Source organism: Kitasatospora sp. NPDC001261, assembly GCF_042896795.1.
Classification (GTDB): Bacteria; Actinomycetota; Actinomycetes; order Streptomycetales; family Streptomycetaceae; genus Kitasatospora.
In genome coordinates this window covers 1-56,562 of record NZ_JBIAXP010000039.1, presented here as the reverse complement: position 1 = coordinate 56,562, position 56,562 = coordinate 1, and the positions used below count along the sequence as shown (strand labels likewise).

Genomic DNA, 56,562 nt, shown 5'->3' with positions numbered 1-56,562 from the left:
GCGCCGTACGGCCGCCCCGGCCGATCACCTTGCCGAGGTCATCGGGGTGCACTCGCACCTCGATGGTGTTCCCCCGACGCAGGTTGCGCGAGCGCACCTGCACCTCGTCGGGGTGCTCGACGATGCCCTTCACCAGGTGGTCGAGGGCGTCCTCGATCACGATCAGGCCTCGGCGGCGGCGTCGGACTCGGCCTCGGCCTTGTCCGACTTCTTGGCCTTCGGGGTGATGGCGACACCGGTGGTGGCGTCCTCGAAGCCGGCGACGGCCTTCGCGAACAGGTGCGAGAAGTCCTCGACCTTCGGCTCGGCAACGAGCAGCGGAGCCGGAGCCGGCAGGCCCTTGAACTTCTGCCAGTCGCCGGTCAGCTTCAGGATGGCGAGCACCGGCTCGGTCGGCTGGGCGCCGACGGACAGCCAGTACTGGGCGCGGTCGCTGTCGACCTCGATCTTCGAGGGGTTGTAGGTCGGCTGGTAGATGCCGATCTCCTCGATCGCGCGACCGTCACGCTTGGTGCGGGCGTCGGCGACGACGATGCGGTAGTGCGGGGAGCGAATCTTGCCGAGACGCTTCAGCTTGATCTTGACTGCCACGGGAGTGGATTCTCCTGGTGTTGACGTGGGTGAGCGGGCTCGCCGTCGCGTGGGGTTGCGGGGCGGACCGTTCAAGGGACACGCCAGCCGTAGGAGAGAGGGGTCCTGCTCGGCTGCCGAGTACTCGGCTGTCCATTCTGCCACATCGGCGAGAACCGCCTGTACGCGGGACCGGGCTCCCGGTCAGGGCTCGACCGGGAGCCCCCGCTCCCGGTCCAACCCGAAGACATCACCGCTGTCCTGCTGTACCGCTCGTTCCGTACTGCTCGTACGGCCTGTACCGCCTGTACTGCCCGGTACTGCTACCGCCTGTCACCGCTCACTCGGCGCTGCCGCCGCTGCCGGTACCGCCGGCCCCGCGTGCACCGCCCGTACCGCTCCACTCCGCTCCGCGCCGCCCATCCGGCCGGACCGCTGCCCGCACAGCAGCCCGTCGGGACGTCGACCGCTCAAGCGACGTGAGCGGCGTGAGCGACTTAAGCGATCTTGAACGGCTGCTGGCACGCGCCGCAGACGATGGACGCCTGCGCGAGCACCGAGGGAACGACCCGGACGTTGCGCCCGCACCCGCAGACCGCCTTGACCCGCACGCCGCCCCCGGAGGAGCCGTGCCGGGCCGCCGGACCGCGGAAGGCGCGCGTCGCGCCGTCGCCGGCCACCGCCTCCTGGTGCGCCCCGAGGGCACGGTCCAGGCGTTCGATGGTCTCGGCGTACCGCTCCTGGGTCTCCTTGAGCATGGTCACCTGGGAGAAGCCGCTGCTCGCGTGCGGCTCGACCGGGTGCGCCAGGCCCAGCTCGGAAGCGAGCATCAGGAAGCGCCGGTTGTGGTAGCGGCCGGCGCGCGAGGTGTCCCGGATGTCCCGGGCCGCGGCCAGACCGTGGGCGGCCTCGTGGAGGAGGCGCTCGAAACCGAGCCGCGTCCCGCAGGCCGAGGAGGACTCGCCGATCAGGGCCTCGGGCGAGGCCAGATCGGGAAGGTCCTGGTGGTAGGCCTGGATGTCACTCCAGGCGGCGGCCAGTTCGGCCGCGAGAACGAGGGGCTGTGTCGTGCTCACGCTAGACCAACGATGGAGTGCGAGCCGATGTTCCGCATGTTCTCGTTCCCGGGGAATTCACAGGGAACTCCCAGGAATGCGAGGCCGCGCGCGAATTGCGCGTTCCGGATCTGACGCAAGACCAACCCCCTGCCGGTTTGGGCCCGTCGCAACGTCGGCGGGCCTGATGAATTCCGTCCGGGGGGCGGGCTGTCGCCACCCAGGACGTACGGCCCGTGGGCCTGCCGGATTGACAGGGCCACGGGCCGTACACCGTACCGCTATTCGGTTAATACCGGGAGTTGACCGGCCAGTAGGGATGTCCCCCGCGGGGACGCACCGGAACAGTTACCGGATTCTTACCCATCCGCATTCCGGGCAAATGTCGCCGGTGCCGGTCATTACCCGTGGGCGACCGGCGTCCGGCGGACATCCACCGGACATCCACCGAACACCGAACGGATGTCAGTACGCCCGGGCGACGAGCGCGACATTGCCTTCCTGGTCGTCCGCCAGCGGCACCGAGCCGTCGGCCGCGACGATGCAGCGGACCGTGACGCCCTGCTCGGCCAGCTTGGCCTCGCCCTCCGCGCCGAGGTCGGCCCAGGAGATCCGGCCCCAGCCGGTCGCGGCGGCCTCGATGGCCTCGTCGATGGTCTTGACGTCGACCGTGCGGGACTCGCGGCGCTCGCGGGACTGGCGCAGCAGCAGCGCCTGGTCCTCCTCCAGCACGCCCGGGAGCAGCGCGGCCAGGGCGTCGATGGAGACCGGCTCCTTGCCGCCCGGGATGCGGCGGGCCAGCATCGCGGTGCCGTTCTCCAGGTCGCGCGGGCCGACCTCGATGCGCAGCGGAACGCCCTTGAGCTCCCAGTCGACGGCACGGCGGCCGAACGGGGTGTCGGTGCGGTCGTCGACCACGACCCGGATGCCGACGGCCTCCAGCTGGGCGCCGATCTCGCGGACCTTGGCGATGACCGCGTCGTCGCCCTTGATCGCGAGCACGACGGCCTGGACGGCGGCCAGGCGCGGGGGCACCCGCAGGCCGTTGTCGTCGCCGTGGGACATGATCAGGCCGCCGACCATGCGGGTCGAGACGCCCCAGGAGGTCTGCCAGACGTACTCGCGCTCGGCGCCCTGCAGCTGGTAGGTGGTGTTGAACGCCTTGGCGAAGTTCTGGCCCAGCTCGTGGCTGGTGCCCATCTGCAGCGCCTTGCCGTCGCCCATCATGCCCTCGAGGGTGAGGGTGTTGATGGCGCCGGCGAAGCGCTCCTTGGCGGTCTTGCGGCCGAGCACGACGTCGATGCCGAGCACGTTCGTCATGAAGTCGCCGTAGACCTGGGTGTGGATCATCGAGGCGTACTCGCGGGCGTCCTCGTAGGTGGCGTGGGCGGTGTGGCCCTCCTGCCAGAGGAACTCGGTGGTGCGCAGGAAGACGCGCGGGCGGAGCTCCCAACGGACCACGTTGGCCCACTGGTTGATCAGCAGGGGCAGGTCGCGGTGGCTCTGCACCCACTTCGAGAAGTACTCGTTGATGATCGTCTCGGAGGTCGGCCGGACGACGACCGGCTCCTCCAGCTGCTTGCCGCCGCCGTGGGTGACCACCGCGAGCTCGGGGGCGAAGCCCTCGACGTGCTCGGCCTCCTTGGTCAGGTAGGACTGCGGGATGAACATCGGGAAGTAGGCGTTCTGCGCGCCGGCCTTCTTGATCCGCGCGTCCATCTCCTGCTGCATCCGCTCCCACAGGCCGTAGCCGTACGGTCGGATGACCATGGTGCCGCGCACCGGACCGTTGTCGGCCAGCTCGGCCTTGTTGATGAGGTCCTGGTACCAGCGCGGGAAGTCTTCCGCCTGAGGGGTGAGAACGGGTGCCTTAGCCATGGGGCGAATGGTACGGGGCCCGGGGCCCCGGTTTCGAATCGGTATCACCGGGCGGGGGCGCACCACCGCGACACGCGCGCACCACCCTGCACCCCTCTGGACGCCGGGCCCGACCCGCTGTTCGCTGGTGTGGGGCGGGACTTTGGGGGAGCCGTAGCAGCGCACCGAAGGACCGGATGGGAGGCCGCCATGGCTTCAGCTCGCACGACCGGCACGACCGGCACGACCGCACGACCGACGGGCGCACGCCCGCACCACCCGCGGACCGGGGCGGCCCGCCCCGCGCGGGCGCGCGACTGGGCGGAGATCCAGGAACGCATGCTGGTGCCGCTCTACGAGGCGGTCTACGACCGGCTGGAGGTCGGCCCGGCGAGCAGCGTGCTGGGCCTGGGCTGCCGCTCCGGGCTGGCCCTGCTGCTCGCGGCCGGCCGGGGCGCCCAGGTCGCCGGGCAGGAGCCGCGGGACGAGCTGCGCGAGCTGGCCCACGACCGCCGGCTGCGGGTGTGCGCGGGGCCCCGGACGTCGGCGGCCGTCGCCCGCTCGGCCCATTCGCTGGTGACGGTTTTCGAGCAGCTGCCCGGGGCCGCCGACGCCGGGCCGGTGGTCGCCGAGGCCGCCCGGCTCACCCTCCCGGGCGGGCACGTGGTGCTGGCCGCCTGGGGCCCGCCGGAGCGCTGCGAGAGCGCCCCGGTGCTGGACGTGGCCCGGCGGATGGCGGGCCGGACCACCGCGCGCGACCCGTTCGAGCTGAGCGCGCCCGGCGCGCTGGAGGACCTGCTGGCCCCGGCCGGCCTGCGTCCGGCCGGCAGCGGCCGGGTGAGCTGCCCGTTCGCCTACGCCGACCTCGACAGCGCGGTGCGCGGGCTGCTCTCCACCGGCCTGTTCGAGCCGGCCGAGGAGTTCTCCGGGGCCTCGCTGGTGGCCAAGGAGCTGGAGGAGGTGCTCCAGCCGTACCTGCGCGCGGACGGCTCGGTACGGATGGAGAACCTGTTCCGCTACCTGGTCGCCGAACGGTCGCGCTAGGCGGGACGAGGAGGGGCGAGGAGGGGCGAGGAGGCCGCAGAGGAGGGGCGAGGAGTCCGCAGAGGGGACGAAAAACCGGGGGCGCCCGCCACCATGGCGAGCGCCCCGGCCCCCGGCTTCACGCCCGGTCGATCGACTTCCCGTCGGCCCCGTCGGCCCCGTCGGACCCACCAGGCCCGCCGGACCCGCCGGCCGGCCCGTCGGAACCCTCGGCCCCCTCGGAGCCCTCCCGCGGCACCCCCGCCGCCCGGTACGCCGCCGCCTCGTCCAGCGTCTCCGCCTCCAGCAGCGCCGCGGCCAGCGCGTCCAGCCGGTGCCGCTGCTCGGTCAGGATCCGCACCGCGTCGTCGTAGCACTCGGAGACGATCCGCCGCGCCTCCTCGTCCACCGCGTCCAGGGTGGTCGGCGCGGCGGAGAGCCCGTACGCGCCCTGCGGGTCGGAGGGCACCGCGGTGAGCCGGCCGACCCGCTCGCTCATCCCCCAGCGTCCGGCCATCCCGCGGGCGATGTTGGTGACCTGTTCCAGGTCGCTCTCCGCACCGGTGGTGATCACCCCGTAGACCACCTGCTCGGCCGCCATGCCGCCGAGCGCGCCGATGATCCGGCCGCGCAGGTACGGCTCGGTGTACGAGTAGCGGTCGTTCTCCGGGGTGGAGAGCGTGACGCCGAGCGCCCGGCCGCGCGGCACGATGGTGATCTTGCGGACCGGGTCCGCACCGGGCTGGAGCATGCCCAGCAGCGCGTGCCCGCTCTCGTGGTACGCCGTGCGCTCGCGCTCCTCCTGCGGCATCACCAGCGGCCGCACCGCGCCGAGCTGGACCTTCTCCAGCGCGTCCGAGAGGTCCCGCTCGTTGACCGCGTCCTGCTTGCGCTTGACGGCCAGCAGCGCGGCCTCGTTGACCAGGTTGGCGAGTTCGGCGCCGGTCATCCCCGGCGTGACCTTGGCCAGCTGGTTGAGGTCGGTGTCGCCCGCCAGCGGGACGCTGCGGCTGTGGATGCGCAGGATCGCCGCGCGGCCCTCCCGGTCGGGCGGGCTGACGGTGATCCGCCGGTCGAAGCGGCCGGGGCGCAGCAGGGCCGGGTCGAGCACGTCCGCCCGGTTGGTCGCGGCGATCACGATGACGCCCTCGGAGCCGCTGAAGCCGTCCATCTCGGTGAGGATCTGGTTGAGGGTCTGCTCGCGCTCGTCGTGCCCGCCCATGCCGCCGCCGGCGCCGCGCTGGCGGCCGATGGTGTCGATCTCGTCGATGAAGATGATCGCCGGGGCGACCTTGCGGGCCTCGGCGAACAGCTCGCGGACCCGGCTGGCGCCGACGCCGACGATCATCTCGATGAACTCGGAGGCGGAGGCGGAGAAGAACGGCACGTTCGCCTCGCCGGCCACGGCCCGGGCCAGCAGGGTCTTGCCGGTTCCGGGCGGGCCGCTCAGCAGCACGCCGCGCGGCATCTTGGCGCCGAGCCTGCGGTACCGCTCGGGGTTCTTCAAGTAGTCGACGACCTCGGTGAGTTCGGCCTCGACCTCGTCGATGCCGGCCACGTCGGCGAAGGTGGTGCGCTTGCCCTCCTCGGCGGTGACCGGCTTCGGCGGGGCCTTGCGGCCGAGCGGTCCGCCGCCGAGCCCGCCGGCCATCCGGCGGGCGAGCAGCACCCAGATGAAGATCAGCAGCAGCATCGGGGCGAGCGAGATCAGCAGGTTGGTGAGGAAGCTGCGCTGCTGGACCGGCGAGGTGGCGGTGACCTCGACGCCCTGCTGCTGCAGGGTGGTCCAGAGGTTGTCGCCCGCGAAGGAGGGCCGCTGGGTGTCGAACTCGGTGTAGTCGCCCTTGCCGCCGTCCGGCTTGGGCTGGGCGCTCTTGAGGGTGCCCTCGATCGCGTCGCCCTTGGCGTAGATCTTGGTGATGTTGCCCTTGTTCAGCTGGTTGTTGAACTCGGTGTACGAGATCGTGGTGGCACCGGCGGGGCCGAAGAAGGACAGCAGCAGGTCCGAGATCAGGAACACCACGAGGGCGGTGAGGGCGAGGCCCACCCAGCCGCCGGGCATCCGGCGCTTGGGCGGCGGCGGGGGCGGGGCGCCCTCCGAACGCCAGGGCTGGTCGGGGGTCTGACGTGGCGGCACGGGTTCGGTCACCCATCGGACAATACGGACAGGTGCTCGGGCGGGCCAATCGCAACGCCGCGCCCGGACCGCCGGACGGCCGCGCCGACCCCTCCCACCAGCGACTATGCCGCTGCGCCCGGCCACTCCTCGGCGGTCAGCGCGAACCGCTCGTGGTCGCGCCAGTCCCCCTGGAGGAACAGCATCCGCGGGGTGAAGCCCTCGTGCCGGAAGCCCAGCCGCTTGGCCATCGCGATCGAGCGCTCGTTCTCCGGCTGCACGTTGATCTCCAGCCGGTGCAGCCCGAGCCCGTCGGCGGTCTGCGGGGCGAAGCAGCGGTCCACGACCAGCCGCATGCCCTCGGTCATCCGCCCGGTGCCGTTGAACGGGACGTACGAGTCGTAGCCCAGCGAGGCGTTGCAGAACCGGCCCATCACGATGTTGGCGACGTTCACCTTGCCGACCAGTCCGCCGGTCTCCCGGTCGACGATCAGGAAGGTGCGCAGCCCGGACCCCTGGCGCTTCAGCAGGTCGGGCAGTCCGTCCGGCTCGACCGGGTTCCACCGTCCGATGTGTTCGGCGGACCGCCGGACCGCTTCGGCGTACCCGGCCGTGTCCTCGGCCCTCGGGGCCCTGATCATCACTCGCATGCCCCCATCATCGGACACGCGATCGGCCCGCCGCCCGGAAACACCGGACGACGGGCCGACGGGAGCCGGTCGGAGGACTACAGCAGGTCCTTGAACTCCTTGGGCAGCTCGAAGTCGGCCGGGCCCTTGCCCGCGCCGAGGCCGAACGCGCCGCCGTCCGCCGGGCCCTGGCCGGCGCCCGGGCCGAGCGCGCGGCGCTCGGCGGCCGCGGCCTCCTCCTGGGCGCGCTTCAGCGGGTTGCCGCTCTTGCGCTTGCCCTTGGCCTGCGGGGCCTTCTTGCCGGACTTCTTGGCGCCGCCGCCCATGCCCGGGATCCCCGGCATGCCGGGCATGCCCTTGCCGGAGGCCATCGCGGACATCATCTTGCGGGCGTCGAAGAACCGCTCGACCAGGTTCTTCACCTCGCCGACCTGGACACCGGAGCCCTTGGCGATGCGGGCCCGGCGGGAGCCGTTGATCAGCTCCGGCTCGGCCCGCTCGGCCGGGGTCATCGACTTGATGATCGCGCCGACCCGGTTGACGTCCTTGTCGTCGATGTTGTTGATCTGGTCCCGGATCTGGCCCATGCCGGGCAGCATGCCGAGCAGCTTGGAGATCGAGCCCATCTTCTGGACCTGCTCCAGCTGGGACAGGAAGTCGTCCAGGGTGAACTGCTTCGGACCGCCGCGCAGCTTGGCGGCGATCTTCTCCGCCTCCTCCTGCGAGAAGGTCTGCTCGGCCTTCTCGATCAGCGAGAGGACGTCACCCATGCCGAGGATGCGCGAGGCCATCCGGTCCGGGTGGAAGGCGTCGAAGTCGTCGACTTTCTCGCCGTTGGAGGCGAACATGATCTGCCGGCCGGTGACGTGCGCGACCGACAGGGCGGCACCGCCGCGGGCGTCGCCGTCGAGCTTGGAGAGCACCACGCCGGTGAAGTCGACGCCGTCGAGGAAGGCCTGCGCGGTGGTGACCGCGTCCTGGCCGATCATCGCGTCGACGACGAACAGGACCTCGTCCGGGTTCACCGCGGCGCGGATGTCGGCGGCCTGCTGCATCAGCTCGGCGTCGATGCCCAGGCGGCCGGCGGTGTCGACGACGACGACGTCGTACTGCTTCTGCTTGGCGTACTCGATCGAGTCCTTGGCCACCTGCACCGGGTCGCCGACGCCGTTGCCCGGCTGCGGGCCGTAGAAGGCCACGCCGGCGCGCTCGGCGACCACCTGGAGCTGGTTGACCGCGTTGGGGCGCTGGAGGTCGCAGGCGACCAGCAGCGGGGTGTGCTTCTGCTTCTTCAGCCAGTGGCCGAGCTTGCCCGCCAGGGTGGTCTTACCGGCGCCCTGGAGACCGGCCAGCATGATCACCGTCGGGCCGCTCTTGGCGAACCGCACCCGTCGGGTCTCGCCACCGAGGATGGAGATGAGCTCCTCGTTGACGATCTTGATGATCTGCTGCGCCGGGTTCAGCGCACCGGAGACCTCGACGCCGAGCGCCCGCTCCTTGACCTGCTTGATGAAGGCCCGGACGACCGGCAGCGCGACGTCCGCCTCCAGCAGCGCGATGCGGATCTCGCGGGCGGTGGCGTCGATGTCCGCCTCGCTCAGGCGGCCCTTGCCCCGGAGGTTCTTGAACGTCGCTGCGAGGCGATCGGAAAGGGTGTCGAACACGTCGTCGCGGGTCCTCTGCGGCATCGGAATCGGTACGGTCGTCGCCCCCCAGGGTATCCGGCCGCCCCGGGTACGGTCTCCACCCCTGCTCCCGAAGCTCCTCCACCCCCGTTCCGGGCGCTCCTCCACCCTCGCCGCCGAGGCCCGACGGCCCCCGCCGCCGGAGCCCTCCGGGGCGCGTCAGCCCAGTGCGGCCCGGACCGCCGCCGCCACCTCGCCGGCCCGCCGGGCGGTCAGCGGACGGCCCGCCCCGTCGGTCAGGTAGAACGAGTCGACGGCCTCCGCGCCCAGCGTGGAGACGTGCGCGGTGCGCACCCGCACGCCCGCCCCGTCCAGCGCCCGGCCGATCCGGTGCAGCAGCCCGGGGGCGTCGTGCGCGCGGACCTCCAGCACGGTCGCGGTCGCCGAGGCCACCGCGGGCGCCACCGCGACCAGCGGCGGCGGGGTGGGGATGCCCCGGCGGCGCGGGGCCGCGGCGTCCCGCTCGGCGAGGCGGCGGGTGACGTCCAGCGAGCCGTCCAGCGCCCGGCGCAGGTCGGCCCGCAGCCGGGCCGCCTCCGGCAGCTCGCCGTACTCGGCCGCCACCCGCCAGGACAGCAGCAGCACCGGCCCGGCGCCCACCGGGTCCAGCTCGCGCAGCCCGGCCGAGCGGACGGCCAGCCGGTGCAGCGCGAGCACCCCGGCGGCGGTGCCGAGCAGCCCGGGCCGGTCCGGGACGGCCAGGTTCAGCTCGACGCCCATCGGCTCGGCGCCCGGCTCCGCCCCCTCGGACCGGGCCCGCAGCGACAGCGCCGGCTGCCCGGTCCGGGCGGCCTCGACCGCGAGCCGCTCCTGCTCTGCGGTCGGCGCGCTCTCCGCCGGCGGGGTGCCCGCCCCGGCCAGCCGGTCCGCGGCCCGGGCCACCAGGCCCTCCACCAGCGAGGCCCGCCAGCCGCTCCACGCGGCCGGGCCGGTGGCCAGCGCGTCCGCCTCGGTGAGCGCGTGCAGCAGCTCCAGCTCGGGCAGGGTGGCGACCACCTTGGTGACCGCCTCGACGGTGGCCGGGTCGTCCGGATCGCGCCGGGTCGCGGTGTCCACCAGCATCAGGTGGTGGCGGACCAGCACCGCCAGGGTCTCGGTGTCCTCGGGGCCGAAGCCCATCCGGGCGCCGAGGTCGCGGACGATCACCTCGCCGGCCTCGCTGTGGTCCCCCGGCCAGCCCTTGCCGATGTCGTGCAGCAGCGCGGCGACCAGCAGCAGGTCCGGGCGGGCCACCCGGCGGGTCATCGCGGCGGCCCGCACCGCCGTCTCCACCAGGTGCCGGTCCACCGTCCAGCGGTGCACCGCGTTGCGCTGCGGACGGCAGCGCACCCGCTCCCAGTCCGGGATCAGCCGGCGGACCAGCCCCTCCGCCTCCAGCGCCTCCCACACCGGGACGGCCGACTCCCCCGCGCCCAGCAGGGTGACCAGCTGCTCGCGCGCCTCGTCCGGCCAGGGCACCGGCAGCGGGCGGCACTCGGCGGCCAGCCGGCGCACCGTGGCGTACGAGACGGTCAGCCCGTTCTGCGCGGCGGCGGCCGCGGCGCGCAGCGGCAGCACCGGGTCGGCGGCCGGTCGGGCGCCCTGGGCGAGCACGGCCTCGCCGTCCTGCTCGACCACGCCCTCGGCGAGCGGCCGCCGCTCGACCGCGCCCCGGGCCACCGCGCCGGCGCCGCGTCCGGTGCCGGCGAACGGGATGCCCAGCCGGCGCACCCGCCGGCCGCGGCCGCCGCGGGCCGCGAGCACCCGGTCCACCGCCCGCCAGGTGACGTCGCCCGCGTACGCGACGGTGCGGGCGGCCTCGTAGACCCGGCGCAGCAGGGTGTCGGCGTCCAGCACCCCGAGCCGCTCGGCGACCTGGTCCTGGTCCTGGAGGCCGAGCCGGTCGGTGGCCCGGCCGGTGACCAGGTGCAGGGCGTCCCGCACATCGGCCAGCCACCGCGCGGCGTCGTCCAGGCCGTCCCGGGGCGCGTCGGCCAGCCAGCTGGCGGCGATCGCGTCCAGCGCCACGACATCGCGCAGGCCGCCGCGGGCCTCCTTGAGGTCGGGCTCCAGCAGGAAGGACAGCTCACCCTGCCGTTCGGCCCGCTCGCGGCCCAGCTCGCGCAGCTCGGGCAGGCGCGCGGGGGCGCTCGCGCGCCAGTCGGTGAGCACCGCGGCGCGCAGCGCGTCGGTGAGCGCCCGGTCCCCGGCGAGGTGCCGGGCGTCCAGCAGGCCGAGCTGGGCCTTGAGGTCGGCGGCGGCGACCGCGCGGGCCTCCGCGACGGTGCGCACCGCGTGGTCGAGCCTGGCGCCCGAGTCCCAGACCGGGTACCAGATCCGCTCGGGCAGCTCCCCGGCGACCGGACCGTCGTGCAGCAGCAGGACGTCCAGGTCGCTGCGCGGGGACAGCTCGCCCCGCCCGTAGCCGCCGACCGCGACCAGCGCGACGCCGGGCGGGTCGCCGGCGGCCGCGAGCAGCCCGGCCAGCCAGTCGTCGGTGAGCCGGGCGAGCGCCCGGCGGCGGGGGCGGCCGCCCGGGCCGGGGGCGGCGAGCAGCGCGGCCCGGGCGGCGGCGGCACAGCCGACGGGGTCGGAGGGGTCGACGGGGTCGGAGGGGCTGGTCTCGGTGGTCATGCGCGTGGGTCCCGTCCGTCGTGCTGGGTGAACCGTCCTGCTGGTGAACCGTCCTGCCCTCGGGTCGACCGTTCGGCCGTTCGGCCGGTCCGGGGAGGCCGCTCCGGAGAGGCCGGTACGGAAGCGCCGGTACGCCGCCGGGCGGACCCGCACCCTCCCGGGTGAACGGGCCCGCCGTCCGGCGCGGGGCGACCGGCCGCCGGGCTACAGGGCGTCCGGGCCGCGCTCGCCGGTGCGGACCCGTACGGCGGTGTCGACGGGCACGCTCCACACCTTGCCGTCGCCGATCTTCCCGGTCCGGGCGGCCTTCACCAGGACGTCGATCAGGTCCTCGGCGTCCTCGTCCTCGACCAGGACCTCGATCCTGACCTTCGGTACCAGGTCCACGGTGTACTCGGCCCCCCGGTACACCTCGGTGTGGCCGCGCTGGCGGCCGTAGCCGCTGGCCTCGGTGACGGTGAGGCCGTGCACCCCGAAGGCCTGGAGGGCGGACTTCACCTCGTCCAGTCGGTACGGCTTGATCACGGCGGTGATGAGCTTCATCGGGCGTCGACCTCGGTCCTCTTCTCGGCGGGCTGCACGGCGGGCTTGGCGGCGGCACCGGGTTCCGCGACGCCGGTCCGTTCGCCGGTCCGTTCGGTGGACCGTCCGGCGGACCGCTCGGCGGCGGACGTCGCGGCAGCGGCGGCCAGGCCCGGCAGGGCCCGGGCCAGCCCCGCGCCCACGGCGGTGAAATCGTAGGCGGACTCGGCGTGTTCGGCCTGGTCGATGCCGGCCGTCTCGACCTCGCCGGAGACCCGGAAGCCGACCAGCCGGTCGACCGCCTTGGCCAGCAGCCAGGACAGCACGAAGGAGTACGCCGCGACCACCGCCACGCCCATCGCCTGCTTGCCCAGCTGGCCGATCCCGCCCCCGTAGAACAGGCCCTTGACGCCCTGGCCGACCCCGCCGGTGGCGAACAGGCCGACCAGCAGCGAGCCCACCGCCCCGCCGACCGCGTGCACGCCCACCACGTCGAGCGAGTCGTCGAAGCCCCAGCGGTACTTGAGCGAGACGGCGGCGCAGCAGACCGCGCCCGCGACCAGTCCGATCGCCACCGCGCCGAGCGGGCTGACCGAGCCGCAGGCCGGGGTGATCGCGACCAGTCCGGCCACCGCGCCGGAGGCGGCGCCCAGCGTGGTGAAGGCGCCGTGCCTGAACCGCTCGTAGACCAGCCAGCCGACCAGCGCCGCACCGGTGGCGACCTGGGTGTTCACCATGGCCATCGCGGCGACGCCGTTGGCGGCCAGCGCCGAGCCCGCGTTGAAGCCGAACCAGCCGAACCAGAGCAGCCCGGAGCCGAGCATCACCAGCGGCAGGCTGTGCGGGCGCATCGGGTCCTTCTTGAAGCCGATCCGCTTGCCCAGCACCAGGCAGAGCGCGAGGCCGGCGACGCCCGCGTTGATGTGCACGGCCGTCCCGCCGGCGAAGTCGATCACGCCGTTGCGGTCGCCCAGCCAGCCGCCGTGGCCGCCGTCGAAGAAGAACACCCAGTGCGCGACCGGGAAGTAGACGACCGTCACCCAGAGCGCGATGAACAGGCCCCAGGCGGCGAATCTGGCCCGGTCCGCGACGGCGCCGCTGATCAGCGCCGGGGTGATGACCGCGAACATCAGCTGGAACAGCGCGAAGGCGGTGACCGGGATGGAGCCGGTCAGCTCGTCGAGGCCGAGGCCGCGCATCCCGAGGTGGTCCAGGTTGCCGATCAGGCCGGCGAAGGAGTCGGACCCGAAGCTGAGCGAGTAGCCGTAGAGGACCCACAGCACGCTGACGATGCCGAGCGAGAGGAAGCTCATCGCCAGCATGTTCAGCGTGCTCTTGGCCCTGACCATGCCCCCGTAGAAGAAGGCCAGCCCTGGGGTCATCAGCATGACCAGGGCCGCACTGATGAGTACGAAGGCGGTGTCGCCCGCGCTGAAGCCGTCCGGCATCGGCGTCTCCTCTGCGTCCAGGCCGATCCGCACCCGGGGACCCGTCCCGTGGTGCCACCCGGGGTGTCGGCGTTGAGGAGGAGCGTGCCGAAGGCTGGTTTCGGCCGGTGCGGCCGGTTGTTTCACCGCGGTGACGCGTGCGACGCGCGGGTTACGGCTGCGTGAACCGCGGCCGCCGCGGCCCGGCCGGGCCGGACCATCGGCTGCCGGACATGCCACCGACCGTGACGGCGGCGGCCGCCACGGTCGGTGGAGCTTTTCCTTCGGACGGCCCTGGCGGGCCCCCGGTCAGACCACCGAGACGAACTCCGGGATGTCCTGGACCACCCGCTCCTTGAGCCGGCTCACCGCGTCCACGCCCTTGAACCGGGCCGACGCGGCCTCCGTGGTCTTGCGGACCCGGGAGTTCAGCCGCTCCGAGCGCACCTTGGTGGCGATGTCCACCGCCTGCTCGGCCATCACCACCGCCTGCTCGGCCTCCTTCTGCAGCAGGTGGACGCTGGCCATGCCGATCAGGTTGAAGGCGTACGAGCGCACGTGGTCGGCGTCCTGGCGGAACAGGTCGACCGCGGTCTCCATCACCGGCGCGGACAGCGAGGCGTACAGCTCGGCGTTGTCCGAGTGGTACGCGAGGTCGCGGAAGGAGTGGGCGTTCTCGGCGTTCAGCTCGGCCGGCGAGAAGAACTTCAGCCAGTCCGGGTCCTGGTCCCCGTCCCGGATGTCGGTGAAGGTGTCCTCGGCCAGCCGGATCGCCCGGGCGCAGCGGTTGACCTCGCCGATGGTGGCGTAGGCGCGCGCCTCCATCGCGTACAGCAGGGACTGCTGGCGCGGGGTGGCGGCGTCGCGGCTGCCGTACTGGGCCAGGTGGATGAGCTCCAGGGCGTCCTCGCCCCGGTTGAGGTGGATCATCTGGCGGCTCATGTCGGTGAGGATCAGCGCGCCGAACGGGCGGTCGCCGGCCTCCTTGGCCGCGTGCAGGGCGAGCACGTAGTACTTCTGCGCGCTCGGGTGCATCCCGACGTCGTACGACATCCACCCGGCCAGGTGGGCGAGTTCGGCGGTGAGCCGGAACAGCCGCTTGGTGGTGTCCTCGCTGTACGTCTCCTGGAGCAGGTCGGTGACCTCGTGCAGCTGGCCGACGACGGCCTTGCGGCGCAGCCCGCCGCCGTTCTGGGCGTCCCACTGCCGGAACATGACCGTGGTCTGCTCCAGCAGTTCGAGCTCGGGTTCGGAGAGCCGGCCGGTGAAGGCCTCGCCGCCGTTGGCCGCGGTGAGGATCGGGGTGGGGACGCCGCTCGGGCCGGGGGCGAGCCAGCGCTGCATCGGCTCGATCAGCGCGGCGCCCGCGGTCAGCGCGAGTGAGGTGCCGAGGAAGCCCCGGCGGTTGAGCATGAGGTCGCTGCGGGAGTAGTCGCTGATCAGCTGGACGGTCTGCTGGCCGCTCCACGGCAGGTCGACGCCGCCGCCCACGGTGGAGACCGGGATCGCGGCGCGCAGGCCGAGGTCCTCGATGGAGACCACCGAGCCGAACCGCTCGGAGAAGAGTTCCGACATGATCTTGGGGATCGGCTCGCGGGGCTGCTCGCCGTCGAGCCAGCGGCGCACCCGGGAGGTGTCGGTGGACACGTGGTGGGCGCCGATCTGCCGGGCCTTGCGGTTGACCTGGCGGGCCAACTCGCCCTTGGACCAGCCACTGCGGGCGAACCACGTGGTCAGCTTCTCATTCGGTTGCTTCTCTGCCATGGGTAACGTCCCCATCCCGCCCGGCCCCTACCGGGGCCCCCGATCGTGACCGCCCGACGGTTGCGGGCTCTTGCCAGACGTGCCGTGCCTGAGGTGCCGCGGCGCCGCCGTACCGCAGCGCCCTCGCACTGGTGTGCCATCGTTGCGGACGATCCGTCAGATTCCCAACTCCCTTTGCCCGACGGCCCGGGACAGACTCCTCGACGACATCCGCACGCTGAACGTAATGCCCCGTGAGGGGCCCGTGGGAGCGCCCCTGGCGAAACGCCACCTTTCGCCACCCCCAGGAGTGAACCGAAGCCCGGGGGCACACGCTTCACTTAGGGAGTCCCGACGGCCCGGCATATGCGGGCCGCCAAGTCCCCCGGCCCATCCCGGAGGACCCGGCGGAACCCGCAACCCACCGCAGCCACAGGCGAGTTCACCGTCCACTCGGGACGGCGACAGCCCCACGAACACGACGATCCGGCATCGGCGCCGCCCCCACAAGGCGGCGCCCGAGGCGCACCGCCGGAACAGGCGCACACCACGCGCTGCGCGCCGCCACCGCACTACGCACCACACGGCTGACAATCGACACACAGTCACCGTCCCGTAACCATCGGCAACAAGAACCTGTTGGGGGAGGCATGGACAACCTGTTCGGCGAACTTCGACTGGGGCACCTGCGGCTGGCACCGCTGGGCGCGCGCCGCCGCACCAAGGTCACCGCGTCCCAGGCCGCCGCGGAGTACACCGGCCGCTGGGGCTGGGCGGTCGTCACCGGCGATCCGGAGACCGGCACCCCGGTCGCCGGCGCCACCGCCCCGCCCCGCTGTCCCTGCGGCTCCCCCCGCTGCGCCGCGCCCGGCCTGCACCCCGTGCGGGGCGGCGGCCGGGCCCGCGCCGCCCGCACCGAGGGCGCGGTGCTGTTCCCCACCGGCCGCGCCTTCGACGTCCTGGACGTCCCCGAGCAGGCCGGCCTCCAGGCCCTGGTCCGGCTGGAGCGGATGGGCACCCAGGTGGGCCCGGTGCTCGCGCCCCCCACCGGCCGGCTCCAGTTCCTGGTCGCCGCCGGCACCGCCCGGCGCCTGCCCGACCTGCTGTACCGGATGGGCTGGGACGACGCCGCGCTCGACCTGGTCTGCCACGGCGAGGGCGGCCACGTCGCCGCCCCGCCCACCGTCCTCGGCGGCCTCGGCCCGGTCCGCTGGCTGCGCCGCCCCACCCGCGACAACGCGGGCTGCCCGCCGGAGGCCCGGCTGCTGCTCGGCACCCTCGCCTACGCCTGCCACCGCGGCCGCGAGCGCACCGCCGAGCCGGCCTGGATGGCCTCCTGACCGCCCCGTCCCGGCACGCGGAAGGGCCCGCCCCCTGGAGGGGGCGGGCCCTTCGTGCGCTTCCCTGATCGAACGCTTCGCGGAGGCTGTCAGTCGCCGATCAGCGCGTCCACGAACGCCCCCGGCTCGAACGGGGCCAGGTCGTCCGCGCCCTCGCCCAGGCCGATCAGCTTGACCGGCACGCCCAGCTCGCGCTGGACCGCGACCACGATGCCGCCCTTGGCGGTGCCGTCCAGCTTGGTCAGCACGATGCCGGTGATGTCGACCACCTCGGCGAACACCCGGGCCTGGATCAGGCCGTTCTGGCCGGTGGTGGCGTCCAGCACCAGCAGCACCTCGTCCACCGGGCCGTGCTTCTCGACGACCCGCTTGACCTTGCCCAGCTCGTCCATCAGGCCGGTCTTGGTGTGCAGGCGGCCGGCGGTGTCGATCAGCACGGTGTCCGCGCCCTCGGCGATGCCCTCCTTGACCGCGTCGAAGGCGATCGAGGCCGGGTCCCCGCCCTCCGGGCCGCGCACGGTGCGCGCGCCCACCCGCTCGCCCCAGGTCTGGAGCTGGTCGGCGGCGGCGGCGCGGAAGGTGTCGGCGGCGCCGAGCACCACCGTACGGCCGTCGGCGACCAGGACGCGGGCCAGCTTGCCGGTCGTGGTGGTCTTGCCGACGCCGTTGACGCCGACCACCAGGACCACCGCCGGGCCCTCCTCGTGCTTGGTGGAGCGCACGGCACGGTCGGAGTCCTTGCCGACCAGCTCGACCAGCTCCTCGCGCAGCAGCGCGCGCAGCTCGTCGGGGGTGCGGGTGCCGAGCACCTTCACCCGGGTGCGCAGCCGCTCGACCAGCTCCTGGGTGGGGGCGACGCCGACGTCCGCGGTGAGCAGCGTCTCCTCGATCTCCTCCCAGGTGTCCTCGTCCAGGTGCTCGCGGGAGAGCAGCGAGAGCAGGCCCTTGCCGAGCGAGTTCTGCGAGCGGGAGAGCCGCGAGCGCAGCCGGACCAGCCGGCCGGCGGTGGGCTCGGGCACCTCGATGGCCGGGGCCGCCTCAGCGGCCTCGACGGCCTCGACCTCGGTGGCCTCGGCCTCGGCGGGCGCCTCGGCCTCCGGGAGTTGCACCTCCTCGACGGTGCGGCGGGGCGCCTCGGTCGGCGGCGCGGCCTCCTCGCCGACCTGGGGCTCCTGCGGGGTGGGCTTCGGCGCCGTGATGACCGGCGCCTGCGACTTCGGGGGCAGCTGCTGGCGTCGTCTGCCGGAAACGACGAGGCCGGCGATCGCGCCGATGGCGACCACGGCGATGACTACGGCAAGGATCACGTATTCCATATCCGCTCCAGTATCCGCGACCGGAGCCCGGATGGACCGCAGCCGCCCTACACCGATGCGGTTCGTACGGCCCGCGGCCGGCGCTCCCGGTGCTCTTCGCGCAGCCGCTGGCTGATCACCTGCGAGATGCCGTCGCCCTTCATGGTCACGCCGTAGAGGGCGTCGGCCGACTCCATGGTGAGCTTCTGGTGGGTGATCACGATCAGCTGGGAGCTCTCCCGCAGCTCCTCCATGATCCCGATCAGCCGGCGCAGGTTGGTCTCGTCCAGCGCCGCCTCCACCTCGTCCATCACGTAGAACGGGCTGGGCCGGGCCTTGAAGATCGCGACCAGCAGCGCCACCGCGGTCAGCGAGCGCTCGCCGCCGGACAGCAGCGACAGCCGCTTGACCTTCTTGCCCGGCGGCCGGGCCTCGACCTCGACCCCGGTGGCGAGCATGTTCTCCGGGTCGGTCAGCACCAGCCGGCCCTCCCCGCCCGGGAAGAGCCGGGCGAAGACGCCCTCGAACTGGGCGGCGGTGTCGTGGTACGCCGAGGTGAACAGCTGCTCGACCCGCTGGTCCACCTCCCGGACGATGTCCAGCAGGTCGCGCCGGCTGCGCTTGAGGTCGTCCAGCTGCTCGCCGAGGAACCGGTGGCGCTCCTCCAGCGCGGCGAACTCCTCCAGCGCCAGCGGGTTGACCTTGCCGAGCTGCTGGTACGCCTTCTCGGCCGCCCGCAGCCGCTTCTCCTGCTCGGCCCGGACGTACGGGTACGGCTCGCCCGGTTCCGCCCCCTCCTCGGGCGTGGACGGCGGGACGGGCTGGTCCGGCCCGTACGAGGCGAGCAGCTCGCCGCCGTCGATGCCGAACTCCTCCAGCGCGCGGGCCTCCAGCTGCTCGATCCGCAGCCGCTTCTCGGCCCGCAGCACCTCGTCCCGGTGCCCGGCGTCGACCAGCTTGTCCAGCTCCTCCTTGAGCCCGCGGCCGTGCTCCCGGTGCGCGCGCAGCTCGTGCTCGCGCTCGGCCCGCGCCTGTTCGACGGCCGCCCGCCCGGCGTCCGCGCGGGCCAGCGACACCTCCAGGCGGGCCAGCAGCTGCCGGGCGCCCGCCGCGACGGCGTTCGCCACCGAGGCGTCGTGCTCGGCGCGCCGGCGGCGCTCGGCGGCCCGGGCGCGCGCCTCGCGCTCGGCGCGGGCGGCCCGGTCCAGCTGGTCGGCCCGGCCGGCCAGGGCGCGGACCCGCTCCTCGTGGGTGCGCACCGCGAGCCGGGCCTCCAGCTCGGCCTGCCGGGCGTCGCTCGCGGCCCCGGCCAGCCGCTGCTGTTCGGCGGCGTCCGGCTCGTCCTCCCCGGCCTGGGCCGACTCCTCGGCGGCGGCCAGGCGCCGCGCCAGCTCCTCGGCGCCGTCCAGCAGTTCGGCCAGCCCCTGCTCGGCGCGGGCGGCGGCGTCCGACAGCCGACCGGCCTCGCCGGCGGCGGCGCGGGCCTGCCCGCCGAGCCGGCCGAGCGCCCCGGCGACCTGGGCCCGCTCCTTCTCCTCCTGCCGTCTCCGCTCGGCGAGTTGCTCCACCTCGGCGGCCGACTCCCGTCGCTGCCCGGCGAGTCGGGCCAGCCGCTCGGCCGACTCTGCGCAGCGGACGGTGAGTTCGCCGATCGCCCGGGCCGCCTCGTCCACCGCGGCCCGGGTCTCCAGCAGGCTCGGCGCGCCGCCGGAGCCGCCCTGGGCGAAGCCGACGCCGAGCCGGTCCCCGTCGGCGGTGACGGCGCACAGCGCGGGGTGCCCGGCGACCAGCCGCAGCGCCCGGTCGAGGTCCGCGACCACCGCCACCCCGGCCAGCAGCCGCCGGACCGCGCCGAGCAACTCGGCCGGGCCGTCGACCAGTTCGGCCGCCCAGCGGGCCCCGTCCGGCAGCTCCCCCGCCGGCTCGGCCGCCTCGGCGGAGCCGGCGGTACCGGCGATCAGCAGCGCGGCCCGGCCGGCGTCCTCGGCCCGCAGCAGTCGCAGCGCCCCGGCGGCGGTGGACGGCGAGTCGACGGCCACCGCGTCGGCCGCCGCACCGAGCGCGGCGGCGAGCGGCACCTCGTACCCCGGCTCGATCCGCAGCAGCGCGGCCGCCGGGCCGAGCAGCCCGCCCAGCCGCTCCCCCGCGTCCAGCAGCGCGCCGGTGCCGTCCTTGCGGCGCAGGCCGAGGGAGAGCGCCTCGTGCCGTGCGGTCAGCCCGGCCCGCTCGCGCTCGGCGGCGGCGGATGCCTCCCGGGCCGCGGCCAGCTCCCCTTCCACCGCAGCGAGGTGCTCGCGCGCCCGCCGGTACCGGGCCTCGGCCTGCTCGTCCTCCCCGGCCAGGCCGTCCACCTGCCGCTGGAGTTCGTCCAGCTCGCCCCGGGCGGCCTCGGCGCGCAGCAGCGCCTCGTCCCTGGCCTCGGCGAGCCGGCCGATCTCGGCCTGCGCGGCGGCGGCCCTGGACCGGGCGGCGGCGGCCTGCCCCTGCAGCCTGGCCAGGCCCTCCCGGCGGTCGGCGATGGCCCGGGCGGCGTCCCGCAGCCGGCGCTCCTCGGCAGCCAGCTCCCGCTCCAGTCCGTCCTTGCGCTCGACCGCCTCGGCCAGCGCGTACCGCGCCTCCTCCAGCGCCTCGGTCAGCGCGGCCTCCTCCTCGCGGACCCGCGCGGCCTCCCGTTCCGTGTCCTCCGGGTCGCGCCCGCGCCGCTCCTCGCCCCGGCCCCCGGCGACGGCGTGCCGGGCGCGGGCCTCGGCCAGCCCGACGGTGCCGCGGGTGCGCTCGGCGAGCGCGGAGAGCCGGTACCAGGTCTGCCGGGCGGTCTCCAGTCCGGGGCCGAGCTGCTCGACCTGCGCCTCCAGGACGCGTTCGCGCTGCACCGCCCGGGCCAGCTCCTGCTCGACGGTGGTGCGGCGCAGCCGCAGCGCCAGTTCGTCCGCGACCTCGGCCTCGACGGCCCGGCGGAGCGCGCACAGGTCGTCGGCGAGCAGCCGCAGCCGGGCGTCGCGCAGGTCGGCCTGGATGCCGGCGGCCCGGCGGGCGATCCGGGCCTGCCGGCCGAGCGGTCCGAGCTGGCGGCGCAGTTCGGCCACCAGGTCCTGGACCCGGTTGAGGTTGGCCTGCATCGCGTCCAGCTTCCGCAGCGCCTTCTCCTTGCGCTTGCGGTGCTTGAGGACGCCGGCCGCCTCCTCGATGAAGGCGCGCCGGCCCATCGGGTCGGCGTGCAGCACGGAGTCCAGCTGGCCCTGCCCGACGATGACGTGCATCTCGCGGCCGATGCCGGAGTCGGAGAGCAGCTCCTGGATGTCCAGCAGGCGGCAGGTCTCACCGTTGAGGGCGTACTCGCTGCCGCCGTTGCGGAACATGGTCCGGGTGATGGTCACCTCGGAGTAGTCGATCGGCAGGGCGCCGTCGGTGTTGTCGACGGTGAGGCTGACCTCGGCCCGGCCGAGCGGGGCGCGCCCGCTGGTCCCGGCGAAGATGACGTCCTCCATCTTGCCGCCGCGCAGCGACTTGGCGCCCTGCTCGCCCATCACCCAGGACAGCGCGTCGACCACGTTCGACTTGCCGGAGCCGTTCGGGCCGACGACGCAGGTGATGCCGGGCTCGAAGCGCAGGGTGGTGCTGGAGGCGAAGGACTTGAACCCGCGCAGCGTCAGACTCTTCAGGTGCACGCGGCCGGTCCCCTCTATCGCTCAGACGGGAACCGACTGTATCCGGAGCCGGACACGACGAAGGGACGCCACATCAGGGCGTCCCTTGCAAGCTGCGTCCCTTTCGGGGCGGCTCGGTGCGCAACGGCGTCGATCTGCGAGGACCGGGCGGGACTCAGGTGAGAGCCGGCTCCCGCTGATCCAGATCGATGCTGTTGAGCAGCGAGTGCTCGTCAGCGACAGCGGTGAGAGCGTCGTTCTCAGCCTGCATCCGAAGGAGCTCCGCTTCAAGGTCCTGGACGCGCTGCTGAAGCCGTCGCATCTCGGAGAGCATTCGCGGGTCGGGGCCGCCGACGTACCCGAGAAGCGCCTTTGCCATGATGAATGGTCCTCCACGCTGAGTGACCGAACCGGAACGGTACAGGTCTAGGGGGAAGGGGGACGCACGCGCGGCGCGTCACCGGAAGTGCTGGCTGGGCACTGCGGCACAACCACCGTGAGCTGGGCTCACGGGGGCATGCGCCTACCGGGAGAACGCGGTCGTGTGCGCGGGCTTCCAGCGTCTCACCAAAGACGGAAAGGGTCAACACGATCACCGCACGCTACCGCTCCCCTGTCACCTGCCCGGCGGTGTCATCACGCCTGGGGGGGCTTCGGGACGGGTCCACCGCGTGCTCGTGGATCATCGTTCGATGCGGAGTCAACCACGAGTCTGCCCGGATGGCAACCTCGTGACACCGCCGGTTCCGGATCTTTTCCCGGGAGCCCGCGCGGAGCACCGCCGGCGGCCCGGCCCGGCGCGGCTCAGCGGATCTCGAAACCCTCGTAGCCAGGGCCGACGGCCGTCCAGATCTCGGTGACCCCGCTGACGTTCCCCGGGGTCCCCGGGCCGCGCAGCCGGGCCAGCAGCTGCTCGCAGTCGGCCGCGAGCCCCTCGGCCACCACCTGCACCCGGCCGTCGCCGAGGTTGCTGGCGTAGCCGCTCAGTCCGATCTCCAGCGCCCGTGCCCTGGTCCACCAGCGGAACCCGACCTGCTGGACCTTCCCCCGGACCCAGGCGGTCACCCGGACCGGTTCCTCACTGTGGGCGTCGCGACCGTGCATGCCCCCGACCCTAACCGTCCGCGCTCCCGGTCACAGCTCGGCCCCGGCCCGCCTCCGCGGACGACGCCCCCGCGCGAACGGGAGCGGCCCCGCCGGAGAACCGGCGGGGCCGCGGGAGCGTGCGGTCGGTCGAGCGGGTTACCAGTCCCCGCCGCCGAAGTCGCCGCCGCCGCCACCGAAGTCGCCACCGCCGCCGAACCCGCCGAAGTCGCCGCCGTTGAAGTCGCCGCCGGTGAAGTCACCGCCCTCGTGCTGGTCCTGGTAGCCGTGGCCACCGTCCATCATCGGCGCGGCCGCGTAGGCCGGGGAGCTCATCATCGAGCCGAGCATGGTGCCGACCAGCAGGCCCGGCAGCAGGCCGCCGCCACCGAAGCCGCCGAAGTAGCCGCCCGCCCAGGGCGCGTACGCCGGGCCGGCGTTCCAGTACGGCTGCGGGCCGTGCTCGGTGTCGACGGTGCGGATGGCCGGGTCGAGGCCGGCCGCGAGCCGGTCCGCGTCGGCCTGGCAGACCGGGACGGTGCGCGCGGCGCCGCCGGCCGGAGTCCAGTCCACGTCCTTGACGGACGGGCCGTGCCGCGGGTCCATGAAGCACGGGGGACGGCGCTCGGGCAGCGGCTTCTTCTCCCGCCGGGCGGCCAGGGTGGCCAGCGAGAAGCGGCCGTCCTCGATCGCCTCGGTGACCTGCTTGACGTCCTCGGGCTTCTTCGCCTCGTCCATCAGCCGCTTGGACTTCTCGTACGAGTCCAGGGCGTGGCTGTAGTCGGTGCGCTGGGCGTCGTCCGCGTCGGCCGCGGCCGGGCTGAAGTCGAGCCGCTCCAGCTCCACGCCGAAGGCGGTGATGTCCTCGTCCACCACCCGGCGCAGCTGCTCCAGCTCGGCCCGGGCCTGTGCCTCCTTGCGCTGCTTGGCGCGGCGGAACAGGAGGAAGACGCCGGCGCCGGCCAGCGCGACCAGCACCACCGGGATGACCACCCAGGCGATCGAGGTGCTGTGGTTGACCCCGGTGCCCTTGGTCTGCGGGGCGGCCTGGTCGACGAAGTCGTTCAGGGTGGCGTCGATGTCGCCGTTGTGGGAGCGGAAGGCCGCGCCGGAGATCCGCTCCGGGACGCCGGCGGCGAGCGCGCCGCGGTCGGCGCGGGCGGTGAACTGGTCACCGCGCCAGACCGCGTAGACGCCGTCGACGCCGACCGTGGTGCGGAGGTCCTTGAAGACCGTCGCCTTGGCGAAGGCCGGCGAGTCGGGGACGACCGCGACGAAGATCGGCTTGTCGGCCTTGTCGATCTTCTTGGTCAGGGCGTCGGCCTGGGCCTGACTGAAGCGGCTGGTCATGGCCGGGTCGACGTAGACCTGGCCCTTCTTCAGGGCGGCGGTGGCGTCGCTCAGGCCGCCGGCCGCCGAGGCCGCGGGTGCCAGCAGGAGCAGCAGCCCGAGCAGCGCCGCCACCAGGGCTAGCGGCCCGGCGCCCCGGGAACGTCGTGCAAGGGTTCTCATGCCCCCGACGCTACCGTGACCGGCCCCTGAGCACGCCATACCCTTCGCATACTGGTACTGACAAGACTCCCCGCCGACCGCCGGGGCCGCCCCCTCCTCGGGGATGATGTTTCCCCCGGTGACCCCTGAGTCGGGGCCCGCGCGGGAACCGCGGGAGGCCGCCGAACGTACGTCCCGGCAGGCCCGGCCCCGCTCCGGGGCACTCCGGGGGGCGTGCCGACCGTACCGTGCGGGCGGGCATAGTGGTCCCGGACCACCGGTCCCATTGCCCTTTCTTTACCCAGACCGTTCTCGACCCACCTCCCGATCGGAGTTCTCGGTGATCATCGGCCTCGTCACCGCCGTGGCGGCATCCGCCTGCTACGGCACCGGCTCGGTCCTCCAGGCTGTCGGATCCCGCCGCTCCGCCCGGGAGGAGGCGGCCAAGGGCGCCACCAGCTCGACCACCGAGCACGGCGGCCCGAGCCTGTCCTCGACCGCGAAGGCCGCCGTCACCTGGGAGTTCATCCTCGGCACGGTGCTCGACCTGATCGGCTTCGGGCTCGGCGCGCTGGCCGCCCGGCTGCTGCCGCTGTTCCTCTCCCAGACCATCATCAGCGCCAACCTGGTGATCACCGCGGTGCTCAGCATCAAGCTGCTGGGCATCCGGCTCAAGCAGCTGGAGTGGGCCTCGATCGCCGTGCTCTGCTCGGCGCTGGTGCTGCTGGCCGTCTCGGCCGGGCCGGAGGGCGGCCACCACACCGCGATGGCCTTCCACTGGTGGCTGCTGATCGTCACCACCGTGCTGCTGGTCGGCGGCAGCCTGCTGGTGCGGCGGATGGGCGCCAACGGCGCGATCGTCGCCGGCCTGCTCTCCGGCCTCGGCTTCGGCGCCCTGGGCGTCGGGGTGCGCATCCTCAACGGCATCGAGCCGTTCGCGCTCGGCGAGCTGCTCTCCGACCCGGCGCTGTACGCGGTCCTGGTCGGCGGCATCGGCGGCATGTACATCCACACCGTGGCGCTCCAGATCGGCTCGGTGAACGGCGCGACCGCCGCGCTGGTGGTCGGCGAGACGGTGCTGCCCGGCGCGGTCGGCGTGCTCTGGCTCGGCGACTCCTCCAAGGCCGGCCTGGGCTGGCTCGGCGTGATCGGCTTCCTGCTGGCGGTGGTCGCCGCGGTCGGGGTCGCCTACTTCGGCCAGGACACCCACGGCACGCCCGGGGAACCGGCCGCCGACGAACCCGAACTCGCCCGGAAGTAGCCCGCCTCAGCCCTCGCTGCGGGCGCGCGGCACGCGCTGGCAGCGGGGGCAGAAGTAACTGGAGCGGTTCATCCAGGCCGCCCGCCGGATCGGGGTGCCGCAGCGGCGGCAGGGCTCCTGCTCGCGGCCGTAGGCGTCGAGGTCCCGGGAGAAGTAGCCGCTCTCGCCGTTCACGTTGACGTAGAGGCTGTCGAAGCTGGTGCCGCCGACGGCGAGCGCCGCGCTCATCACGTCCCGGGCGTTGGCCAGCAGCAGCAGGGCCTGCGGGCGGGTGAGCGTCGCGGTCGGGCGGTCGTAGTGCAGCCTGGAGCGCCACAGCGCCTCGTCGGCGTAGATGTTGCCGACGCCGCTGATCAGGGTCTGGTCGAGCAGGGCGCGCTTGACGGTGGTCCGCTTGGCGCGCAGCGCGGCCACGAAGGCGGCGTCGTCGAAGCGTGCGTCGAGCGGGTCGCGGGCGATGTGCGCGATCGAGACCGGGGTGCCCTCCGGGTCCCCGTCCTCGGCCTCCTCGACCGCCAGGCCGCCGAAGGTCCGCTGGTCGACGAAGCGCAGTTCGCGCCCGCCGTCGGCGAAGCGCAGCCGGACCCGCAGGTGGGTCTCGTCGGGTACGGACGGGTCCTGGACGAGGAGTTGGCCGCTCATCCCGAGGTGGCCGATCAGCGAGAACCCCGCCCCGGTGCCGGCCAGCGGCACCCACAGGTACTTGCCGCGCCGCTGCGCGGTGCCGAGGGTGGTGCCGGTCAGCCGGGCGGTGAAGTCCGCCGCGCCGGCCGACTGGCGGCGCACCGCGCGCGGGTGCAGCACCTGGACGTCGGCGACCGTCCGTCCGGCCACCCAGGTGGCCAGACCACGGCGGACGACCTCGACCTCGGGAAGTTCGGGCACGGGAACACGCCTCCTGCTCGGTACGGATCAGCAGGAGTGAAGGCTACTGCGGGATCACGCGCCGGCGGGCAGCCGGTCGGCGTACTTCTCCTTGATCGCGCGCCAGGCGCTCTCGGCGGCCTTCTGCTCGGCTTCCTTCTTCGAGCGGCCGACGCCGCTGCCGAAGTCCTCGCCGGCCACCCGGGCCGCCGCGGTGAAGGTCTTCTCGTGGTCCGGACCGGACTCCATGACCACGTACTCCGGCACTCCGATGCCCACCGAGGCGGTGAGCTCCTGGAGGCTGGTCTTCCAGTCCAGGCCGGCGCCGAGCTGAGAGGACTCCTCGATCAGCGGGTCGAACAGCCGGTGGACGAACTCGGTGGCCGCGTCCAGTCCCTGGTCCAGGTAGATGGCGCCGATCACGGCCTCGACGGTGTCGGCGAGGATCGACGACTTGTCGCGGCCGCCGGTACCCTCCTCGCCCTTGCCGAGGCGGATGAACGTGCCGAGCTCCAGGCCGCGGCCGACGTCCGCGAGCGCGCGGGAGTTGACCACCGCGGCGCGCAGTTTGGCGAGCGTGCCCTCCGGGACGTCCGGGTGGACGCGGTAGAGGGTGTCGGTCACCACGAGGCCCAGCACCGAGTCGCCGAGGAACTCCAGGCGCTCGTTGGTGGGCAGCCCACCGTTCTCGTACGCGTACGAGCGGTGGGTCAGGGCACGTACCAGAAGGGCGCGCTCGAGCGTGTACCCGAGGCGCCCTTCCAGAACGTCGTATTCGGTCGAAGCCGGCCCGCCGGCCTTGCCGCCGCCCGAAGAGGAACCCTTCGGGGCGATGGTCGCCTTGCGGGTGGAGTTACCGTCCGACATCGATCCGTACACCCCGCCGATCAGACCGAGAGGACCTGGCGACGGTTGTACGTGCCGCAGCTCGGGCACGCGATGTGGCCCAGCTTCGGCTCGTGGCAGCGGTCGCACGCCACGAGGGCCGGAACAACGGCCTTCCAGTTGGACCGACGGTGGCGCGTGTTGCTGCGCGACATCTTCCGCTTCGGAACAGCCACGGCTACTTCTCCTGGTTCTCGGCGAGACCCTCACGGGTGTCGCTGTTCTTAGATCCGTCACCCTCGTCGCCGGGGGCGGCGGAGAGTCCCTGCAGAGCCGCCCACCGGGGGTCGGCGGCATCGTGGTGGTGCGCCGGGTCGTCGCTCAGGCGCGCTCCGCATTCGGAGCACAGGCCCAGGCAGTCTTCCTGGCACACCGGCTGCAGCGGCAGTGCGAGCACCACCGCGTCACGCAGCACCGGCCGGAGGTCGAAGAAGTCGCCCTCCAGACGGTAAGTCTCTTCTTCCGAGTCCTCGTCGAGGTCCTCGGTCCCGGTGGTCCGGGCGCGGTGGCGCTCGTCGGACTCCGGGTAGTAGTACAGCTCCTGGAAGTCCACGTCGATGTCGAACTCGACGGGCTCCAGGCAGCGGACGCACTCGCCCTCGACGCCCGCCTCGGCCGTGCCGGTGACCAGCACGCCCTCGACCACGGACTCCAGGCGGAGGTCCAGCTCGATCGGGCTCTTCTCCGGCACGCCGATCACGTCGATGATCCCGAAGCCCTCGGGGGCCTCCAGGGTCCGGCTCACCTTGCGCATCGAGCCCGGGCGACGACCGAGCTCGTGCGTGTCGAACACGAGGGGGTCGCGGTGGTCGAGGCGGTTCACGGTGTCCTGACTTCCATGGGGGGTTCTTCGATTGCGTCTCCGTCCGGTCGGCGTTGCGCGGGCAAGCCAACAGCCGGACATGGAGAGGCCGGAGTGGTCAGACTACCGGAGTCTCCCGTCAGGCCCAACTTCGGTCCCGTCAGGAGACTCCCGCACCGTCGCGGCGGGGCCGGTTCAGCGGCCGCCGAGCTCCCGCAGCCTGGTCATGTCGATCATGCTGGTGTCGAAGAAGCTGGTCTCGTCCAGACCCTGGCCCTGGGCCTGCGCCTGCGCCTGTCCGTGGCCCTGGGCCTGCCCGTGCCCCTGCTGCTGGTGCGGCACGGCCGGCGGGAGGGCGGGCTGCTGGGGGTAGGCGTAGTCGTCGTACGGCTGCGCGGCGTAGCCCGGCTGCTGCTGGGGATAGCCGTAGCCCTCCTGCCGCTGGTCCGGGTAGCCCTGCTGCTGGTAGCCGCCCTGCTGCTGGCCCCACTGGGTGTTGTACGGGTCCCCCTGGCCGGCCGGGTCGTAGCCGCCGCCGTACACCTCGGCGTACTGCCCGCCGGGCTGCTGGGCGGCCGCGTACTGGTCGGTGCCGGGGGCCTGCCAGCCGGCCGCGGCCGGGGTCTGCTCCGGCCAGGTCTGCTGCTGCGGGACGTCCTCGCGGTACCAGGCGATGTCCCCGCCGTCGGGGTCGTGGGCGAAGCCCGCGGCCACGGCCTCGGCGCGCTCCTTGGCCTCCTGGGCCTGGTCGGCGGCGGCCAGGTAGGCGCCCAGCTCGTCGATGGGCCGCTTGCCGAGCAGCTTGTCCCGGCCCTTGCCGACCGCCTCCAGGGTGGCGCCGAGCACGTTCTCCAGGGTGGCGAGCTTCACATCGACGTACTCGTCGACCTCGGGGCTCGGGCTGATCCGCTGCGGGCGGAACTCCTCGCCGTCGCTCTCGCCCTCGGGCTCGGCCTCGAAGACGCTGGAGTCGCCGCGCAGCTTGGTGCGGCCGCGGCCGACGGCGCCGAGCGTCTTGGTGAGCACGACCTCGAAGTTGGCGAGCTTGCTGTCCACGTAGTCGTCGGCCTCGGCCAGCTTGGCGTCGACCTCGGCACGCGCCTCGGCGAGGATCCGGTCGGCCTGCGCCTGGGCCTGGCGGACCACCTCGGTGTCGGAGATCAGCGAGCCGCGCTCGGCGTGCGCGCCCTGGATGATCAGGTCCGCCTCGGCCTGGGCGCCGGCCACCACCTGCTCGTGGTCGGCCATCACCGACTGGGCCTGGGCGAGTTCGGCGGGCAGGGCCGACCTGAGGTCGTTGAGCAGGCCGATCAGCTCGGCCCGGTTCACCACGCAGGAGGCCGACATCGGCATCGAGCGGGCGTTCTCGACCGCCGCCACGATCTCGTCGACCTTGTTCTGCACGTCCACGGGGCTTCGTCTTTCCGTGTGCCGCCGACGGTCCGGCGGAGGCAGGCCCGACGCGGTGAACCTCACCGCGGGGCAGGGATACAGACTGTACGGCCACTGCCCAGCGGGGTCACAACGCCTGAGCCGAACCGGTCTCCGGGTAAACGGACATGACGTGACGAACCGGCAGGAACCGACAGGCAGTGGACTACTGCGCCGCCTTGCGCTCCGCGATCCGCTCGACCAGCCGGCCGTGCACCGTCTCCGGCAGCAGGTGCGAGACGTCGCCCCCGTACGAGGCGACCTCCTTGACCAGCGTCGAGGAGAGGAAGCTGTACGTCGGCGAGGTCGGCACGAACAGCGTCTCCACCCCGGTCAGCCCGTGGTTCATCTGGGCCATCTGGAGCTCGTAGTCGAAGTCGCTGACCGCGCGCAGGCCCTTGATGATCGCGGGGATGCCGCGCTCCCGGCAGTAGTCCACCAGCAGGCCGTGGTGCGACTCGACCACCACGTTCCCGAAGCCGGCGGTGACCTCCTCGATCAGGCCGATCCGCTCCTCGACGGTGAACATGCCCTGCTTGTTCCGGTTGATCAGGACCGCGACATGCACCACGTCGTACAGCTTCGAGGCCCGCTCGATGATGTCGAGGTGGCCGTTGGTGATCGGGTCGAACGAACCGGGACAGACGGCTCGGCGCATGGCGTGTGTGCTCCCTCGTGGGGTGACGGCTGCTGCGGGCCGCGGCCCGCTACTCCTGCTCGCCGGCCGCGGCGGCGGCGCGACCGTACCAGAGCGTGCCCTCGCCGTAACGGCGGGAGCGCAGCTCCTCGAAACCCTCGGGCCAGACGAACCCGCCGCCGCGGGTGCTGCGCTCCACGGTGACGAGCGTGTCCTCCGCGAGCCAGCCCCCGGCCAGGAGTGTGATCAGCATCTCGCGGACCTCCTCGTCGGTGACCGCGTACGGCGGGTCGAGGAAGACCAGGTCGTACGGGCTCTGCGGGGGCGGGCCGACGATCACCTTCTCCGCCTTGGCGGCCCGCACCTCGGCCCCCGGCAGGCCGATCGTCCGGACGTTCTCCCGGATCACCCGGGCCGCCTGGGCGTCCGCCTCGACCAGCAGGACGTGCTCGGCGCCGCGGGACAGCGCCTCCAGCCCGACCGCGCCGGATCCGCCGAACAGGTCCAGCATCCGGACCCCGTGCAGGGTGCCGCGCAGCGCCTCCAGGGTGGAGAACATCGCCTCACGGGCCTTGTCGGAGGTCGGGCGGGTGCCCCGGCCGGGCGGTACGGCCAGCCGGCGGCCGCCGGCCGCCCCGGCGATCACGCGGGTCATGGTGGTGGGAGGTCCTTTCGTCGCTGCCCGACCACGCTATCCCGATCACCGCACCGCGCTCACGCCGGACGGGCCCTGTGCCCGCGCCGGACGGACGCGCGCCCACGCCGGACGGCCGCGGCCCGGCGGGGAATCCCCCACCGGGCCGCGGCCGCGCACTCGGGTGGTCAGCTCGCCTCGGAGCCCGCCGACTGGGCCGGGACGCTCGCGCCGAGCAGGGCCGGCGAGGCGTAGCGGGACCAGGACAGGCAGCCGTCGGGCGGGCAGAACTCGGGGCGGCGCGGGTCGTGCCCGAGCTCGCGCAGCTTGGTCCGGACGGAGTCGGGGGTGCGGCCGAAGCGGGCGGCGATCCGGGCGACGGTCTCGCCGTCGTGGAAGCGCCGGACCAGCTCCTCCTCGTGCTGCGGCACCCAGGGGGCGCCGTGGCCGGGGTACAGCTCGCGCAGCACGTCGCGGTCGGGGATGGGCTCGGAGACGTCGGCGACGATCGCCAGCGCCCGCAGCGCGCGGTTGAGCGCGATCCGCAGCGAGGCGACGTCCTCGACCGGCAGGCGGAGCTTGCCCGAGGCGAGCGGTGCGGCGGCCGCCCCCTCGCGCCAGCCGGTCAGGGTGAGGGTGACCTCGCGGTCGTCGTCGCTGGCGAGTTCGATCCGGAAGACCTTGTCGCCCAGCGGGAGCTCGTTGAGATGACGGAATGCCATGGCTTGACCCCCAAGTGTCGTGCCAGGAACGCACCTTGGGGGTGCGCCCTGAACACCTTCATTCTCTCCCGGGGGTCTGACAATTCCGGGGCCGCGCGGCCCGTCCGGAGGCGGCTCAGCCCTTCTCCATGTAGGCCGCGCGGTCCTCGTCGAGCAGGCTCTCCAGCGCGGTGCGCAGCTCCGGGTGGGCGGCCAGGTCCGGGTCCTCGGCGACGAGGCGGGTGGCCTCGGTGCGGGCGGTGAGGATGACCTCCTCGTCCTCCAGCACCGAGAGCACCTTGAGCGAGGACTTCACCCCGGACTGGGCCTGGCCCAGCACGTCGCCCTCGCGGCGCTGTTCGAGGTCGATCCGGGACAGCTCGAAGCCGTCCAGGGTGCCCGCCACCGCGTCCAGCCGGGCCCGCGCGGCGCTGCCCGCGGGCATCTCGCTGACCAGCAGGCACAGGCCCGGTGCGCTGCCGCGGCCGACCCGGCCGCGCAGCTGGTGCAACTGGGAGACGCCGAAACGGTCGGCGTCCATGATGACCATCGCGGTGGAGTTGGGGACGTTGACGCCGACCTCGATCACCGTGGTGGCGACCAGCACGTCCACCTCGCCGGCCGTGAAGCGGCGCATCACCTCGTCCTTGGCCTCCGGCGCGAGCCGGCCGTGCAGGATCTCCACCCGCAGGCCGCTCAGCGGGCCCTTCGCCAGCTTCTCGGCCGTCTCCACCACCGAGAGCGGCGGCCGCCGTTCGTCGCTCTCCGCGCCCGCGTCGGCGACCTCCTCGAAGCCGTCCTCGGCGGCCTTGCGCTTCTTCCTCTTCGGGTCGGCCGCCGGCTCCTCGTCCCCGATCCGGGGGCAGACCACGTACGCCTGGTGGCCCTTGGCGACCTCCTCGCGGACCCGCTCCCAGGCCCGGGTGAGGAAGTTGGGCTTCTCCAGCGCCGGGACGACGTGGGTGGAGATCGGCGAGCGGCCGGCCGGCAGCTGGTCCAGGACGGAGGTCTCCAGGTCCCCGAAGACCGTCATCGCGACGGTGCGCGGGATCGGGGTGGCGGTCATCACCAGCAGGTGCGGCGGCTGCTCGCCCTTGGCCCGCAGCGCGTCCCGCTGCTCGACGCCGAAGCGGTGCTGCTCGTCCACCACGACCAGGCCGAGGTCCTGGAACTGCACCTTGTCCTCGATCAGCGCATGGGTGCCGATGGCGATCCCGGCGTCCCCGCAGGCCATGTCGAGCAGCGCCTGGCGGCGGGCCGGGACGCCCATCGAGCCGGTCAGCAGCACCACCCGGGTGCCGAGGTCGGAGCCGCCGAGCATGCCGCCCTCGGCGAGGTCCCCCATCATCTCGACGACCGAGCGGTGGTGCTGCTGGGCGAGCACCTCGGTGGGCGCCAGCAGCACCGCCTGGCCGCCCGCGTCCACCACGGCGAGCATGGCGCGCAGCGCGACCAGGGTCTTGCCGGAGCCGACCTCGCCCTGGAGGAGGCGGTGCATCGGATGGTCGGTGGCGAGGTCGGCGGCGATCTCGGCGGAGACCTTCCGCTGCCCCTCGGTGAGGGTGAACGGCAGCCGGGCGTCGAAGGCGTCCAGCAGGCCGCCCTCACGGGCCGCGCGCGGCTTGGCGGGCAGGGCGGAGTCGGCGGCCCGGCGCTGCGCGAGGGCGACCTGGAGCACGAAGGCCTCGTCCCAGCGCAGCCGGCTCTGGGCGCGCTCGCGGTCGGCGTGGCCGCGCGGACGGTGGATCAGCTCCAGCGCCTCGGGCAGCGGGATCAGGTCGTGCCGCTCGCGCAGTTCGGCGGGCAGCGGTTCGCCGACGTCGCCGAGGTGCTTGGTGAGTGCCGTCTCGACGCAGATCGACAGCTTCCAGCTGGGCATCTGCGCGCTGGCGCCGTACACCGGGATGAGCCGGCCGGCGAACTGCCGCGCGGCGTCGGAGCCGGCGTCCTCGTCGAGCAGCTGGTAGTCCGGCGAGACCAGCTGGCGGGTCCGGTTGAAGACCCCGACCTTGCCCGCGAACAGGCCCTGGGCGCCGGCCCTGAGCTCCTTCTGCCGCCAGCCCTGGTTGAAGAAGACCAGCGAGAGCCGGCTGCGGCCGTCGGTGACGACCACCTCCAGCCGGTCGCCCTTGCGGCCGCGGAACGGGATCAGGGTGACCTTCTCGATCCGGGCCAGCACGGTGACGTGCTCGTCGACCTCCAGCTCGTCCAGGCTGGTGAGCTGGCCGCGCTCGACGTAGCGGCGCGGGTAGTGGTGCAGCAGGTCCCCGACCGTGCGCAGCTTGAGGCTGTCGGCGAGCACCTTCGCGGTGCGGTCGCCGACGAGCTTGGTCAGTGGTTCATCGAGAGCGCCCATCAGCGCCTTGTTTACACCACCGGGCCGACAAACCGGGCCAAGGGCGGCCCCCGCCCCTACTCCACCCCGATGAGCAGCGGTGCCGGTTCCTGCCCGCCGTGGAAGACCACCGCGTCCACCTCGGGCCGGCGGTGCCGGACGTGGGCGACCAGCCGGTCGGCGAGCGCCTCGTCGGTGCCGCCGCCGAGGACCAGGGTGACGAGTTCGCCGCCGGCCCCGAGCATCCGGTCCAGCACGCTCTCGCCGACCTCGGCCAGCCCGGCGCCGATCACCGCGACGTCGCCGTCGATCAGCCCGAGCACGTCCCCGGCCTGGCAGACCCCCGCCATCGTCCAGGACTCCCCCTCGGCGACGGCCAGCTCCGCGTAGCGGGTGGCGCCGGCGGCGGAGGTCATGGCGACGACGTCCTCGTCGAAGCGGCGGCCGCCCTCGTGCACCGCGAGCGCGGCCAGCCCCTGCACCGGCGAGCGGGTGGGCAGGACGGCGATCCGCACCCCCTCCTCGCGCAGCTGGTCGGCGGCGGCCCCGGCGGCGGCGCGCAGCTCGGGGTCGTTGAGCAGCAGGACGACCTCGCGGGCGGCCGAGCGGCGCACCGCGTCGGCGAGCTCGGCGCTGGCCGGCGGGCGGTCCGGGTCGGCGTGCAGGACGACGGCGCCGGCCTGCTCGCAGAGCTCGGCCAGGCCCCCGCCGGAGACCACCGAGAGCACCGCGCGGGCCCGTTCCTCGCGTTCGCCGCGCTCGGCGGCGGTGCCGGAGCGGGCGGCGGCCTCGGCGAAGTGGGTGATCCGGATCTGGTGCGGGCGCCCGGCGCCGACCCCGGCCTCCACGGCGGCGCCCGCGTCGTCCACGTGGACGTGCACGTTCCACAGGCCGTCGCCGCCGCCGATCACCAGCGAGTCGCCGAGCCCGCCGAGCCGCTCGCGCAGCGCGGGCAGCGCCTCGTCGGGGGCGTCCAGCAGGTAGATGACCTCGAAGGCGGGGTGGCCGGGGCCGGGCGGCCGCAGGTGCGTCTCGCAGCTCTCCACGGCCCGGACGTCCCCGCGCAGCGCGACCGGCCCCATCGGCTGCTGCCCGGCGACGGCGTCGGCGAGCGCGCCGAGGACGGCCACCAGGCCGCGCCCGCCGGCGTCCACCACCCCGTTCTCGGCCAGGACGGCGAGCTGCTCGGGGGTGTGCCGCAGCGCGTCCCGGGCGGCCCGGTAGGCGGTGTCGGCGACCTGGGCGAGCCCGTCCCCGGCCCGGTGGGCCTCCCGGGCGGCGACCCGGGCGACGGTCAGCAGGGTGCCCTCGACGGGCTCCGCGACGGCCTGGTAGGCGGAGTCGGCGGCCCGCTGCAGGGCGGCCCGCAGCTGTTCGGCGCCGCCGCCCTCGGCGAGCGTCTCGGCGGTGCCGCGCAGCCACTGGGCGAGGATCACCCCGGAGTTGCCCCGGGCGCCGACCAGCGCGCCGCGGGCCATCGCCCGGACCGTCTCGGCCAGCCCGGGGGCCGGGTCGGCGGCGGGGTCGGCGAAGCGGCTCTCCACCTCGGCGGCGGCGGACTCGACGGTCAGGTAGAGGTTGGTGCCGGTGTCGCCGTCCGGGACGGGGTAGACGTTGAGCGCGTCGATCTCCTCGCGGGCCTGGCCGAGCGCGCGCAGGGCGAGCTGGCACCAGGTGCGCACGGCCGGGGCGTCGAGCGTGTGCAGCACCAGGTCTCCTCCGGACGGGACGCCGCGGCGGCCCGGGGCGGTGACGCGGGCCGGGCGGCGGCAAGGGGTGATACCGGCAGGTTATCGGGGGGCGGGGAGGGCCGTCCGGTCCGGCGGGCAGGAGCGATCACTCGGCCGGTCATGGTAGTTTCGTGGGACGGAAGCAAGCGTTGTATGCTCTTCCGGTTGCCTGGAACCGTCCAGGCTCACCCCCTTGTCCGGTCTGGTTCACGCGAGTGTTCTGGTGGCTGAGTGGGGTTTTCGAAAGTATCTGATCTGAAGTCTTGGAGTGACTCCTGTGGCTGCCAACTGCGACGTCTGCGGCAAGGGGCCGGGCTTCGGCAACAGCATCTCCCACTCTCACCGCCGTACCCCCCGTCGTTGGAACCCCAACATTCAGACGGTGCGCGCTGTGATTGGGCGGACGCCGAAGCGGCTCAACGTCTGCACCTCGTGCATCAAGGCCGGTAAGGTCTCGCGCTGACGCGCAGACCGGCATGCCGGTCCTCCAGTGAGCCGGTTCATCCTCGGATGGGCCGGCTCCACTGTTTCCGTGGCCGGTTGCGCCGATTTCCGGACGTGACCGTGGTGGGCGGGCTCCTCTGAGGAGTCCGCCCACCGCTGTTTTCCGGATGTTCCGGACGTTCCGGGCCTCCGCTAGCGCCAGCGCCAGGCGTGGTCGACCGGGCCGATGCCGGCGCCCAGGGCGAAGCCCCCGGCGATCGCGCCGGTGATGTACTCCTTGGCCGAGGCCACCGCCAGCGGCAGCGGCTCGCCCTTGGCCAGGCCGGCCGCGATCGCGCTGGCCAGCGTGCAGCCGGTGCCGTGGGTGTGGCGGTTGTCGTAGCGCGGTGCCCGGAACCAGTGCACCTCGTCCGGTCCGCCGTACAGCAGGTCGGCGGCCTCGCCCGGCAGGTGGCCGCCCTTGACCAGCGCCCAGCGCGGCCCGAGGTCGACCAGCGCCTTGGCGGCGTCCAGCATCTGCGACTCGTCCTCGACGGCCAGCCCGGTGAGCTGGGTCACCTCGTGCAGGTTGGGGGTGGCCAGGGTGGCGACCGGCAGCAGCTTCTCGCGGACGGTGGCGACGGCCTCGGCGACCAGCAGCGCGTCCCCGTGCTTGGAGACCCCGACCGGGTCGACCACCACCGGGGCGTCCACCCCGGCCAGCAGCTCGGCGACGGTCTCGACGAGTTCGACCGAGGCGAGCATCCCGGTCTTCACAGCCTGCACCCCGATGTCGTCCACCACGCTGCGGAACTGCGCCCGGACGGCTTCGGCGGGCAGTTCCCAGTAGCCCTGGACACCGAGCGAGTTCTGCGCGGTGACGGCGGTGATCACGCTCATGCCGTGGACGCCGAGGGCGAGCATCGCCTTGAGGTCGGCCTGGATGCCGGCGCCGCCGCCGGAGTCGGAGCCGGCGACGGTGAGCACGCGGGGGGGAGCAGTCGAAGCCATGGCCCCAACCTACCCGCGCCGTTTCACAGCACCGCTTCGGACTCCGCCCAGCGGTCCTCCGGCACCGTCTTCAGCCGGGTCACCGCGTCGCCGATCGGCAGCAGTTCGATGCCGGTCCGGCGCAGCGCGGTGAAGTGCCCGAACGCCCCCTGGTGGACGGCCTCCACCGCGTGCCAGCCGAACCGGGTGGCGAGCACCCGGTCGCGGGCGGTCGGGGTGCCGCCGCGCTGGACGTGGCCGAGGATGACGGGGCGGGCCTCCTTGCCGAGCAGGTCCTCCAGCTCGTGGGCGAGCCGGTTGCCGATCCCGCCGAAGGTCCGGTGGCCGTACTGGTCGACCTCGCCGTGGTCGAAGCGCATGGTGCCGGGCACCGGGGAGGCGCCCTCGGCGACGGCGATGATGGCGAACTTCTTGCCGCGCGCGAAGCGGTCCTCGATTATCCGGGCCACCGCCTCGATGTCGAAGGGCTTCTCCGGGATCAGGATGCCGTGCGCGCCGCCCGCCATGCCCGCGGTGAGGGTGATCCAGCCGGTGTGCCGTCCCATCAACTCGACCACCATGACGCGCTGGTGGGACTCGGCGGTGGTCTTCAGCCGGTCGATCGCCTCGGTCGCGACGTGCACGGCGGTGTCGAAGCCGAAGGTCACGTCGGTGGCGTCGATGTCGTTGTCGATGGTCTTCGGCACCCCGACGACGGGCAGTCCGGCGTCGCTGAACAGCTTGGCGGCGGTCAGCGTCCCCTCGCCGCCGATCGCGATCAGCGCGTCGATGCCGATCTCCCGGGCGAGCGTCCTGGCGTTCTCCACCGCCCAGGCGATCCGGTCCCGCCGGACCCGGGCCGAGCCCAGGATGGTGCCGCCGAGGGTGAGCAGGCCGGTGACGTCGTCGTGCGTGACCGTCCGGGTGCGGCCCTCGATCAGTCCGAGGAAGCCGTCCAGGATGCCGACGATCTCGTCCCCGTGGACGTCGGTGCCCCGGTGCACCACCGAGCGGATCACCGCGTTGAGGCCGGGGCAGTCGCCGCCGCTGGTCAGTACACCGATGCGCATCTGTGGTGTGCTCCCGCTCGCAGTGGTTCGGGCCGCCCGCGCCGGACGGGCGGGCCGGGGTGTCGCAAGCCTACGCACAACGCACCCGCGAAGCCCGTCCCCCGCGCACCGGAGCGTCACGCGCCGCCCGCCGTACGGGGATCGGCGCGCGGCCGCGCGCTACTCGGCGAAGTGGTCCCAGCCGCCGACCCGGTCCCAGGGCGCGCCGTCGACCGTCACCCGGCCGCTGCGGCTGCCCGTCGGGCGGCCGGTCACCTCGCCCACCACCCGCCAGCGGGCCGGGAGTTGGATCCCGCGCGGGAAGGTGGCGACGATCGCGTGGTCCTCGCCGCCGGAGAGCACCCAGACCAGCGGGTCCACCCCGACCGCCTGGCCGATGTCGGCCATCTGCGCCGGGACGTCGAAGTCGGCGGCCTTGAGGTCGATGTCCACCTCGCTGGCCCGGGCGACGTGGCCGAGGTCGGCGACCAGCCCGTCGCTCACGTCGACCATCGAGGTCGCGCCCAGATCGGCGGCCGCCGGGCCCGCGTGGTACGGCGGTTCGGGCCGGCGGTGCGCCTCGACGAAGGCGCGCGGGGAGCGGAAGCCGCGTTGGAGGACGGTCAGGCCGGCGGCCGACCAGCCGAGCCAGCCGGTCACCGCGACCACGTCGCCGACCTGCGCGCCGGAGCGCGTCACTGGCGCCCGCCCCTGGAGGTCGCCGAGCGCCGTGATGGCCAGCGTGACGGTGTCGCCGCGCACCACGTCGCCGCCGACCACCGTCGCCCCGGCCACCTGGCACTCGTCGCGCAGCCCGTCCATCAACTCGGTGGCCCAGGTGGTCGGCAGGTCCGCGGGGGCGACCAGGCCGAGCAGGATGGCGGTCGGCACCGCCCCCATCGCGGCCACGTCGGCGAGGTTCTGGGCGGCGGCCTTGCGGCCCACGTCGTAGGCGGTGGACCAGTCCCGGCGGAAGTGCCGGTTCTCGATCAGGACGTCCGTGGTCGCCACCACCCGGCCGTCCGGAGCCCGTACCACCGCGGCGTCGTCACCCGGGCCGAGGTCGACGGCATCGGTGAGCGGTACCCGGGCGGTCAGCTCCCTGATGAGGCCGAACTCGCCGAGCTCGCCCACGGTCCCCTGCATCTGCCGTCCTCTCGCGTTTCCATCCGATTCGGTCCCCGTCGCGCTCCCCCGCGCGCAGCGTACGCCCTTCGGGAGCATCGAGGTCTCCCCTCCCCGGCCCGCAGCGCGGTAGCGTGGTGATCAGACTGCCGGTGAGCCCACCCACCCACACACCTGACCGGGCGATCACGGCGGCTATCCCCCCTAACCGGCCGCCGGGAGGTCCCCGTGGTACAGGCATACATCCTGATCCAGACCGAGGTTGGCAAGGCCACCGCCGTGGCCCGGACCATCGCCGGGGTCCCCGGCGTCCTGAGCGCCGAGGACGTCACCGGCCCCTACGACGTGATCGTCAAGGCCGAGGCCGAGACGGTGGACGAGCTGGGCCGCATGGTGGTGGCCCAGGTCCAGAAGGTCGACGGCATCACCCGCACGCTCACCTGTCCCGTGGTGCACCTGTAGGCCGGTGCACCCGTGAGCCGGTGTGCCCGTGAGCCGGCGCACCGGCCCGTACCGGCCGTCCGGGCCCCGGCTACCATCGGCGGGTGGCCAGAGAACTGCGCGTCCCCGAGGCGCTGACCGCCCTGCCGGCCCCGGTCCGCTGGCTGGCCCTGCCCGTCGCCCTGACCTGCGCCGTCGTCGCGCTGGTCGGCAGCTGGGGCCCGGCCGATCCGGCGGTCGAGATCCCGCAGCCGACCGGCCGGGCGGCCGGGTACTGCCGGGCGCTCGCCGCCGCGCTGCCCGCCGACCTGCTCGGCCACGCCCGCCGGGACCCGTCGCCCGCCTCGCCGTACGTGGCCGGCTGGGGCGATTCGCCCCGGACGGTGCTGCGCTGCGGCATCGACCGGCCGGAGGAGCTGGACGGCGACCACGCCTCGGACTGGTCCCCGAGCGTCGACGACGTCACCTGGTGGTCGCAGAAGCTCGCCGACGGCGGCTACCGCTTCGTGACGACCATGCGCGCCGCCTACGTCGAGGTGACCGTCCCGGCCGGGGCCGCGAAGAACCCCTTCGACCCGGCGGCCGCCCTGAGCGGCGCGGTCAAGGCCAACGTCCCGGGCTGAGCCGAACGGGTCCCCGACGCACCGAGGGCGGGCCGGGAAGCTCCCGGCCCGCCCTCCGCAAATCCGCTAACGGAGTCCGGTCGAGCGCCGCAGCGCCGTCGCGAGCAGCCGGTCGATCAGCTCCGGGTACGAGACCCCGCTGGCCTCCCACATCTTCGGGAAGGCCGAGATCGGGGTGAAGCCGGGCATGGTGTTGATCTCGTTGATCATCCAGGTGCCGTCCTCCAGCAGGAAGAAGTCCACCCGGGCCAGGCCCTCGCAGCCGAGCGCCTCGAAGGCCTCGACCGCCTGGCGCTGGATCTCGGCGAGCTCGCCGGCAGTGAGGTCCGCCGGGATCTTCACGTCCGAGGAGTCGATGTACTTGGCCTCGAAGTCGTAGAAGTCGAAGCCCTCGCCGACCAGGATCTCGCCGGCCACGCTGGCCCGCGGGCCGTCCTCGAACTCCAGCACGCCGCACTCGATCTCGCGGCCGGTCACGCCCGCCTCGATGATCAGCTTGGGGTCGTGCCGCCGGGCCTCCTCGATCGCCGCGTCGAGGTCGGCCAGGTCCTTCACCTTGGTGATGCCGATGCTGGAGCCGGCCCGGCAGGGCTTCACGAACAGCGGCAGGCCCAGCTCGGCGGCCCGCTCGCGCACCGCCGCGCGGCCCGCCTCGGTCTCCCAGTCGCGCGGCCGCACGATGGTGTAGCGGCCGACGTCCAGACCGTGCGAGGCGAGGATCCGCTTGGCGAACTCCTTGTCCATGCCGGCCGCGCTGGCCAGCACGCCGTTGCCGACGTACGGGACGCCGGAGAGCTCCAGCAGGCCCTGGAGCGTGCCGTCCTCGCCCCACGGGCCGTGCAGCAGCGGGAAGACCACGTCGACCTCGCCGAGGGCCTTGGGGGCGCTGCCCGGCTCGGTCAGGACCACCTCGCGGTCGCCCGGGGCGACCGGCAGCGCGACCTGGCCGTCGACGCCCTCGGCGACGTGCGCCACGTCCGGCAGCTTCCCGTCGGTGATGGCCATCCGGGCCGGCTCGTCGCTGGTCAGCGCCCAGCGGCCCTCGTGCGTGATGCCGATCGGCAGCACGTCGTACTTGTCGCGGTCGATCGCCCTGAGCACACTGCCCGCGGTGGAGACCGAGATCGCGTGCTCGGAGCTGCGCCCGCCGAAGACCAGCGCGACGCGCGGCTTCCGGTCGGACCGGTTCGGGGAGGACTGTTCGATGCTCATATCGGGTTTGAGACTACCGTGCGAGGCCCTTCCGGGAAGTCAGCGGCGCCGCACCCTCGGCGCCGCCGCTCCGGTCAGCGCCGCTCGGGTCAGCGCCGCTCCGGCTTGGCCGAACGCGACATCAGCGCCTGCAGCGCCTCCTGGGTCGGCCGCCCGTTGTGCACCACGTCCACCACGGCCTCGACGATCGGCATGTCGACCCCGTTGCGCCGGGCCAGGTCCAGCACCGACTCGCAGGACTTGACGCCCTCGGCGGTCTGCCGGGTGGCCGCGCGGGCCTCCTCCAGCGTCATGCCCCGGCCCAGGTTCATGCCGAAGGTGTTGTTGCGGGACAGCGGCGAGGAGCAGGTGGCCACCAGGTCGCCCATCCCGGCGAGCCCCGCGAAGGTGTGCGGGTCCGCGCCCAGCACCTCGCCGAGCCGGGTGGTCTCGGCCAGCCCGCGGGTGATCAGCGTCGCCTTGGTGTTGTCGCCCAGCCCCATGCCGGCCGCCATGCCGACCGCCAGGCCGATCACGTTCTTGACCGCGCCGCCGAGTTCGCAGCCCACCACGTCGGTGTTGGTGTACGGCCGGAAGTACGGCGTGTGGCAGGCCGCCTGGAGCCGCTTGGCGACCGCCTCGTCGGAGCAGGCGACCACGCTGGCCGCGGGCTGCCGGTTGGCGATCTCCTTGGCCAGGTTGGGCCCGCTGACCACCGCGACGCGCTCCTGACCGACCCCGGTGACCTCGTCGATCACCTCGCTCATCCGCTTGGCGGTGCCGAGTTCGATGCCCTTCATCAGGCTCACCAGCACGGTCTGCGGCTCGATCAGCGGCGTCCAGGCGGCCAGGTTGTCGCGCAGGGTCTGCGAGGGCACCACGAGCACCGCGAAGTCGGCGCCGGCCAGCGCCTCGGCGGCGTCGGTGGTGGCCCGGACGGTGTCGGGCAGCCGGACGCCCGGCAGGTAGTCCGGGTTCTCGTGGGTGGAGTTGACGGCGTCCACCAGCTCCTGGCGGCGGGCCCAGAGCACGACCTCGCAGCCCGCGTCGGCGAGCACCATCGCGAACGCGGTGCCCCAGGAGCCGGTTCCCATCACGGCGCAACGGGTCACTTGCCGGCCTCCTCGGTGCCCTTGCCCGGCTCGCCCTTGGCGCGCCGGCGCTCGGCCAGTGCGGCCGCGGCGCGCTCCCGGGCGGCCTTGCGCATGTCGTAGCGCTCGGCCGGCGGCTCCTCGCCCCGGACTTCGGCCAGCACGGCGGTGATCGCCGTCATGATGTCCTCGGTCGCGTCGGCGAGCACCTGGGCGGTGAGCTCCTGCCCCTGGTACCGGCTCAGGTCCACCGGCGGCCCGGCCGCGACGGTGACCCGGTGCCGCGGGAACAGGTTGAACCGGCCCTTCCCGAAACCGGGCCGGCCGTACGGCGGGATGATCTCGTGGGCGCCCCAGTGCGCGACCGGGATGACCGGCGCACCGGTCATCAGCGCGACCCGGGCGACCCCGCTCTTGCCGGTCATCGGCCAGAGGTCGGGGTCCCGGGTGAGCGTTCCCTCCGGGTAGAACTGCACGCACTGGCCGCCGTTGACCGCGTCGATCGCGGCCCGGAACGCCTGCGCGGCGTCGGTGGACTCGCGGAACACCGGGATCTGGCCGGTCTTGCGCAGCATGAACCCGATGAAGGGGACGGAGAACAGCGAGGACTTGCCGAGAATGCGCGGCGGACGCCCGCTGTTGTACTGCCAGTGCGCGTAGATCACCGGGTCGATGATCGAGTTGTGGTTCACCGCGGCGATGAAGCCGCCGTTCCTCGGAACGTGCTCCCAGCCCCGCCAGTCGGGCTTCACCAGGGCGGTCGTCACCGGCTTCACCAGCACGGCCGCGAAGCGGTACCAGATGCCGTAGTCGGCGTTGCCGAACTTGGCGTACGAGCGGCGGGCCACCCCAGCTCCTTCTCATCCGATGCGGCACGGATTACCGCGGTCATGGTGTCCCGGTGCCGCGCACCGCTTCCGCCGGTGCCCGGGCCACGGGCGCGGAACAGTGTCGCCCGCCCGCTCACCGGCTGTCGAGCAACCGCGCCAACCCGCCCGGCGGGCGTGATCAAACGCACGTCCGCACAGCTCGAACGGCCTGGCGAGGGCTCCGGGACCGGCGCCAGAATGACGCCGGTGACCCAGGACACCGTACGCCCCAGTGAGCCCGTCGCGCCCCCCGCACCCACGGCCGGCTGGTCGCTGGTGCTCCCGCTCAAGCCGCTCGCCCTGGCGAAGAGCAGACTGGCCCCGTACGCCGGGCCGCACCGGGCCGACCTGGCGCTGTCCTTCGCCCTGGACACCGTCGCCGCCGCCCTGGCCACCCCGGACGTCGACCGGGTCCTGGTGGTCACCCGCGACGCCGAGGCCGGCGCCCGGCTGGCCGCGCTCGGCGCCCTGGTGGTCGCCGACGAGCCCGGCGGCGGCCTCAACCGGGCCCTGGCACACGGCGCCGCGGCCGCCCTGGCCCTGGCCCCGCGGGCCCCGCTGGCGGCGCTCTCGGCGGACCTCCCGGCGCTGCGCCCGGCCGAACTGGCCCGGGTGCTGGGCGCGGTGCCGCCGGACGGCCGGGCCTTCCTGCCGGACTCCCCCGGCCTCGGCACCACCCTGCTCGCCTGCGCGCCCGGGCGCCCGCTCTCCCCCGCCTTCGGGGACGGCTCACGGGCCCGGCACGCGGCCGGCGGTGCGCTCGAACTGCGCCTGCCGGACGTGGAGTCGGTGCGCCGGGACGTGGACACCGGGACGGACCTCGGCGAGGCCGCGGCGCTCGGCCTCGGCCCGCACACCAGCGCGCTGTTCGCCCGCCTGAGCCTGCGCTGAGCCCGTCCCGGCCCCTCCGGAGCCCGCCCGGCCCGGCGCCGACCTGCTCCCCGGCCCGGGCGGGGCCGCTCGCTATGCTGCACGCATGCAGGCCACCGCGTTCACCTTCGACCCCGCCACCCGGGCCGGCTCCGTGCTGCTCGACGACGGGACCCCGGTGCCGTTCGACGCGGCCGCCTTCGACGCCGGCGGCCTGCGGCTGCTGCGCCCCGGACAGCGGGTGCGGATCCGCACCGAGGGCACCGGCGAGGCCCGCCGGGTGGTCTTCGTGACGCTCCAGACCTTCCCCGACCCCGCCGAGGGCTGACGGCCCCGTCGGGCTCCGCCGAGGCCCGCGGAACCTTCGGGCCCGACCGGCCCCGCCGGGGACCGGCCCGCACCCCGCCACCCCGCTCGGAACCGCCCCCTGCCGACGCACGCCGCGGATTCCTGACTAAGCGCCCGGAAATCGAAAGAGCCGCGGCGACCGGTCTCCGCGAATTCACGGGAGGGGGGGTGCCGCGGCTCTGGGCCGAAGGCCGTCCGAAGACGGTCGCGCGGGACTTACTTGGCAGAGGTCTTGCGCGCGGTGGTCTTGCGGGTGGCGGTCTTCTTCGCCGGCGCCGTCTTCTTGGCGGTGGCGGCCGCCTTCTTGGCGGTGGCCGTGGTCTTCTTGGCGGCGGCCGTGGTGGTCGCCTTCTTCGCGGCGGCCGTCTTCTTGGTGGCGGCGGCCTTGGTCGCGGTCGCCGTCGCCTTCTTGGCGGCGGTGGTCTTCGCGGCCGTCGTCTTCGCGGCGGTGGTCTTCGCGGCGGACTTCTTGGCGGTCGCCGTGGTCTTCTTGGCGGCGGCCGTGGTGGTCGCCTTCTTGGCGGCGGCCGTGGTCGCCGTCTTCTTGGCGGCGGCCTTCTTGGCGGCCGGGGCGGCGGCAGCGGCGGCGGCGCGCTTGGTGGCGGCACGCTTGGCGGCCGGGGTGGCGGCCACGCCGCTCTTGCCCGGGGTGAGGGAGCCCTTGGGGGCCTTCTTCACCGAGGGGCCTTCCTTCGGCAGCTTCTTGCTGCCGCTGACCAGGTCCTTGAAGCCCTGACCCGGACGGAAGCGCGGGACCGAGGTCTTCTTGACCTTGACGCGCTCGCCGGTCTGCGGGTTGCGGGCGAAGCGCGCGGAGCGCTCCACCTTCTCGAAGGTGCCGAACCCGGTCACCGAGACCCGGTCACCGGCCACAACGGCACGGACCATGGTGTCGAGCACTGCGTCGACGGCCTCTGCGGCAGCCTTGCGACCGCCCAGCTGCTCGGCCACCGCTTCGACAAGCTGAGCCTTGTTCACGTCTTCCCCTTCGGAAACGGGCGCCGGATGATTCCATCCGTTCTTTTCGCACGTTAGGTATGTATCTGCGGACTTTCAATTACCAAACGCGCGAATCACCCTAGTGTCGCAATGGATTTGCGCGTCGGCGACCTCAGTCGAGCGGCGGGGGCCCCTCGTCGAGGTCATGTACAAAGCGACTCAACCGCCTTGCCGCCTCCGGAAGATCGCGCTTGGCGGTCTCGGTGACGATGAGGAGTTGACGGGTGAGAGCGGTCTTTGCATCGGCAGACACGTTCAGCGCATGCACGCGGGCGTGAGCTTGCTTCAACCGCTCGGCCACAAGCGCGTAGAGCGCTACGACTTCCTGGTCGTCCGGCCCCTCAGCTGGTGCGGAGGTGACGTCCGGCCGGTCGTCAATTCGGCGTTCGGATGGCCGGCCCATGGAGTCCTCAGTCGCGGGTTCGCCGCCCGCGTACGGAGGTTCATGGTGCCGGTGCATGTACTGATTGTGCCATCTACCCGCAGTTGTACTTGCGCGGGCCCCTCTTCCGCAAAGCCAAATGGGCAATCCGGGGCGGACCCCGGCGCTAACTCGTGCTCCGGAACGACGGATGGCCCGGCCCCCCCGAGGGGGGCACGGGCCACGCGGTGGATCGTCAGAATGCTTGTTCTGAGGGGAACTCAGGCGACCGGCAGAGTACGGGGCTTGAAGGCCGGACGGGTCTCCTCGAAGGCCGCGATGTCGGCCTCGTTCCGCAGCGTGATGCTGATGTCGTCCAGCCCGTTGAGCAGCCGCCACCGGACGTTGTCGTCCAGTTCGAAGGCCGCCGTGACGCCTTCGGCCCGTACTTCGCGCGCCTCCAGGTCGACGGTGATCTCGGCCGAAGGGTCACTCTCCGTGAGCACCCAGAGCCGCTCCACGGTCTCCTGCGGCAGGACGACCGTCAGCAGGCCGTTCTTCAGGGAGTTGCCCCGGAAGATGTCGGCGAAGCGCGAGGAGATGACCGCGTGGAAACCGTAGTTCTGGAGCGCCCAGACGGCGTGCTCCCGGGAGGAGCCGGTGCCGAACTCGGGACCGGCCACCAGGACCGTGGCGCCCTGCCGCTCGGGCCGGTTGAGGATGAACGACTCGTCCTTGCGCCAGGCTTCGAACAGGCCGCCCTCGAAACCGGATCGGGTGACCTTCTTGAGCCAGTGGGCGGGGATGATCTGGTCGGTGTCCACGTTGCTGCGGCGCAGCGGGACGGCCCGGCCGGTGTGGGTGGTGAACTTCTCCATGGCTCAGGCCTCCACGGGAGCGACGTCGGCGGTCAGGTCGGAGGGGGCCGCGAGGCGGCCCAGCACGGCGGTCGCGGCGGCGACCTGCGGGGAGACCAGGTGGGTGCGGCCGCCCTTGCCCTGCCGGCCCTCGAAGTTGCGGTTCGAGGTGGAGGCGCAGCGCTCCCCCGGGGCGAGCTGGTCGGGGTTCATGCCCAGGCACATCGAGCAGCCCGCGTGGCGCCACTCGGCGCCGGCCGCGGTGAACACCTTGTCCAGCCCCTCCTCGACGGCCTGGAGCGCGACCCGGACGGACCCGGGGACGACCAGCATCCGTACGCCGTCGGCGATCCGGCGGCCCTCGACGACGGCCGCGGCGGCCCGCAGGTCCTCGATCCGGCCGTTGGTGCAGGAGCCGACGAAGACGGCGTCGACCTTGACCTCGCGCAGCGGGGTGCCGGCCTCCAGGCCCATGTACGTCAGGGCGTTCTCGGCGGCCAGGCGCTCCTGCGGGTCGGCGAAGGAGGCCGGGTCCGGCACGTTCGAGCCCAGCGGGGCGCCCTGGCCCGGGTTGGTGCCCCAGGTGACGAAGGGGGTCAGCTCGCTCGCGTCGATGAAGATCTCGTGGTCGAAGACCGCGTCCTCGTCGGTGCCCAGGGTCCGCCAGTACGCGACGGCGGCGTCCCAGTCCTCGCCCTGCGGGGCGTGCGGGCGGCCTTGGAGGTACGCGAAGGTCGTCTCGTCCGGGGCGATCATGCCGGCCCGGGCGCCGGCCTCGATCGACATGTTGCAGACGGTCATCCGGGCCTCCATGGAGAGGCTCCGGATCGCCGAACCGCGGTACTCCAGGACGTAGCCCTGGCCGCCGCCGGTGCCGATCTTCGCGATGACGGCCAGGATCAGGTCCTTGGCGGTGACGCCCTCGGGCAGGTCGCCCTCGACGGTGACCGCCATGGTCCGGAACGGCGCCAGCGGCAGGGTCTGGGTGGCCAGCACGTGCTCGACCTGGCTGGTGCCGATGCCGAACGCCAGCGCGCCGAAGGCGCCGTGGGTCGAGGTGTGGGAGTCGCCGCAGACCACGGTCATGCCGGGCTGGGTCAGGCCGAGCTGCGGGCCGACGACGTGCACGACGCCCTGTTCGACGTCGCCGAGCGAGTGGATCCGGACGCCGAACTCGGCGGCGTTCCTGCGCAGGGTCTCCAGCTGCACCTTGGAGACCGGGTCGGCGATCGGCTTGTCGATGTCGAGGGTGGGGGTGTTGTGGTCCTCGGTGGCGATCGTCAGATCGGTGCGGCGGACCGTACGGCCGGCCAGCCGCAGCCCGTCGAAGGCCTGCGGGCTGGTGACCTCGTGGAGCAGGTGGAGGTCGATGAAGAGGAGGTCGGGTTCGCCCTCCGCGCGCCGCACGACGTGGTCGTCCCAGACCTTCTCTGCGAGTGTCCGTCCCATCGGATTCCCTCCAGCCGGCCGCGTTGCCGGCCTTCTCGTGTCGTCGAGGTCAAAGCGTGTGCGCCGCCCTGAGACTCCCGGGCCGCTCCCGTCCAGAGTGGCGCTTTTCGCCGGAGATTGAACTTGTGTCTCGCGGAGTGAGATCGCGGTCTTAGCGCATGGACAGCGCGCGGCGACCCGTCCACCCCCCGTCCGCCCCCGGCCGGCCGGGCCCCGCGAAGGCTCGGCGGAGGCTCGGCGGAGGCTCCGCGAGGGCTGCCCGGAGGAGCCTGCGGAGACCCCCGGGAAGAGTCGCGCGGAGGCCGCACGGAACGCCGAAAGGGCCCCACCCGTGACCGGGTGGGGCCCTTTCGGAAAGCCTTCGACGCACAACGAAAAAGACCCCGGACAACCGGGGCCTTTCCAATTTCTGGCTGGGGTACCAGGACTCGAACCTAGACTAAATGAACCAGAATCACTCGTGCTGCCAATTACACCATACCCCAACACAAAGCAAGGGCCGATGGGCGAGCCCACCGGCTTCCTGCTCTGAAGTACCCCCGACCGGATTCGAACCGGCGCTACTGCCGTGAGAGGGCAGCGTGCTAGGCCGCTACACAACGGGGGCTTCCTGGCGATCCCTTGCGGGATCCGTACCCCCGACCGGATTCGAACCGGCGCTACTGCCGTGAGAGGGCAGCGTGCTAGGCCGCTACACAACGGGGGCTTTCCAGGTGATCCCTTGCGGGATCCGTACCCCCGACCGGATTCGAACCGGCGCTACTGCCGTGAGAGGGCAGCGTGCTAGGCCGCTACACAACGGGGGCTTGATCTTCTTTTGTGTGCTGTACTCACGTACTGCGCTGGGGTACCAGGACTCGAACCTAGACTAAATGAACCAGAATCACTCGTGCTGCCAATTACACCATACCCCACCAGAGTTGAACCCCTGCGGGCCCTTCTCAGGCATTGCGCCTCTCGGTCGGTCCCTTCCGAGGGGCTTTCGTTCCCTCGTCCGTTCCCTCCCGGGCGGCGCAGAAAGAACATTACCCGACGTCGGCCCCGGCTCCAAAATCGATAACCCCGGGCGGCCTGCGGGAGGCCTGCGGATGACCTCCGGGTACGCCGCGGGCCCGGCACGAGGCCGGGCCCGCGGCCTGCTCGGCGGCCCGTGGAGGGCCGGTCCGGCAGGGATCCGTCAGCGAGCGCCCAGGAGGGTGCCTCAGGCGGCCGGGAGGGCGTCCAGGGCGGCACGCAGCCGTCGCAGCGTCTCCGGGCGGCCCAGCAGCTCCATGGACTCGAACAGCGGCGGGGAGACCCGTCGGCCGGTCACGGCCACCCGCAGCGGCGTGAAGGCGAACTTGGGCTTGATGCCCAGCCCCTCCACCAGCGCCTCGCGCAGCGCGGCCTGGATCGGCTCCGGGGTGAAGTCCGCGAGCTCCTCCAGCGCCTTGATGCTGGCCTCCAGCACCGGGCGGGAGTCCGCGGTCAGCACCTTGGCGGCGTCGTCCGCGTCGAGGGCGAACTTCTCCGGCGCCACGAACAGGAAGCCGGCCATGTTCACGATCTCGCTCAGCACGACCATCCGCTCCTGGGTGAGCGGCGCCACCTTGGCGAGCAGGTCCAGCTGCTCGGCGGTGGGCTCGGCCGGCAGCAGCTCGGCGCCCTGGAGGAACGGCACCAGGCGGCGGACGAAGTCCTCCGGGGCCAGCCGGCGGACGTGCTCGGCGTTGATCGCCTCGCACTTCTTCAGGTCGAAGCGGGCCGGGTTGGCGTTCACCTTGGCGACGTCGAAGGCGGCGACCATCTCGTCCATGTCGAACAGGTCGCGGTCCTCGGCCAGCGACCAGCCCAGCAGGGACAGGTAGTTGAGCAGGCCCTCGCGGATGAAGCCGCGCTCGCGGTACAGGTTGAGCGAGGACTGCGGGTCGCGCTTGGAGAGCTTCTTGTTGCCCTCGCCCATCACGTACGGCAGGTGGCCGAAGCGCGGGGTGGTGCCGTCGCCGACACCGATCTCGGCGAGCGCGGCGTACAGCGCGATCTGCCGCGGGGTGGAGGACAGCAGGTCCTCGCCGCGCAGCACGTGGGTGATGCCCATCAGGGCGTCGTCCACCGGGTTGACCAGGGTGTACAGCGGGGCGCCGTTGGCCCGGACGATGCCGTAGTCCGGGACGTTCTCCGGCTCGAAGGTGAGCGTGCCGCGCACCAGGTCGTCGAAGGAGAGGGTCTTGTCGGGCATCCGGAAGCGCAGGATCGGCTCGCGCTTCTCCAGCTTGTAGACGGCGACCTGCTCCTCCGTCAGCTCGCGGCAGTGGCCGTCGTAGCCGGAGGGCTTGCCGGCCGCGCGGGCGGCCTCGCGGCGGGCGTCCAGCTCCTCGGTGGAGCAGTAGCAGTGGTAGGCGTGGCCGGCCTCGTGCAGGCGGCGGGCGACATCGGCATAGATGTCCATCCGCTGCGACTGCCGGTACGGCGCGTCCGGACCGCCGACCTCGGGGCCCTCGTCCCAGTCCAGGCCGAGCCAGCGCATCGCGTCGAGCAGCTGGTTGTACGACTCCTCGGAGTCGCGGGCGGAGTCGGTGTCCTCGATCCGGAAGACCAGCGTGCCGCCGTTGTGGCGGGCGTAGGCCCAGTTGAACAGGGCCGTGCGGACCATGCCCACGTGGGGGTTGCCGGTCGGGGAGGGACAGAAGCGAACCCGGACGGCCGGGTCAGTGTTAGCCACGCTTGATCACCTTGTTGGTGAGAGTGCCGATGCCTTCGATGGAGACGGCGACCTCGTCGCCGACGTTGAGGGGGCCCACCCCTGCGGGCGTGCCGGTGAGGATGACGTCGCCGGGCAGCAGCGTCATGGCCTCGGAGATGTGGACGACCAGCTCGGCGACCGAGCGGACCATCAGGGAGGTGCGGCCGGTCTGGCGGAGCTCGCCGTTGACCGTGCAGGTGATCGCGAGGTCGCTCGGGTCGAGGTCGGTCTCGATCCACGGGCCCAGCGGGCAGGCCGTGTCGAAGCCCTTGGCCCGGGCCCACTGGCCCTCGCGCTGCTGGACGTCCCGGGCGGTGACGTCGTTGGCGCAGGTGTAGCCGAGGATCACCTCGGGCACCCGGTCCAGCGGCACCTCGCGGCACATCCGGCCGATCACCACGGCGAGTTCGGCCTCGTGGTGGACGTCCGAGGAGAACGGCGGGTAGGCGATGCTCTCGGTTGGGCCGATCACCGAGGTGGACGGCTTGAAGAAGGTGAGCGGGACGTCCGGGACGTCGTTGCCCAGCTCCGCCGCGTGCGCCGCGTAGTTGCGGCCGACCGCCACGATCTTGTTCGGGAGCATCGGGCTGAGCAGCCGGACGTCCTGGAAGCGGTAGCTCTCGCCGGTGGGCTGGGGCTGGCCGAACGGGTGGCCGGCCAGCGCGTGGACGACCAGCGACTCGGGCCGGGAAGGGTCGCCCTCCACTACGCCGAAGGAGACGCTGCCGGCGGCAGGGCTCCCTTCCCGGACGGAAAACCTGGCAATGCGCACGGCTGGGCTACCCCTCGCTTCGTCGGCCGCCCGGGGCGCGCCCGGGCGCTGGTGGGCTCCCGCCCGCAGTGGGCGCGGCCCCGTCAATCGGCCTCCAGGCTATCGCGTGGGGCCCCGGCTGACCGCTTTGCCCCTGTTCAGGACGGTCGGGACGGAAGCGCGCACCGCGCGACGCCGAGGGCGCCGCCGCCACCGGTGTGACGACGGCGCCCTCGGCGCGGTGCGGTGCGGTGCCGTGCGGGGTCAGTCCTGCGGGACGACGACCGGGGCGACCATCAGCTGGGTGCGGCGCGGGTTGGCCGTGGCGGCCGGCAGCTCGGTGCCGTAGGTCAGGACGTCCTCGGGCTTGCGGGCACCCGGGATCGTGCTGAAGTCCTCGACCGAGGCCAGCGTCGTCCGGCGCGGGTTCGCCGTGGGGCGGCAGGACAGCGTGGACTTGGTGGCGTTCTTCGCCTGGGACATCGAGAGCACCTCGTGGTCATGGCCTGGCCGACCGCGGCGGATCGGCACCGGCCTGATGGATTCCGATTGATTCGGAGGGGTTCTGGGCAGGCTGATCGGGGCCGTGCTCCGGAGACAGCCAGGTTACGAGATCTCATTCCATAGAGACCGTGACCAAAGCTACACATTAGACTGTGATTTTGCTCACAAATTGACGAGCAAAATACAGATATCCGACATATCGTCGCTCCGGGACTTTCCGACATTCCACCCGATAAGGGGCATTCCGGAAGGTCTGTGACTCTTCCCGATCCCGGGTCTGCTTGGCATGTATCCGGCGAGTGTCCGAAAAAGGCGGTATTCCGGTCCTGTTACCGCACAGTCAGTGAGATCGCACAAGCGGTCGGTAGCGCCGGACCCCCGGTACCTGCGGCCCTTGTTGGGATTCCCCGGCTGTGCTGGAATGCGACGGACCGTGGGTAGGGAGTGGTCCACCCCGGTGCCCGCTCTCCCGGACCGGCCGGGGGGCGGATGGAAACTCGACACCGTCCAGGCCGTGGCGACGCGGCGGGACGCCCGGTCCAGAGGTTGCGACGCCAGTGCAGGGACGTTTCAAAAGGGGTAGCGGCGCCGCGGGGAACCCGGAGTCGCGCGAGCCTGTGGCAGCCCCCCAACAGGCGGCGGCCCCCGGCGGCCCGGCCGAGCCGGTGACACCCGAGGCCCTCGGGCGACCGGAGGAGGACGGGCAGGAGCGGAAGTCCGCCCGGGACAAACTCCGGACCTCGCTGACCAGGCGCCGCGCCACCGGTCTGAACCGGCTCGCGATGCGCAACTGGCGCATCCGCACCCGACTGATCGCGCTGCTCGCCCTCCCCGTGATGGTCTCGCTGGTCCTCGGTGGCCTGCGCATCCAGACCTCGATGGAGAACTCGCAGCAACTCGCCCAGATGGCCAACCTGTCCGACCTGGCCAAGAAGGCGACCAACCTCGCGGACGCGCTGCAGACCGAGCGCGACATCAGCGCCGGCCCGATCACCCACGACCCGACCGCCCCGCTGGACGACGACATCGTCGCGGCCCGCAAGTCCACCGACGACCTGAGCCGCACCTTCACCGCGTCCTCCGACAAGTTCGAGAACCTCGAACTGTCCGGCGGCAAGGCGCTGTTGCTCCAGATCCGCAAGGACCTGAACTCGATCGCGGACACCCGCAGCCTGCCGTACCAGAACAACCAGAACATCCAGTCGACGATCACCGCCTACGACGTGATCATCCGAGACCTGCTGTCCATCACCCAGGACATCGCGCTCGCGTCGAACAACAAGGACCTGGTCGTCTCCACCCGCGCGCTCCAGCAGTTCTCGCTGGCGAAGAACGCGACCTCGCAGCAGCGGGCCCTGATCAGCGCCGCGCTCGCCAACCCGAAGACCCCGGACCTCAGCCCCAGCGACGAGTCCTTCGGTATCCGTCTGCGCAGCTCGTACGACAACGCGATCGCGAGCTTCAACAACATCTACACCGCGCACGACCTGGACAACCTGCGCAGCCAGCTGAGCTACAACTCGGTGGTCGCCGACGCCGACCGCTACGCCTCCACGATCCTCACCCAGAGCGGCATCCGCCAGACCGAGGCGGTCAGCTACAAGGACTGGTACGAGAAGGCCAGCTCCAAGATCACCGCCGAGCGCCGGATCGAGTCCAAGCTCATCGAGAACCTGGACGGAAAGGCCCAGGACCTCCAGTCCCAGGCCGACGCCGACGCCCTGATCATCGGTGTCGCGGTCGCCCTGGTGCTGCTCGTCGCCCTCGGTGGCGCCGGTCTGATCGCCCGCTCGATGGTGCGCTCGCTGACCCGCCTCCAGGCCGCGGCCGAGGACGTCGCCGAGCGCCGTCTGCCCGAGCTGGTCAAGACCCTCTCCGAGGCCGACCCGCACGACGTCGACACCACGGTCGAGCCGGTCGCCGTCGACTCCACCGACGAGATCGGCCACGTGGCCCACGCGTTCGACATGGTGCACAGCGAGGCCGTCCGCCTCGCCGCCGAGCAGGCCCTCCTGCGCGGCAACATCAACGCGATGTTCACCAACCTCTCGCGCCGCAGCCAGGGCCTCATCCAGCGCCAGCTGTCGCTCATCTCCGAGCTGGAGAGCCGCGAGGCGGACCCGGACCAGCTGGCCAACCTCTTCAAGCTGGACCACCTCGCGACCCGCATGCGCCGCAACGGCGAAAACCTCCTCGTCCTCGCCGGTGAGGACCCGGGCCGCCGCTGGACCAGGCCCGTCCCGCTGGTCGACGTGCTCCGCGCCGCCGCCTCCGAGGTGGAGCAGTACGAGCGCATCGAGCTCGCCGCCGTGCCGTCGGCCGAGGTCGCCGGCCGCGTCGTCAACGACCTCGTCCACCTGCTCGCCGAGCTGCTGGAGAACGCCACCTCGTTCTCCAGCCCGCAGACCCGCGTCCGGGTCACCGGCCACGCGCTGCCGGACGGCCGCGTCCTGGTCGAGATCCACGACACCGGCATCGGCCTGAGCCCCGACGACCTCGCCGAGATCAACGAGCGCCTCGCCAACCCGCCGACGGTGGACGTCTCGGTCTCCCGCCGCATGGGCCTCTTCGTGGTCGGCCGCCTGTCCCTGCGACACGGCATCCGCATCCAGCTCCGCCCCAGCGACTCCGGCGGCACCACCGCGCTGGTCATGCTCCCGGTGGACGTCACCAATTCGGGCGACCGCCGCGGCGCCGGCCGGCCCGGCTCCGGCCAGGGCAAGCAGCAGCGCGGGGTCACCCCGACGCCGCGCCAGCAGCGCCAGGTGCCGCCCGGCCGCCAGAACGGTCCGGCCGCGCTCGGCCAGGGCGGTCCGGCCGCCGGTGCCCCGCAGGGCGGCCGTCCGCAGCTCGGCCAGGGCGGTCCGGGCGCTCCGACCGGTCCCGGTCCGCAGGGCGGCCCGAGCGCGCAGGGCGGTCCCGGTGCGCCGGGCGGTCCCGGTGCGCCGGGCGGTCCGGGTGCGCCGGGCGGTCCGGGTGCGTCCGGCGGCGGTCTGCCGACCCGCAAGGTCGGCCAGTCCCTGCGGGAGAACCCCGCCCCGCAGGGCGGCGGTCAGCAGGGCCAGGGCCAGGGCCAGCGGCCCGCCCAGCCGCAGCAGAAGCAGCAGGCCCCGCAGAAGCAGCAGAACCAGCAGGCTCCGCAGCAGGCCCCGCAGGGCGGTCTGCCGCAGCGCGCCCCGGGTCGCCAGGGCCCGCCGCAGAGCGGCCCGAACGGCCTGCCCCGCCGCGGCCGTCAGCAGCAGCCCGGCCAGCCGGGCCAGCCCGGTCAGCCGCAGCAGGGCCAGCCGCAGGCCGGTCAGTCCCAGCCCGGCCTGCCCGGTCGGCCCGGCCAGGAACGTCCGCGTCCCGCCGGCGGGTTCGACGGCGGTCCGGGTGCCCGGACCGGCGAGCAGCCGCAGCACGGCCGCCCCGGCGGTCCCGGCGGCCCCGGCGCGCCGCAGCAGGGCGCCCGTCCGGGCAACCGTCCGCAGGACGGCTTGCCGCAGCGCCGTCCGGCCCCGCAGGGCCCCGGCGCCCCCGGCCGGCCCGCCGCCCAGGGCCCGCGCGGTCCGCAGCGCCCCGGCCCGGACGCGCCGCAGCGCGACCGCCAGCCGCAGCTGCCGCCGCAGGCCCCGCAGCAGCCCCAGCCGCTGCCGTCGGCCGAGCCGGCGCCGGTGGAGAGCACCCAGCAGTTCGCCCGTCCGCGCTTCGAGGCCAGCCAGATCGATCCGCGCGACCCGCTGGGCCTCGGCCTGGTCGAGCCGGTGCTGCCGAACGTGCCGAACCCGCCGCGTCCGGAGCCGGTGCGCCAGGAGCAGGCCCCGCAGCAGCCGCAGCCGCTTCCGCTGCCGCACCAGGAGCCGATGGCGCTGCCGACCGGCCCGTCCGAGGCCGCGGGCCGACCGGGCGGCGAGGAGCAGCCCTGGTTCCCGCAGTCCGACGGCTCGCAGCAGACGCGGCCGCGGCCGTACCAGCCGCGCCGCCCCGGCACCGCCGCACCGGAGTTCCAGCCGTCGGCCGACGAGCAGCGGGCTCCGCAGCAGCAGGCCCCGCAGCAGTCGCAGGGCCAGCCGCAGCCGGGCACCGGCGACGCGCCGTGGCGTCCGTCCGCGAACGACGAGCGCTGGCGCCGCGCCGAGCAGATCCGCGAGCCCTCGACCAGCGGTGTCACCATGTCGGGCCTGCCCCGGCGGACCCCGCAGGCCAACCTGGTCTCCGGCACCGCCGAGGCCTCGCCGCTGACCGGCCCGCAGGTCTCCCGGGCCCCCGAGGAGGTCCGCGGCCGACTGACCAACCTGCGCCGCGGCATCCAGCAGGGCCGCCGCGCCGGGGCCGAGCAGGCCGCCAACCAGGCGGGCCACCAGCATGGTGCCCAGCAGCCCGGATTCGATAGTTTCGGTGGCCGGAGCGACGGCAACGGCGCAGATCACCAGGAGCGTTGAGTTGAACCAGATGAGCCAGGCCGCACAGAACCTGAACTGGCTGATCACCAATTTCGTGGACAACACCCCCGGGGTGTCCCACACCGTGGTGGTCTCCGCGGA

At 73.2% G+C, this 56,562-nt stretch carries 48 protein-coding genes, 5 tRNA genes and 1 pseudogene (1 of these 54 only partly in view); 10 read left to right on the top strand and 44 right to left on the bottom strand.

Going from position 1 to position 56,562, the window contains the following annotated elements; translation table 11 throughout:
- From ACFY4B_RS38255 to proS, 4 genes are all read right to left on the bottom strand, one after another.
- Positions 1 to 160: the 5' portion of an RNA-binding protein gene (locus ACFY4B_RS38255; protein WP_030056773.1), read on the bottom strand. It extends 80 nt beyond the left edge of the window; only the first 160 of its 240 coding nucleotides appear in the window; it begins with the start codon at positions 158 to 160; the stop codon falls past the left edge of the window.
- A 2-nt stretch (positions 161 to 162) separates the two neighbouring features.
- A complete protein-coding gene (rpsP, locus tag ACFY4B_RS38250; RefSeq protein ID WP_049650397.1) occupies positions 163 to 591 on the bottom strand; it encodes a 30S ribosomal protein S16 in 429 nt (142 codons plus the stop codon).
- 476 nt (positions 592 to 1,067) lie between these two features.
- Complete coding sequence (locus ACFY4B_RS38245; RefSeq protein WP_049650398.1) at positions 1,068 to 1,646, bottom strand: hypothetical protein; 579 nt, start codon at positions 1,644 to 1,646, stop codon at positions 1,068 to 1,070.
- Between the two features lie 444 nt (positions 1,647 to 2,090).
- A complete protein-coding gene (gene proS / locus ACFY4B_RS38240) occupies positions 2,091 to 3,503 on the bottom strand; it encodes a proline--tRNA ligase (RefSeq protein WP_049650399.1) in 1,413 nt (470 codons plus the stop codon).
- Positions 3,504 to 3,692: 189 nt separating this feature from the next.
- On the opposite strand from proS, the gene ACFY4B_RS38235 reads away from it, so the two are divergent.
- Positions 3,693 to 4,526 carry a class I SAM-dependent methyltransferase gene (locus ACFY4B_RS38235; RefSeq protein WP_387975795.1) on the top strand — a complete coding sequence of 278 codons (834 nt, stop codon included), beginning with the start codon at positions 3,693 to 3,695 and terminating at the stop codon, positions 4,524 to 4,526.
- 118 nt (positions 4,527 to 4,644) lie between these two features.
- Here the strand turns inward: ACFY4B_RS38235 and ftsH are convergent, their stop codons facing one another.
- The 7 genes from ftsH to ACFY4B_RS38200 all read right to left on the bottom strand — a co-directional run bounded on the left by ftsH (position 4,645) and on the right by ACFY4B_RS38200 (position 15,261).
- A complete protein-coding gene (gene ftsH, locus ACFY4B_RS38230) occupies positions 4,645 to 6,654 on the bottom strand; it encodes an ATP-dependent zinc metalloprotease FtsH (protein ID WP_380779989.1) in 2,010 nt (669 codons plus the stop codon).
- 92 nt (positions 6,655 to 6,746) lie between these two features.
- A complete protein-coding gene (locus ACFY4B_RS38225; protein WP_082346170.1) occupies positions 6,747 to 7,271 on the bottom strand; it encodes a GNAT family N-acetyltransferase in 525 nt (174 codons plus the stop codon).
- Positions 7,272 to 7,348: 77 nt separating this feature from the next.
- The gene (ffh, locus tag ACFY4B_RS38220) at positions 7,349 to 8,914 is read right to left on the bottom strand and encodes a signal recognition particle protein (protein WP_387975838.1); all 1,566 of its coding nucleotides are present in this window, start codon (positions 8,912 to 8,914) and stop codon (positions 7,349 to 7,351) included.
- A gap of 180 nt (positions 8,915 to 9,094) precedes the next feature.
- On the bottom strand, positions 9,095 to 11,548 hold the full coding sequence (locus ACFY4B_RS38215; RefSeq protein WP_387975791.1) for a [protein-PII] uridylyltransferase: 2,454 nt from the start codon (positions 11,546 to 11,548) through the stop codon (positions 9,095 to 9,097).
- A gap of 204 nt (positions 11,549 to 11,752) precedes the next feature.
- On the bottom strand, positions 11,753 to 12,091 hold the full coding sequence (locus ACFY4B_RS38210) for a P-II family nitrogen regulator (protein ID WP_049659191.1): 339 nt from the start codon (positions 12,089 to 12,091) through the stop codon (positions 11,753 to 11,755).
- Positions 12,088 to 13,518 carry an ammonium transporter gene (locus ACFY4B_RS38205; protein WP_387975788.1) on the bottom strand — a complete coding sequence of 477 codons (1,431 nt, stop codon included), beginning with the start codon at positions 13,516 to 13,518 and terminating at the stop codon, positions 12,088 to 12,090. The genes ACFY4B_RS38210 and ACFY4B_RS38205 overlap by 4 nt, the downstream gene beginning before the upstream one ends.
- A 288-nt stretch (positions 13,519 to 13,806) precedes the next feature.
- A complete protein-coding gene (locus tag ACFY4B_RS38200; RefSeq protein WP_181970686.1) occupies positions 13,807 to 15,261 on the bottom strand; it encodes a hypothetical protein in 1,455 nt (484 codons plus the stop codon).
- Positions 15,262 to 15,890: 629 nt separating this feature from the next.
- Between ACFY4B_RS38200 and ACFY4B_RS38195 the strand changes: the two genes are divergently transcribed.
- Complete coding sequence (locus tag ACFY4B_RS38195) at positions 15,891 to 16,580, top strand: bifunctional DNA primase/polymerase (protein WP_074001515.1); 690 nt, start codon at positions 15,891 to 15,893, stop codon at positions 16,578 to 16,580.
- Positions 16,581 to 16,669: 89 nt separating this feature from the next.
- Here the strand turns inward: ACFY4B_RS38195 and ftsY are convergent, their stop codons facing one another.
- The 5 genes from ftsY to ACFY4B_RS38170 form a co-directional block, all read right to left on the bottom strand.
- On the bottom strand, positions 16,670 to 17,896 hold the full coding sequence (ftsY, locus tag ACFY4B_RS38190) for a signal recognition particle-docking protein FtsY (RefSeq protein WP_375877286.1): 1,227 nt from the start codon (positions 17,894 to 17,896) through the stop codon (positions 16,670 to 16,672).
- 47 nt (positions 17,897 to 17,943) lie between these two features.
- Complete coding sequence (smc, locus tag ACFY4B_RS38185; RefSeq protein WP_387975785.1) at positions 17,944 to 21,543, bottom strand: chromosome segregation protein SMC; 3,600 nt, start codon at positions 21,541 to 21,543, stop codon at positions 17,944 to 17,946.
- Positions 21,544 to 21,697: 154 nt separating this feature from the next.
- Entirely contained in the window at positions 21,698 to 21,901 is a 204-nt protein-coding gene (locus ACFY4B_RS38180) for a hypothetical protein (RefSeq protein WP_045702518.1), read from the bottom strand.
- A 425-nt stretch (positions 21,902 to 22,326) separates the two neighbouring features.
- Complete coding sequence (locus tag ACFY4B_RS38175; RefSeq protein WP_049653395.1) at positions 22,327 to 22,626, bottom strand: acylphosphatase; 300 nt, start codon at positions 22,624 to 22,626, stop codon at positions 22,327 to 22,329.
- Between the two features lie 138 nt (positions 22,627 to 22,764).
- On the bottom strand, positions 22,765 to 24,117 hold the full coding sequence (locus tag ACFY4B_RS38170; RefSeq protein WP_074001512.1) for a hypothetical protein: 1,353 nt from the start codon (positions 24,115 to 24,117) through the stop codon (positions 22,765 to 22,767).
- Positions 24,118 to 24,436: 319 nt separating this feature from the next.
- Here ACFY4B_RS38170 and ACFY4B_RS38165 point away from each other — a divergent pair, with 319 nt between their 5' ends.
- Complete coding sequence (locus tag ACFY4B_RS38165; RefSeq protein WP_049653392.1) at positions 24,437 to 25,357, top strand: hypothetical protein; 921 nt, start codon at positions 24,437 to 24,439, stop codon at positions 25,355 to 25,357.
- A 6-nt stretch (positions 25,358 to 25,363) separates the two neighbouring features.
- Here ACFY4B_RS38165 and mutM read toward each other — a convergent pair whose 3' ends face one another.
- The 10 genes from mutM to ACFY4B_RS38115 all read right to left on the bottom strand — a co-directional run bounded on the left by mutM (position 25,364) and on the right by ACFY4B_RS38115 (position 35,355).
- The gene (gene mutM, locus ACFY4B_RS38160; RefSeq protein ID WP_387975782.1) at positions 25,364 to 26,242 is read right to left on the bottom strand and encodes a bifunctional DNA-formamidopyrimidine glycosylase/DNA-(apurinic or apyrimidinic site) lyase; all 879 of its coding nucleotides are present in this window, start codon (positions 26,240 to 26,242) and stop codon (positions 25,364 to 25,366) included.
- A gap of 54 nt (positions 26,243 to 26,296) precedes the next feature.
- Positions 26,297 to 27,088 carry a ribonuclease III gene (rnc, locus tag ACFY4B_RS38155; protein ID WP_049653387.1) on the bottom strand — a complete coding sequence of 264 codons (792 nt, stop codon included), beginning with the start codon at positions 27,086 to 27,088 and terminating at the stop codon, positions 26,297 to 26,299.
- Positions 27,089 to 27,108: 20 nt separating this feature from the next.
- Complete coding sequence (gene rpmF / locus ACFY4B_RS38150; protein ID WP_030056747.1) at positions 27,109 to 27,282, bottom strand: 50S ribosomal protein L32; 174 nt, start codon at positions 27,280 to 27,282, stop codon at positions 27,109 to 27,111.
- Positions 27,283 to 27,284: 2 nt separating this feature from the next.
- Complete coding sequence (locus ACFY4B_RS38145) at positions 27,285 to 27,929, bottom strand: DUF177 domain-containing protein (RefSeq protein WP_049653386.1); 645 nt, start codon at positions 27,927 to 27,929, stop codon at positions 27,285 to 27,287.
- A 174-nt stretch (positions 27,930 to 28,103) separates the two neighbouring features.
- Positions 28,104 to 29,318 carry a cell division initiation protein gene (locus tag ACFY4B_RS38140; RefSeq protein WP_387975779.1) on the bottom strand — a complete coding sequence of 405 codons (1,215 nt, stop codon included), beginning with the start codon at positions 29,316 to 29,318 and terminating at the stop codon, positions 28,104 to 28,106.
- Between the two features lie 187 nt (positions 29,319 to 29,505).
- Entirely contained in the window at positions 29,506 to 29,997 is a 492-nt protein-coding gene (gene coaD, locus ACFY4B_RS38135) for a pantetheine-phosphate adenylyltransferase (RefSeq protein ID WP_049653382.1), read from the bottom strand.
- Positions 29,998 to 30,046: 49 nt separating this feature from the next.
- Positions 30,047 to 30,631 (bottom strand): 16S rRNA (guanine(966)-N(2))-methyltransferase RsmD, encoded by a 585-nt coding sequence (gene rsmD / locus ACFY4B_RS38130; RefSeq protein WP_049653380.1) that lies wholly within the window; start codon positions 30,629 to 30,631, stop codon positions 30,047 to 30,049.
- A 167-nt stretch (positions 30,632 to 30,798) separates the two neighbouring features.
- Positions 30,799 to 31,332: a hypothetical protein gene (locus ACFY4B_RS38125; RefSeq protein WP_049653379.1), complete on the bottom strand. Its 534-nt coding sequence runs from the start codon at positions 31,330 to 31,332 to the stop codon at positions 30,799 to 30,801.
- A 115-nt stretch (positions 31,333 to 31,447) separates the two neighbouring features.
- Entirely contained in the window at positions 31,448 to 33,667 is a 2,220-nt protein-coding gene (gene recG, locus ACFY4B_RS38120) for an ATP-dependent DNA helicase RecG (RefSeq protein WP_074001511.1), read from the bottom strand.
- A gap of 56 nt (positions 33,668 to 33,723) precedes the next feature.
- Positions 33,724 to 35,355, bottom strand: coding sequence for a DAK2 domain-containing protein (locus tag ACFY4B_RS38115; RefSeq protein ID WP_387975777.1), 1,632 nt, complete (start codon positions 35,353 to 35,355; stop codon positions 33,724 to 33,726).
- 298 nt (positions 35,356 to 35,653) lie between these two features.
- On the opposite strand from ACFY4B_RS38115, the gene rpmB reads away from it, so the two are divergent.
- Positions 35,654 to 35,839 carry a 50S ribosomal protein L28 gene (rpmB, locus tag ACFY4B_RS38110; RefSeq protein ID WP_014138233.1) on the top strand — a complete coding sequence of 62 codons (186 nt, stop codon included), beginning with the start codon at positions 35,654 to 35,656 and terminating at the stop codon, positions 35,837 to 35,839.
- A 173-nt stretch (positions 35,840 to 36,012) separates the two neighbouring features.
- Here the strand turns inward: rpmB and thiD are convergent, their stop codons facing one another.
- From thiD to ACFY4B_RS38095, 3 genes are all read right to left on the bottom strand, one after another.
- Positions 36,013 to 36,810: a bifunctional hydroxymethylpyrimidine kinase/phosphomethylpyrimidine kinase gene (gene thiD / locus ACFY4B_RS38105; RefSeq protein ID WP_049656332.1), complete on the bottom strand. Its 798-nt coding sequence runs from the start codon at positions 36,808 to 36,810 to the stop codon at positions 36,013 to 36,015.
- 23 nt (positions 36,811 to 36,833) lie between these two features.
- Complete coding sequence (locus tag ACFY4B_RS38100; protein WP_049656329.1) at positions 36,834 to 37,859, bottom strand: ATP-dependent 6-phosphofructokinase; 1,026 nt, start codon at positions 37,857 to 37,859, stop codon at positions 36,834 to 36,836.
- 159 nt (positions 37,860 to 38,018) lie between these two features.
- On the bottom strand, positions 38,019 to 38,984 hold the full coding sequence (locus ACFY4B_RS38095) for a thiamine-phosphate kinase (protein WP_049656327.1): 966 nt from the start codon (positions 38,982 to 38,984) through the stop codon (positions 38,019 to 38,021).
- Between the two features lie 207 nt (positions 38,985 to 39,191).
- On the opposite strand from ACFY4B_RS38095, the gene ACFY4B_RS38090 reads away from it, so the two are divergent.
- Positions 39,192 to 39,425: an Lrp/AsnC family transcriptional regulator gene (locus ACFY4B_RS38090; RefSeq protein ID WP_049656326.1), complete on the top strand. Its 234-nt coding sequence runs from the start codon at positions 39,192 to 39,194 to the stop codon at positions 39,423 to 39,425.
- An 83-nt stretch (positions 39,426 to 39,508) separates the two neighbouring features.
- Positions 39,509 to 40,027 (top strand): DUF3515 family protein, encoded by a 519-nt coding sequence (locus ACFY4B_RS38085; RefSeq protein ID WP_387975774.1) that lies wholly within the window; start codon positions 39,509 to 39,511, stop codon positions 40,025 to 40,027.
- Between the two features lie 66 nt (positions 40,028 to 40,093).
- On the opposite strand, the gene ACFY4B_RS38080 is transcribed toward ACFY4B_RS38085, so the two are convergent.
- From ACFY4B_RS38080 to ACFY4B_RS38070, 3 genes are all read right to left on the bottom strand, one after another.
- Positions 40,094 to 41,239 (bottom strand): D-alanine--D-alanine ligase family protein, encoded by a 1,146-nt coding sequence (locus ACFY4B_RS38080; protein ID WP_049656323.1) that lies wholly within the window; start codon positions 41,237 to 41,239, stop codon positions 40,094 to 40,096.
- A gap of 89 nt (positions 41,240 to 41,328) precedes the next feature.
- Positions 41,329 to 42,330, bottom strand: a complete 1,002-nt coding sequence (locus tag ACFY4B_RS38075; protein WP_074001509.1) for an NAD(P)H-dependent glycerol-3-phosphate dehydrogenase — start codon at positions 42,328 to 42,330, stop codon at positions 41,329 to 41,331.
- Positions 42,327 to 43,157, bottom strand: coding sequence for a 1-acyl-sn-glycerol-3-phosphate acyltransferase (locus ACFY4B_RS38070; RefSeq protein ID WP_049656319.1), 831 nt, complete (start codon positions 43,155 to 43,157; stop codon positions 42,327 to 42,329). Before ACFY4B_RS38070 ends, ACFY4B_RS38075 begins: the two co-directional genes overlap by 4 nt.
- A 219-nt stretch (positions 43,158 to 43,376) precedes the next feature.
- Between ACFY4B_RS38070 and cofC the strand changes: the two genes are divergently transcribed.
- Positions 43,377 to 44,069, top strand: coding sequence for a 2-phospho-L-lactate guanylyltransferase (gene cofC, locus ACFY4B_RS38065; protein WP_387975771.1), 693 nt, complete (start codon positions 43,377 to 43,379; stop codon positions 44,067 to 44,069).
- Positions 44,070 to 44,154: 85 nt separating this feature from the next.
- The gene (locus ACFY4B_RS38060) at positions 44,155 to 44,376 is read left to right on the top strand and encodes a hypothetical protein (RefSeq protein WP_030257846.1); all 222 of its coding nucleotides are present in this window, start codon (positions 44,155 to 44,157) and stop codon (positions 44,374 to 44,376) included.
- Positions 44,377 to 44,612: 236 nt separating this feature from the next.
- Here the strand turns inward: ACFY4B_RS38060 and ACFY4B_RS38055 are convergent, their stop codons facing one another.
- From ACFY4B_RS38055 to ACFY4B_RS38000, 12 genes are all read right to left on the bottom strand, one after another.
- Positions 44,613 to 45,374 (bottom strand): HU family DNA-binding protein, encoded by a 762-nt coding sequence (locus ACFY4B_RS38055; protein WP_049659168.1) that lies wholly within the window; start codon positions 45,372 to 45,374, stop codon positions 44,613 to 44,615.
- 133 nt (positions 45,375 to 45,507) lie between these two features.
- Positions 45,508 to 45,855 (bottom strand): hypothetical protein, encoded by a 348-nt coding sequence (locus ACFY4B_RS38050; protein WP_369808362.1) that lies wholly within the window; start codon positions 45,853 to 45,855, stop codon positions 45,508 to 45,510.
- 182 nt (positions 45,856 to 46,037) lie between these two features.
- Positions 46,038 to 46,634, bottom strand: a complete 597-nt coding sequence (leuD, locus tag ACFY4B_RS38045; RefSeq protein ID WP_387975767.1) for a 3-isopropylmalate dehydratase small subunit — start codon at positions 46,632 to 46,634, stop codon at positions 46,038 to 46,040.
- Between the two features lie 3 nt (positions 46,635 to 46,637).
- On the bottom strand, positions 46,638 to 48,062 hold the full coding sequence (gene leuC, locus ACFY4B_RS38040) for a 3-isopropylmalate dehydratase large subunit (protein ID WP_380744011.1): 1,425 nt from the start codon (positions 48,060 to 48,062) through the stop codon (positions 46,638 to 46,640).
- A gap of 410 nt (positions 48,063 to 48,472) precedes the next feature.
- Positions 48,473 to 48,547: transfer RNA gene (locus ACFY4B_RS38035), tRNA-Gln, on the bottom strand.
- 49 nt (positions 48,548 to 48,596) lie between these two features.
- Positions 48,597 to 48,669, bottom strand: a tRNA-Glu gene (locus ACFY4B_RS38030).
- 26 nt (positions 48,670 to 48,695) lie between these two features.
- Positions 48,696 to 48,768 (bottom strand) — tRNA-Glu (locus tag ACFY4B_RS38025).
- Between the two features lie 27 nt (positions 48,769 to 48,795).
- Positions 48,796 to 48,868 (bottom strand) — tRNA-Glu (locus ACFY4B_RS38020).
- A gap of 36 nt (positions 48,869 to 48,904) precedes the next feature.
- Positions 48,905 to 48,976, bottom strand: a tRNA-Gln gene (locus ACFY4B_RS38015).
- A 287-nt stretch (positions 48,977 to 49,263) separates the two neighbouring features.
- Complete coding sequence (gltX, locus tag ACFY4B_RS38010; protein ID WP_049658606.1) at positions 49,264 to 50,763, bottom strand: glutamate--tRNA ligase; 1,500 nt, start codon at positions 50,761 to 50,763, stop codon at positions 49,264 to 49,266.
- On the bottom strand, positions 50,756 to 51,556 hold the full coding sequence (locus ACFY4B_RS38005; RefSeq protein WP_049658604.1) for a fumarylacetoacetate hydrolase family protein: 801 nt from the start codon (positions 51,554 to 51,556) through the stop codon (positions 50,756 to 50,758). The genes gltX and ACFY4B_RS38005 overlap by 8 nt, the downstream gene beginning before the upstream one ends.
- Positions 51,557 to 51,799: 243 nt before the next feature.
- Positions 51,800 to 52,018 (bottom strand): hypothetical protein, encoded by a 219-nt coding sequence (locus ACFY4B_RS38000; protein WP_049658602.1) that lies wholly within the window; start codon positions 52,016 to 52,018, stop codon positions 51,800 to 51,802.
- A gap of 638 nt (positions 52,019 to 52,656) precedes the next feature.
- On the opposite strand from ACFY4B_RS38000, the gene ACFY4B_RS37995 reads away from it, so the two are divergent.
- The gene (locus ACFY4B_RS37995; RefSeq protein ID WP_387975763.1) at positions 52,657 to 56,460 is read left to right on the top strand and encodes a nitrate- and nitrite sensing domain-containing protein; all 3,804 of its coding nucleotides are present in this window, start codon (positions 52,657 to 52,659) and stop codon (positions 56,458 to 56,460) included.
- 10 nt (positions 56,461 to 56,470) lie between these two features.
- Positions 56,471 to 56,562 (top strand): annotated as a pseudogene (locus ACFY4B_RS37990) (roadblock/LC7 domain-containing protein); the annotation flags it as partial.

Coding starts and splice junctions, on each gene's coding strand:
- ACFY4B_RS38195 (WP_074001515.1), top strand. CDS start 15,891: ATGGACAACCTGTTCGGCGAACTTCGACTGGGGCACCTGCGGCTGGCA.
- ACFY4B_RS38180 (WP_045702518.1), bottom strand. CDS start 21,901: ATGGCAAAGGCGCTTCTCGGGTACGTCGGCGGCCCCGACCCGCGAATG.
- ACFY4B_RS38210 (WP_049659191.1), bottom strand. CDS start 12,091: ATGAAGCTCATCACCGCCGTGATCAAGCCGTACCGACTGGACGAGGTG.
- ACFY4B_RS38215 (WP_387975791.1), bottom strand. CDS start 11,548: ATGACCACCGAGACCAGCCCCTCCGACCCCGTCGACCCCTCCGACCCC.
- ACFY4B_RS38000 (WP_049658602.1), bottom strand. CDS start 52,018: ATGTCCCAGGCGAAGAACGCCACCAAGTCCACGCTGTCCTGCCGCCCC.
- proS (WP_049650399.1), bottom strand. CDS start 3,503: ATGGCTAAGGCACCCGTTCTCACCCCTCAGGCGGAAGACTTCCCGCGC.
- ACFY4B_RS38235 (WP_387975795.1), top strand. CDS start 3,693: ATGGCTTCAGCTCGCACGACCGGCACGACCGGCACGACCGCACGACCG.
- ftsY (WP_375877286.1), bottom strand. CDS start 17,896: ATGGAATACGTGATCCTTGCCGTAGTCATCGCCGTGGTCGCCATCGGC.
- ACFY4B_RS38125 (WP_049653379.1), bottom strand. CDS start 31,332: ATGGCATTCCGTCATCTCAACGAGCTCCCGCTGGGCGACAAGGTCTTC.
- coaD (WP_049653382.1), bottom strand. CDS start 29,997: ATGCGCCGAGCCGTCTGTCCCGGTTCGTTCGACCCGATCACCAACGGC.
- ACFY4B_RS38175 (WP_049653395.1), bottom strand. CDS start 22,626: ATGCACGGTCGCGACGCCCACAGTGAGGAACCGGTCCGGGTGACCGCC.
- thiD (WP_049656332.1), bottom strand. CDS start 36,810: ATGGCTTCGACTGCTCCCCCCCGCGTGCTCACCGTCGCCGGCTCCGAC.
- rnc (WP_049653387.1), bottom strand. CDS start 27,088: ATGTCGGACGGTAACTCCACCCGCAAGGCGACCATCGCCCCGAAGGGT.
- ACFY4B_RS38060 (WP_030257846.1), top strand. CDS start 44,155: ATGCAGGCCACCGCGTTCACCTTCGACCCCGCCACCCGGGCCGGCTCC.
- ACFY4B_RS38050 (WP_369808362.1), bottom strand. CDS start 45,855: ATGCACCGGCACCATGAACCTCCGTACGCGGGCGGCGAACCCGCGACT.
- cofC (WP_387975771.1), top strand. CDS start 43,377: ATGACGCCGGTGACCCAGGACACCGTACGCCCCAGTGAGCCCGTCGCG.
- recG (WP_074001511.1), bottom strand. CDS start 33,667: ATGGGCGCTCTCGATGAACCACTGACCAAGCTCGTCGGCGACCGCACC.
- ACFY4B_RS38200 (WP_181970686.1), bottom strand. CDS start 15,261: ATGGCAGAGAAGCAACCGAATGAGAAGCTGACCACGTGGTTCGCCCGC.
- ACFY4B_RS38100 (WP_049656329.1), bottom strand. CDS start 37,859: ATGCGCATCGGTGTACTGACCAGCGGCGGCGACTGCCCCGGCCTCAAC.
- leuC (WP_380744011.1), bottom strand. CDS start 48,062: ATGGGACGGACACTCGCAGAGAAGGTCTGGGACGACCACGTCGTGCGG.
- ACFY4B_RS38170 (WP_074001512.1), bottom strand. CDS start 24,117: ATGAGAACCCTTGCACGACGTTCCCGGGGCGCCGGGCCGCTAGCCCTG.
- leuD (WP_387975767.1), bottom strand. CDS start 46,634: ATGGAGAAGTTCACCACCCACACCGGCCGGGCCGTCCCGCTGCGCCGC.
- rsmD (WP_049653380.1), bottom strand. CDS start 30,631: ATGACCCGCGTGATCGCCGGGGCGGCCGGCGGCCGCCGGCTGGCCGTA.
- ACFY4B_RS38225 (WP_082346170.1), bottom strand. CDS start 7,271: ATGCGAGTGATGATCAGGGCCCCGAGGGCCGAGGACACGGCCGGGTAC.
- ACFY4B_RS38080 (WP_049656323.1), bottom strand. CDS start 41,239: ATGAGCATCGAACAGTCCTCCCCGAACCGGTCCGACCGGAAGCCGCGC.
- ACFY4B_RS38205 (WP_387975788.1), bottom strand. CDS start 13,518: ATGCCGGACGGCTTCAGCGCGGGCGACACCGCCTTCGTACTCATCAGT.
- ACFY4B_RS38095 (WP_049656327.1), bottom strand. CDS start 38,984: ATGCAGGGGACCGTGGGCGAGCTCGGCGAGTTCGGCCTCATCAGGGAG.